General features: G+C 63.2%; 56 protein-coding genes, 1 pseudogene and 2 riboswitches (2 of these 59 running past the window's edge). Of the genes and pseudogenes, 22 read left to right on the top strand and 35 right to left on the bottom strand.

From position 1 onward, the window contains the following. The 3 genes from ACQUSY_RS06400 to ACQUSY_RS06410 all read right to left on the bottom strand — a co-directional run. Positions 1–373, bottom strand: partial view of an AzlC family ABC transporter permease gene (locus ACQUSY_RS06400; RefSeq protein ID WP_428903679.1) — the 5' portion only. 344 nt of this gene lie to the left of the window's left edge; only the first 373 of its 717 coding nucleotides appear in the window; it begins with the start codon at positions 371–373; its stop codon lies beyond the left edge, outside the window. A gap of 64 nt (positions 374–437) precedes the next feature. Then, complete coding sequence (gene typA / locus ACQUSY_RS06405; protein ID WP_428903680.1) at positions 438–2348, bottom strand: translational GTPase TypA; 1911 nt, start codon at positions 2346–2348, stop codon at positions 438–440. 130 nt (positions 2349–2478) lie between these two features. After that, entirely contained in the window at positions 2479–4239 is a 1761-nt protein-coding gene (locus ACQUSY_RS06410) for an ABC transporter ATP-binding protein (protein WP_428903681.1), read from the bottom strand. A gap of 44 nt (positions 4240–4283) precedes the next feature. Between ACQUSY_RS06410 and ACQUSY_RS06415 the strand changes: the two genes are divergently transcribed. After that, a complete protein-coding gene (locus ACQUSY_RS06415) occupies positions 4284–4889 on the top strand; it encodes a PH domain-containing protein (RefSeq protein ID WP_428903682.1) in 606 nt (201 codons plus the stop codon). An 11-nt stretch (positions 4890–4900) separates the two neighbouring features. On the opposite strand, the gene ACQUSY_RS06420 is transcribed toward ACQUSY_RS06415, so the two are convergent. The 3 genes from ACQUSY_RS06420 to ACQUSY_RS06430 all read right to left on the bottom strand — a co-directional run bounded on the left by ACQUSY_RS06420 (position 4901) and on the right by ACQUSY_RS06430 (position 9511). Next, positions 4901–5998: an ABC transporter permease gene (locus tag ACQUSY_RS06420; RefSeq protein WP_428903683.1), complete on the bottom strand. Its 1098-nt coding sequence runs from the start codon at positions 5996–5998 to the stop codon at positions 4901–4903. After that, positions 5998–7533 (bottom strand): ABC transporter permease, encoded by a 1536-nt coding sequence (locus tag ACQUSY_RS06425; protein ID WP_428903684.1) that lies wholly within the window; start codon positions 7531–7533, stop codon positions 5998–6000. Before ACQUSY_RS06425 ends, ACQUSY_RS06420 begins: the two co-directional genes overlap by 1 nt. Positions 7534–7708: 175 nt before the next feature. Then, a complete protein-coding gene (locus ACQUSY_RS06430) occupies positions 7709–9511 on the bottom strand; it encodes an ABC transporter family substrate-binding protein (RefSeq protein WP_428903685.1) in 1803 nt (600 codons plus the stop codon). A 319-nt stretch (positions 9512–9830) separates the two neighbouring features. Between ACQUSY_RS06430 and ACQUSY_RS06435 the strand changes: the two genes are divergently transcribed. Then, positions 9831–10613: a CPBP family intramembrane glutamic endopeptidase gene (locus ACQUSY_RS06435; protein WP_428903686.1), complete on the top strand. Its 783-nt coding sequence runs from the start codon at positions 9831–9833 to the stop codon at positions 10611–10613. 127 nt (positions 10614–10740) lie between these two features. Here ACQUSY_RS06435 and gcvP read toward each other — a convergent pair whose 3' ends face one another. From gcvP to gcvT, 3 genes are read right to left on the bottom strand one after another with little or no spacing between them, the layout of a single operon-like run. Next, entirely contained in the window at positions 10741–13572 is a 2832-nt protein-coding gene (gene gcvP / locus ACQUSY_RS06440) for an aminomethyl-transferring glycine dehydrogenase (protein ID WP_428903764.1), read from the bottom strand. Positions 13573–13628: 56 nt separating this feature from the next. After that, on the bottom strand, positions 13629–13997 hold the full coding sequence (gcvH, locus tag ACQUSY_RS06445; protein ID WP_428903687.1) for a glycine cleavage system protein GcvH: 369 nt from the start codon (positions 13995–13997) through the stop codon (positions 13629–13631). Continuing rightward, positions 13994–15100, bottom strand: a complete 1107-nt coding sequence (gene gcvT, locus ACQUSY_RS06450) for a glycine cleavage system aminomethyltransferase GcvT (protein WP_428903688.1) — start codon at positions 15098–15100, stop codon at positions 13994–13996. The genes gcvH and gcvT overlap by 4 nt, the downstream gene beginning before the upstream one ends. A gap of 47 nt (positions 15101–15147) precedes the next feature. Next, positions 15148–15231: riboswitch (glycine riboswitch) on the bottom strand. Position 15232: 1 nt separating this feature from the next. After that, positions 15233–15318: riboswitch (glycine riboswitch) on the bottom strand. A gap of 95 nt (positions 15319–15413) precedes the next feature. On the opposite strand from gcvT, the gene ACQUSY_RS06455 reads away from it, so the two are divergent. Then, positions 15414–16400, top strand: a complete 987-nt coding sequence (locus ACQUSY_RS06455; protein ID WP_428903689.1) for a glycosyltransferase family 2 protein — start codon at positions 15414–15416, stop codon at positions 16398–16400. A 92-nt stretch (positions 16401–16492) separates the two neighbouring features. On the opposite strand, the gene ACQUSY_RS06460 is transcribed toward ACQUSY_RS06455, so the two are convergent. Further along, on the bottom strand, positions 16493–18577 hold the full coding sequence (locus ACQUSY_RS06460; RefSeq protein WP_428903765.1) for an ABC transporter ATP-binding protein: 2085 nt from the start codon (positions 18575–18577) through the stop codon (positions 16493–16495). A gap of 71 nt (positions 18578–18648) precedes the next feature. Next, positions 18649–18786, bottom strand: a complete 138-nt coding sequence (locus tag ACQUSY_RS06465; protein WP_428903766.1) for a DUF1345 domain-containing protein — start codon at positions 18784–18786, stop codon at positions 18649–18651. A gap of 315 nt (positions 18787–19101) precedes the next feature. Here ACQUSY_RS06465 and ACQUSY_RS06470 point away from each other — a divergent pair, with 315 nt between their 5' ends. After that, entirely contained in the window at positions 19102–20622 is a 1521-nt protein-coding gene (locus tag ACQUSY_RS06470; RefSeq protein ID WP_428903690.1) for a DHA2 family efflux MFS transporter permease subunit, read from the top strand. 67 nt (positions 20623–20689) lie between these two features. Here ACQUSY_RS06470 and ACQUSY_RS06475 read toward each other — a convergent pair whose 3' ends face one another. Then, on the bottom strand, positions 20690–20815 hold the full coding sequence (locus tag ACQUSY_RS06475) for a hypothetical protein (RefSeq protein WP_302180714.1): 126 nt from the start codon (positions 20813–20815) through the stop codon (positions 20690–20692). A 175-nt stretch (positions 20816–20990) separates the two neighbouring features. Between ACQUSY_RS06475 and ACQUSY_RS06480 the strand changes: the two genes are divergently transcribed. Beyond that, positions 20991–22136 carry an AI-2E family transporter gene (locus ACQUSY_RS06480; protein WP_428903691.1) on the top strand — a complete coding sequence of 382 codons (1146 nt, stop codon included), beginning with the start codon at positions 20991–20993 and terminating at the stop codon, positions 22134–22136. A gap of 58 nt (positions 22137–22194) precedes the next feature. Here the strand turns inward: ACQUSY_RS06480 and ACQUSY_RS06485 are convergent, their stop codons facing one another. The 8 genes from ACQUSY_RS06485 to ACQUSY_RS06520 form a co-directional block, all read right to left on the bottom strand. After that, positions 22195–22809, bottom strand: a complete 615-nt coding sequence (locus ACQUSY_RS06485) for an alkylhydroperoxidase domain protein (protein ID WP_428903692.1) — start codon at positions 22807–22809, stop codon at positions 22195–22197. Continuing rightward, entirely contained in the window at positions 22806–23393 is a 588-nt protein-coding gene (locus ACQUSY_RS06490) for a CMD domain protein (protein WP_428903693.1), read from the bottom strand. The genes ACQUSY_RS06485 and ACQUSY_RS06490 overlap by 4 nt, the downstream gene beginning before the upstream one ends. Then, complete coding sequence (locus ACQUSY_RS06495) at positions 23390–24424, bottom strand: putative FMN-dependent luciferase-like monooxygenase (RefSeq protein ID WP_428903694.1); 1035 nt, start codon at positions 24422–24424, stop codon at positions 23390–23392. Before ACQUSY_RS06495 ends, ACQUSY_RS06490 begins: the two co-directional genes overlap by 4 nt. After that, on the bottom strand, positions 24421–26052 hold the full coding sequence (locus ACQUSY_RS06500) for a dipeptide ABC transporter ATP-binding protein (protein WP_428903695.1): 1632 nt from the start codon (positions 26050–26052) through the stop codon (positions 24421–24423). The genes ACQUSY_RS06495 and ACQUSY_RS06500 overlap by 4 nt, the downstream gene beginning before the upstream one ends. Next, positions 26049–26957 (bottom strand): ABC transporter permease, encoded by a 909-nt coding sequence (locus ACQUSY_RS06505; protein WP_428903696.1) that lies wholly within the window; start codon positions 26955–26957, stop codon positions 26049–26051. The genes ACQUSY_RS06500 and ACQUSY_RS06505 overlap by 4 nt, the downstream gene beginning before the upstream one ends. After that, positions 26954–27925, bottom strand: coding sequence for an ABC transporter permease (locus tag ACQUSY_RS06510; protein ID WP_428903697.1), 972 nt, complete (start codon positions 27923–27925; stop codon positions 26954–26956). The genes ACQUSY_RS06505 and ACQUSY_RS06510 overlap by 4 nt, the downstream gene beginning before the upstream one ends. Beyond that, on the bottom strand, positions 27925–29559 hold the full coding sequence (locus ACQUSY_RS06515; RefSeq protein WP_428903698.1) for a TIGR04028 family ABC transporter substrate-binding protein: 1635 nt from the start codon (positions 29557–29559) through the stop codon (positions 27925–27927). The genes ACQUSY_RS06510 and ACQUSY_RS06515 overlap by 1 nt, the downstream gene beginning before the upstream one ends. Positions 29560–29706: 147 nt before the next feature. Then, positions 29707–30558 (bottom strand): sulfurtransferase, encoded by an 852-nt coding sequence (locus tag ACQUSY_RS06520; protein WP_428903699.1) that lies wholly within the window; start codon positions 30556–30558, stop codon positions 29707–29709. Positions 30559–30675: 117 nt separating this feature from the next. Here ACQUSY_RS06520 and ACQUSY_RS06525 point away from each other — a divergent pair, with 117 nt between their 5' ends. Next, complete coding sequence (locus ACQUSY_RS06525; protein ID WP_428903700.1) at positions 30676–31257, top strand: winged helix-turn-helix domain-containing protein; 582 nt, start codon at positions 30676–30678, stop codon at positions 31255–31257. A gap of 222 nt (positions 31258–31479) precedes the next feature. Then, on the top strand, positions 31480–31896 hold the full coding sequence (locus tag ACQUSY_RS06530; protein WP_428903701.1) for a hypothetical protein: 417 nt from the start codon (positions 31480–31482) through the stop codon (positions 31894–31896). Here ACQUSY_RS06530 and ACQUSY_RS06535 read toward each other — a convergent pair. Continuing rightward, the gene (locus ACQUSY_RS06535; protein WP_428903702.1) at positions 31880–32296 is read right to left on the bottom strand and encodes a hypothetical protein; all 417 of its coding nucleotides are present in this window, start codon (positions 32294–32296) and stop codon (positions 31880–31882) included. The two genes, ACQUSY_RS06530 and ACQUSY_RS06535, sit on opposite strands and share 17 nt — an antisense overlap. Before the next feature lie 112 nt (positions 32297–32408). Here ACQUSY_RS06535 and ACQUSY_RS06540 point away from each other — a divergent pair, with 112 nt between their 5' ends. Further along, entirely contained in the window at positions 32409–32576 is a 168-nt protein-coding gene (locus tag ACQUSY_RS06540) for a hypothetical protein (protein WP_428903703.1), read from the top strand. Here ACQUSY_RS06540 and ACQUSY_RS06545 read toward each other — a convergent pair. The 5 genes from ACQUSY_RS06545 to ACQUSY_RS06565 form a co-directional block, all read right to left on the bottom strand. Next, positions 32563–33480 carry an alpha/beta fold hydrolase gene (locus tag ACQUSY_RS06545; RefSeq protein WP_428903704.1) on the bottom strand — a complete coding sequence of 306 codons (918 nt, stop codon included), beginning with the start codon at positions 33478–33480 and terminating at the stop codon, positions 32563–32565. The two genes, ACQUSY_RS06540 and ACQUSY_RS06545, sit on opposite strands and share 14 nt — an antisense overlap. Further along, positions 33477–33779, bottom strand: a complete 303-nt coding sequence (locus ACQUSY_RS06550; protein ID WP_044496365.1) for a HigA family addiction module antitoxin — start codon at positions 33777–33779, stop codon at positions 33477–33479. The genes ACQUSY_RS06545 and ACQUSY_RS06550 overlap by 4 nt, the downstream gene beginning before the upstream one ends. Continuing rightward, positions 33766–34047: a type II toxin-antitoxin system RelE/ParE family toxin gene (locus tag ACQUSY_RS06555; protein WP_428903705.1), complete on the bottom strand. Its 282-nt coding sequence runs from the start codon at positions 34045–34047 to the stop codon at positions 33766–33768. Before ACQUSY_RS06555 ends, ACQUSY_RS06550 begins: the two co-directional genes overlap by 14 nt. 33 nt (positions 34048–34080) lie before the next feature. Further along, complete coding sequence (gene ychF, locus ACQUSY_RS06560) at positions 34081–35154, bottom strand: redox-regulated ATPase YchF (protein WP_428903706.1); 1074 nt, start codon at positions 35152–35154, stop codon at positions 34081–34083. 62 nt (positions 35155–35216) lie between these two features. After that, complete coding sequence (locus ACQUSY_RS06565; RefSeq protein WP_428903707.1) at positions 35217–35960, bottom strand: class I SAM-dependent methyltransferase; 744 nt, start codon at positions 35958–35960, stop codon at positions 35217–35219. Positions 35961–36222: 262 nt separating this feature from the next. Between ACQUSY_RS06565 and ACQUSY_RS06570 the strand changes: the two genes are divergently transcribed. From ACQUSY_RS06570 to ACQUSY_RS06580, 3 genes and pseudogenes are all read left to right on the top strand, one after another. After that, entirely contained in the window at positions 36223–36765 is a 543-nt protein-coding gene (locus ACQUSY_RS06570; protein WP_428903708.1) for an exonuclease domain-containing protein, read from the top strand. Between the two features lie 60 nt (positions 36766–36825). Then, positions 36826–38148 carry a DNA recombination protein RmuC gene (locus ACQUSY_RS06575; protein ID WP_428903709.1) on the top strand — a complete coding sequence of 441 codons (1323 nt, stop codon included), beginning with the start codon at positions 36826–36828 and terminating at the stop codon, positions 38146–38148. 345 nt (positions 38149–38493) lie between these two features. Next, positions 38494–39157 (top strand): annotated as a pseudogene (locus tag ACQUSY_RS06580) (M20/M25/M40 family metallo-hydrolase). On the opposite strand, the gene ACQUSY_RS06585 reads toward ACQUSY_RS06580, so the two are convergent. Both ACQUSY_RS06585 and glpX read right to left on the bottom strand, forming a co-directional pair. Then, a complete protein-coding gene (locus ACQUSY_RS06585) occupies positions 39144–39341 on the bottom strand; it encodes a UDP-N-acetylmuramyl pentapeptide phosphotransferase (protein WP_428903710.1) in 198 nt (65 codons plus the stop codon). The pseudogene ACQUSY_RS06580 and the gene ACQUSY_RS06585 sit on opposite strands and share 14 nt — an antisense overlap. A 189-nt stretch (positions 39342–39530) precedes the next feature. Beyond that, a complete protein-coding gene (gene glpX, locus ACQUSY_RS06590) occupies positions 39531–40523 on the bottom strand; it encodes a class II fructose-bisphosphatase (protein ID WP_428903711.1) in 993 nt (330 codons plus the stop codon). Between the two features lie 189 nt (positions 40524–40712). Here glpX and fbaA point away from each other — a divergent pair, with 189 nt between their 5' ends. Beyond that, positions 40713–41741, top strand: a complete 1029-nt coding sequence (fbaA, locus tag ACQUSY_RS06595; protein WP_428903712.1) for a class II fructose-bisphosphate aldolase — start codon at positions 40713–40715, stop codon at positions 41739–41741. A gap of 67 nt (positions 41742–41808) precedes the next feature. Here the strand turns inward: fbaA and ACQUSY_RS06600 are convergent, their stop codons facing one another. Then, positions 41809–42363, bottom strand: a complete 555-nt coding sequence (locus ACQUSY_RS06600) for a DUF6264 family protein (RefSeq protein WP_428903713.1) — start codon at positions 42361–42363, stop codon at positions 41809–41811. 167 nt (positions 42364–42530) lie between these two features. Continuing rightward, entirely contained in the window at positions 42531–43541 is a 1011-nt protein-coding gene (locus ACQUSY_RS06605; RefSeq protein WP_428903767.1) for a 4-hydroxy-3-methylbut-2-enyl diphosphate reductase, read from the bottom strand. 75 nt (positions 43542–43616) lie between these two features. Between ACQUSY_RS06605 and xseA the strand changes: the two genes are divergently transcribed. From xseA to ACQUSY_RS06640, 7 genes are read left to right on the top strand one after another with little or no spacing between them, the layout of a single operon-like run. After that, complete coding sequence (gene xseA / locus ACQUSY_RS06610; protein ID WP_428903714.1) at positions 43617–44873, top strand: exodeoxyribonuclease VII large subunit; 1257 nt, start codon at positions 43617–43619, stop codon at positions 44871–44873. A gap of 31 nt (positions 44874–44904) precedes the next feature. Beyond that, complete coding sequence (locus ACQUSY_RS06615) at positions 44905–45135, top strand: exodeoxyribonuclease VII small subunit (protein WP_428903715.1); 231 nt, start codon at positions 44905–44907, stop codon at positions 45133–45135. After that, complete coding sequence (locus ACQUSY_RS06620; protein WP_428903716.1) at positions 45135–45767, top strand: DUF4245 family protein; 633 nt, start codon at positions 45135–45137, stop codon at positions 45765–45767. Before ACQUSY_RS06615 ends, ACQUSY_RS06620 begins: the two co-directional genes overlap by 1 nt. A gap of 32 nt (positions 45768–45799) precedes the next feature. Next, the gene (locus ACQUSY_RS06625; protein WP_428903768.1) at positions 45800–46405 is read left to right on the top strand and encodes a carbonic anhydrase; all 606 of its coding nucleotides are present in this window, start codon (positions 45800–45802) and stop codon (positions 46403–46405) included. Between the two features lie 18 nt (positions 46406–46423). Beyond that, positions 46424–47830 carry a class II fumarate hydratase gene (locus tag ACQUSY_RS06630; protein ID WP_428903717.1) on the top strand — a complete coding sequence of 469 codons (1407 nt, stop codon included), beginning with the start codon at positions 46424–46426 and terminating at the stop codon, positions 47828–47830. Positions 47831–47855: 25 nt separating this feature from the next. Further along, on the top strand, positions 47856–49460 hold the full coding sequence (locus ACQUSY_RS06635; protein WP_428903718.1) for a sensor histidine kinase: 1605 nt from the start codon (positions 47856–47858) through the stop codon (positions 49458–49460). After that, positions 49457–50116 (top strand): response regulator transcription factor, encoded by a 660-nt coding sequence (locus tag ACQUSY_RS06640; protein ID WP_428903719.1) that lies wholly within the window; start codon positions 49457–49459, stop codon positions 50114–50116. The genes ACQUSY_RS06635 and ACQUSY_RS06640 overlap by 4 nt, the downstream gene beginning before the upstream one ends. Positions 50117–50365: 249 nt before the next feature. On the opposite strand, the gene phoH2 is transcribed toward ACQUSY_RS06640, so the two are convergent. The 3 genes from phoH2 to ACQUSY_RS06655 form a co-directional block, all read right to left on the bottom strand. Then, a complete protein-coding gene (gene phoH2 / locus ACQUSY_RS06645; protein WP_428903769.1) occupies positions 50366–51640 on the bottom strand; it encodes an RNA 5'-3' helicase PhoH2 in 1275 nt (424 codons plus the stop codon). A 267-nt stretch (positions 51641–51907) separates the two neighbouring features. Continuing rightward, complete coding sequence (locus ACQUSY_RS06650; RefSeq protein ID WP_428903720.1) at positions 51908–53029, bottom strand: aminotransferase class V-fold PLP-dependent enzyme; 1122 nt, start codon at positions 53027–53029, stop codon at positions 51908–51910. 39 nt (positions 53030–53068) lie between these two features. Continuing rightward, the gene (locus ACQUSY_RS06655; RefSeq protein ID WP_428903721.1) at positions 53069–53854 is read right to left on the bottom strand and encodes an isoprenyl transferase; all 786 of its coding nucleotides are present in this window, start codon (positions 53852–53854) and stop codon (positions 53069–53071) included. A gap of 85 nt (positions 53855–53939) precedes the next feature. Here ACQUSY_RS06655 and trhA point away from each other — a divergent pair, with 85 nt between their 5' ends. Continuing rightward, positions 53940–54650 (top strand): PAQR family membrane homeostasis protein TrhA, encoded by a 711-nt coding sequence (gene trhA / locus ACQUSY_RS06660; protein WP_428903770.1) that lies wholly within the window; start codon positions 53940–53942, stop codon positions 54648–54650. Positions 54651–54712: 62 nt separating this feature from the next. On the opposite strand, the gene ACQUSY_RS06665 is transcribed toward trhA, so the two are convergent. Beyond that, positions 54713–54979 carry a hypothetical protein gene (locus ACQUSY_RS06665; RefSeq protein ID WP_428903722.1) on the bottom strand — a complete coding sequence of 89 codons (267 nt, stop codon included), beginning with the start codon at positions 54977–54979 and terminating at the stop codon, positions 54713–54715. A gap of 64 nt (positions 54980–55043) precedes the next feature. Here ACQUSY_RS06665 and ACQUSY_RS06670 point away from each other — a divergent pair, with 64 nt between their 5' ends. Next, on the top strand, positions 55044–55436 hold the full coding sequence (locus tag ACQUSY_RS06670; protein ID WP_428903723.1) for a DUF4307 domain-containing protein: 393 nt from the start codon (positions 55044–55046) through the stop codon (positions 55434–55436). Positions 55437–55514: 78 nt separating this feature from the next. Continuing rightward, positions 55515–56006, top strand: coding sequence for a transcription elongation factor GreA (gene greA, locus ACQUSY_RS06675; RefSeq protein ID WP_428903724.1), 492 nt, complete (start codon positions 55515–55517; stop codon positions 56004–56006). 54 nt (positions 56007–56060) lie between these two features. Here the strand turns inward: greA and ilvA are convergent, their stop codons facing one another. Further along, a protein-coding gene (gene ilvA, locus ACQUSY_RS06680; RefSeq protein ID WP_428903725.1) for a threonine ammonia-lyase crosses the window boundary here: on the bottom strand, positions 56061–56667 show its 3' portion. The gene runs 623 nt beyond the window's last position; 607 of the gene's 1230 nt are visible here — the last part of the coding sequence; its start codon lies beyond the right edge, outside the window; it ends in the stop codon at positions 56061–56063.

The following is a 56667-nucleotide window of genomic DNA, read 5'->3' on the forward strand; positions in this document are numbered from 1 at the left end:
GCGCGACAGCGGTGGATTCGTCGATCGTGAGATGAGCCGCAGCAATGCGCTTAGCCTTGCTGCCCCCAATGAGCGACGACAGGCGCATGCCGTAAGCGAGGTTACGAATGCCGAGGAGAGCCGAGGAAGCAATGGCGGCAGGCGCGGCGGCGACACCGCCGGTACCGATCACTCCGATAAACGCGAACTGCGAACCGCCGGTGAACATCAACAGGCTCAGCACGCACGTTTGCCACATGTCCAGGCCGCTCGACATGGCGAGGGCGCCAAACGAAATGCCGTACGCGCCGGTCGCGAGCGACACACCAATGGCGTCACGCCACGCACGGCGCGCGTTAGCCTCAGCGACATCGGTTTCAGACACGAGATTCATCTTCGCATTGAAACGCAACGTGCCCGCACCAAAAGGTACGGGCACGGTGTCTGGGAGCTACCGCTTACGCGTTGGCGTCCTGCTTCTTCAGGCGGCTCGTGGCACGGGCACGTGCGTTGGCGTCGAGCTCAACCTTGCGGATGCGAACCTTCTCCGGAGTAACCTCAACGCACTCGTCTTCACGAGCGAACTCGAGGCTCTCCTCCAGCGACAGCAGACGCGGCGGCGTCATCGACTCGAAGGAGTCAGACGAAGCTGCGCGCATGTTGGTGAGCTTCTTTTCCTTCGTGATGTTGACGTCCATGTCGTCGTTGCGCGAGTTCTCGCCGATGACCATGCCCTCGTACACCTCGTCCTGAGGCGAAACGAAGAAGCTCATGCGCTCCTGCAGGGCGATGATCGCGAACGGCGTGACGACACCCGAACGGTCAGAAACGATCGAGCCGTTCTGACGCGTCACGATCTGCCCAGCCCAAGGCTCGTAGCCGTGCGAAATGGCGTTGGCGATACCGGTACCGCGCGTCGTGGTCATGAACTCGGTACGGAAACCGATCAAACCGCGCGACGGAACGACAAACTCCATACGAACCCAACCGGTTCCGTGGTTCGTCATGCCCTCCATGCGGCCCTTACGCGCTGCGAGCAGCTGCGTGATCGCACCGAGGTACTCCTCCGGAGCGTCGATCGTGAGGTGCTCGAACGGCTCGTGAACCTTGCCGTCGATCTTCTTCGTCACCACCTGCGGCTTGCCAACGGTGAGCTCGAAGCCTTCGCGACGCATGTTCTCAACGAGGATCGCGAGAGCGAGCTCACCACGGCCCTGAACTTCCCAGGCGTCCGGGCGCCCGATGTCGACGACCTTAAGCGAGACGTTACCGATCAGTTCGCGGTCGAGGCGGTCCTTGACCATGCGAGCCGTAAGCTTGTGGCCCTTGACCTTGCCGACCAGCGGCGAGGTGTTGGTTCCGATGGTCATCGAGATCGCGGGGTCGTCGACGTGGATCATCGGCAGCGGGCGAATGTCTTCGGGGTCGGCGATGGTCTCGCCGATCGTGATGTCTTCGAAACCAGCGATAGCAACGATGTCGCCGGGGCCAGCCTCTTCGGCGGGGTAACGCTCCAGGGCGCGGGTCTTCAGCAGCTCGGTGACGCGAGCGTTGCTCGTCGTGCCGTCAGCACGCACCCAAGCGACCGTCTGACCCTTTTTCAGCGTGCCGTTGAAAACGCGCAGCAGCGCGAGACGGCCGAGGAACGGGCTGGAGTCGAGGTTCGTGACCCACGCCTGCAACGGAGCCTCGTCGTCGTACGACGGTGCCGGAACGTGCTCGAGAATCGCGTCGAACAGCGGCTCGAGGTCATCGTTGTCAGGCAGGTCGCCGTCAGCGGGACGGTTGCGCGACGCGGCGCCAGCACGACCCGAGGTGTAGACGACCGGAACATCGAGCAGCGCGTCGACGTCAAGGTCGGGCACGTCGTCAACGAGGTCAGAAGCAAGGCCGAGCAGAAGGTCTTGCGCTTCGCCCTCAACGGCCTCGATACGAGCGTCGGGACGGTCGGTCTTGTTGACCGCGAGAATAACGGGGAGCTTCGCCTCAAGTGCCTTGCGCAGCACGAAGCGGGTCTGCGGGAGCGGGCCCTCAGACGAGTCAACGAGTAGCACGACACCGTCAACCATCGACAGACCGCGCTCAACCTCGCCACCGAAGTCAGCGTGGCCCGGGGTGTCGATGACGTTGATCGTCACCGGAACATCGGAGTGCTTTCCGCTGTAGGTGATCGCCGTATTCTTCGCGAGGATCGTGATGCCCTTTTCGCGCTCAAGGTCACCAGAGTCCATCGAACGGTCTTCGGTGTTTCCGTGGTCGCTGAAGGCACCCGTCTGACGAAGCATCGCGTCGACAAGCGTGGTCTTGCCGTGGTCGACGTGTGCGACGATTGCGACATTTCGGAGATCCGGACGGAGGGCATGCGCCATGGATGTTGTCCTTGCGTTGGGTAAATGTGCCCGGAATCGGGCCTATCTATCTTACACGCTTACAGAAAAGCCCCCGACGATCGGGCGATCGTCGGGGGCTTTGACAGGTTTCTCAGCCGCGCCGGACCCGTTAGCTGACTTCCTGTGATGCCAGCAGGGCGGCGCGAGCATCGCGGCGCACCTTCTGCTCCTCCGGGTCCGGAACCGGAATCGCAGCGATGAGACGCTGCGTGTACGGGTCCTGCGGAGCGTTCAGCACCTGAGCCGTGGGGCCCTGCTCAACAATCGAGCCGTGGTTCATCACGATCAAGCGGTCCGAGAGCGAGTCAACAACCGCGAGGTCGTGGCTAATGAACAGGCAGGCGAAGCCGAGTTCGTTCTGGAGAGCGCGCAGCAGCTTAAGCACCGTCGCCTGCACCGAAACGTCGAGCGCCGAGGTGGGCTCGTCGGCGATCAGCAACTTAGGCTCGAGCGAGAGCGCGCGGGCAATACCAACACGCTGCTTCTGACCACCCGACAGCTCGTGCGGGTAGCGGTTGCGGTAGGAGCGCGGCAGTTCAACGGCGTCAAGAAGTTCTTGCACCTTGATGTCGAGCGCGCGACCCTTTGCGACACCGGCCAGCAGCATCGGCTCACCGATGGACTGACCGATCGGCAGACGCGGGTTGAGCGACGACGACGGGTCTTGGAAGACGATACCGACGTCCTTGTGCACTTCGTGCAGCAGACGACGGTTGGCGTTCGAGATGTCGTGACCGACAACCGAGGCTTGCCCCTCGGCGATCGGCAGCAAGCCGATAGCCGCGCGGCCCATGGTGGACTTACCGGAGCCCGACTCACCAACGAGGCCGGTGACCTCGCCGGGGTAGATCGTGAACGATGCGTGCTCGACGGCGCGGAAGGCAGGCACGCGGCCCTTCTTCGGGTAGTCGATCGCAACGTCCTTGAACTCGAGCACCGGAGCGCCCTTGGACGCACGCTCAGCGTCTTCCGCAGCGGCCGCCTCGGCGATACGAATGGCCGAGGTGTCACCGCGGAGTGCGGCGGTGGTGTCGATGCGCTGTTCACCATCGAGACCCGCGCCCAGACGCGGCACGGCAGCCAGCAGCTGCTGTGTGTAAGGGTGCTGCGGGTTCGCGAACACTTCTTGCGTGGTTCCGCGCTCCACAATCTCACCCTTACGCATGACGACGATGTCGTCGGCGAGGTCAGCAACCACACCCATGTCGTGGGTGATGAGGAGGATTGCAGCATCAACGCGGTGACGCAAGTCGCGCATCAGGTCGAGGATTTCAGCCTGCACCGTTACGTCGAGCGCCGTCGTCGGCTCATCAGCAATCAGCAGCTTCGGATCGCAGGAAATCGACTGCGCGATCATCGCGCGCTGACGCTGACCACCAGAGAGCTGGTGTGGGTAGGAGTTGAACGCCTTAAGCGGGTCAGGCAGGTCAACCATGTCGAGCAGTTCGAGAGCGCGCGTCTTGGCCGCACTCGGCGTCATACCGAAGTGCATACGCAGCGTCTCAATGATCTGGAAGCCGACCGTGAAGACCGGGTTCAGCGCCGTCATCGGCTCCTGGAAGATCACGGCAATTTCGCGACCACGAATGCGGCGAAGGTCGTCGCCCTTGAGCGACAGAATCTCGCGGCCATCGAGGCGAGCGGAACCAGTGACGCGCGCGTTCTTGGGAAGCAGACCCAGGAGCGACATCGAGCTGACCGACTTGCCGGATCCGGATTCACCCACGATCGCGAGTGCTTCTCCGGGGCGCACGCTGTAGGTCAGCTTCTTAGCTGCCGGCACCCAATAGTTGTCAACGGCGAAGTCAACGGAGAGTCCGTCGACTTCCAAAAGGGGGGCGCCTTCGCGACGCTTTCGTTCTTCTGGCATGTTCATCGTGTGTTCCTCACCATACGAGAGGGGAAAATAGAAGTGTGAAGAGCAACGAGACGACCGTCCATTCCCGATTCAACCGCATCGTGACGGTGATCCTGTGGGTGTTGAGCGTCGTGCTCGTAGTGATCGCGGCCAGTAGCGGCGATTCGCGCCTGACGTGGGTTTACCCCACCGGCCTCTTCCTGGTGGCTTATGCGTACTTCGCGCTGTGGCGTCCGAATGTCACGGTGAGCGACGAGGGTGTGCTGATCCAAAACGTGACGCACCATATCTTCGTGCCGTGGGTGGCACTCATTCTGGTGGACACGAAGCATGCGCTTACCCTCTACACGCCGGGAAAGAAGTTCGCGGCGTGGTCGGCTCCGGCGCCCGGTCTCGTCACGGCGTACACGGCCGGCCGCCGAGCCGCGAACCGCGAGACGCGCGCTGCGGGCGAACGCCCGCGTCACGCAGATCTCATCGGAACCGACTCGGGCGACGCGGCCATTGTCATCCGTGAGCGCTGGGAGAAGCTGAAGAACGCGAACCAGATCGCCATTGGCGAGGCTGGCGAGGTCACGGTTCGACGCAACATCGAACCGCTCCCCCTGCTCGTTCTTACCGTACTCGCCGCGGGAATCGTGGCGGGCTTCTTCTTCAGCTAACCGGGTCATCGTCAGTGTCCTTCGCGGCGCTCCACGTCGGCTCGAGTGTCTGAGGCACTCGGGCCGCCCGGTACATCCATAGAGACCGCCGTCGTCGGCGTAGGCGCATCCTGCGGAAGCTCCTTCACGCGACGGAAGATCACGTTCTTCTGACGCGGGTCAAAGGCATCACGCAGACCATCACCAACGAAGTTGACGAGCAGCGAGAGCAGCACAATGAAGACGGCTGGCCACCAGAAGAGCCACGGACGAGTCTGGAACGCAGACTCGTTGCGGCTGATGAGGCTACCGAGTGATACGTCGGGCGCCTGAATACCGTAGCCAAGGAACGACAGCGACGTCTCCAGCAGGATGGCTGCCGCAATGGCGAGCGTTGCTGAAACGATGACGATACCCATGGCGTTGGGCAGGATGTGCTTGAAGATGATGCGCGCATCCGAGGCACCGGCAACGCGTGCCGCCTCAACGAATTCACGCTCACGCAGCGACAAGAACTCAGCACGAACGAGTCGAGCCATACCGGTCCAAGCGAAGAAGCCGAGGAACAGTGCGAGCACGACCGGGCCGAGGGCACCCATGGCGGAACCAACCACCGCACCGATCACGATGATCGGGATGATGATGACGATGTCGGTCAGACGCATCAGCACGGCGTCCACCCAGCCGCGGTAGTAACCCGCAACGGCACCAACGACGATTCCGATGAAGGTTGCGACAAGACCGAGGATGAACATGACGACCGTGGAGTTCACGACGCCACGCATGACCATCGCGAAATAGTCCTTACCGACGGTGTCCTGACCGAACGGGTGGTCACCGAGGGAGAACGGCCACAGCTGCAGCGTTGGGCGCCCCTGCTCCACCGGGGGAAGCAGTTCTGTGTACGTCCACTTCCACCAGCCCTGAATGCCAAAGGCACCCGAAGCACTGACCGCAAAGCCAATAACGAGAATCAGCAAAACAAAGCTGATCATGGCGGGCTTGTGACCAACGAACCGCTTGAATACAAGCCGTCCTTGGCTGATGCCCTGGTCTTCGCCGATGTTGCGAATGGTTTCTGTCGGCGCGGGTCCGGTTTGTGCCGGTACGCCGGGTTCGATATTAGCCATTATTTTGCCCTCACTCGCGGGTCAAGCGCCGAGTAGGCGAGGTCTGCCAAGAAGTTGAACAGGATGGCGAAGATCGCAATGATCAGGAAGTACGCCATCACCGGGTTCGGGTCGGATTCGTCAAGACCCTTACTGAACAGGGCACCCATACCACTGAACGCGAAGATGCGCTCGGTGATGATGGCTCCACCCAGGATCGCTCCCACGTCGGCAGCAACAATGGTCGTGATCGGAATCAGCGAGTTGCGGAATGCGTGGCGAACCACGACCGTCCGCTCCGGCAGACCCTTCGCACGCGCGGTGCGAATGTAGTCCTGGTTCAGCGTCTCCAGCATGCCACCACGTGCGTATCGGGTGTAGCCGGCGAACGAGATCAGCATGAGCGAAATCGTTGGCAACAACAGATGCGTGAACGTGTCGATGCCATGAATCCAGAAGTCACCCTGCAGGTTCGGCGTCGATGATCCCACCGTCGCGATGGGGCGTCCGCGCGAAAGCGAAACGTATTCCGGCCAACGGGTCATGAACTGATCCAACAGGATAACGCCGTAGCCGAGCAGAGCGGTCAGCACACCGATGCGCGCTGCCTGTCCGCGGTCGTGCTCGCCCAGCAGATAACCAACAACGCCACCCACGACACCGAGACCGACGGCGATTCCGACGACACCGATTCCGGTGACGCTCGGAAGTATCGGCATCAGCACGAAGTAGGCGACGATCAGGATGCCTGCGGTGACACCAGCCGTCTTCCACGCGTAGTTCGCGCGGGATCCGGCGATCAGCATCACCATTCCGGCACCAATGGCAGCGATGAGCAGCGGAGCGAGGATTGGGCCCAGACCCGGGTTCATGAACCACTGGGTCACGCCCATACCGTACAGCATGGCTCCGGTGACGAGCGTTGACGCGACAAAAACGGTGAGGCGACGTTGCCTCTTACCGCCTATGATCGCCTGCCAGAAGAGGCCGGCAACGAGCGCGCCAATGATGATGACAGGCCAACTGATGAATGGCCCCGCCTGAAGCCAGTTGTTGAAGCCGATCGCCAGGAACACCTTGAGCACGACAGCCATGAGGAACGACGGCAGTGAGTACAGGAAGAAGCTCACAAAGGTAAACGTGTAGTCCACGGCACTGTACTGACGAAGCGCCGAGATGATGCCAACCATGATGCCGAGGATGATGGCAAGAATCGTGGCTGCGGTCACAAGCTGAAGCGTGGAACCCATGGCGCGTCCGAGAAGGACCGCGACCGACTGATTGCTGATCGTGACACCCAGATCACAAGCGAGCAGTCCGGGAGCGACGCACTGGACGGCGCCGCCGACCCAGTTGAGCCAACGCACCGGAATCGGGTCATCAAGACCCAGCCACTGGATACGCTGCGCAATGAGCATTTCCTTGTTGGCTTGGCTGCTCGTGCGGAGATCTTCCAGCGGATCGCGTGCCAACGCAACGAGCGTGTACATAAGGAAGGACGCGGCGAGGATGATCAGGATCGAAACCCCGATTCGCCGCAAGATGTAGCTAGTCAATGGGCTGTCCCTTCATGGAGACAAACGGTATGAGGCATGTGCCCTGCGCAACGAGAGCACTTGTGGTGCGTCGTCGCTGTTGCCGATACCGGGGGAATGGAAATCAACGCACAAGCCAGGGGGCGTCGGAATTCCGACGCCCCCTGCTTGTATGTGTTAGTCGAAGGCGAGGGGCTTAGTTAGCCGCTGCCGTCCACTCCCAGTAGTTCCAGATCGGACCGGTCTGGTTAGCCATGTAGGTAACGCCCGATACGCGGTCCGAGTGTGCGATGACACCCGGGCTCTGGAACAGCGGCAGACCGTAGTAGTTGTCGAACAGAAGCTTGTCGACCTTCTGACCGATCTCTACGATGCCAGCGTCGTCCGTCTGAACCATGATCTGCGAAGCGAGCTCGTCGATCTCAGGAACGCTGATGCCGTTGTAGTTACCGCCACCATTGGTCGCGAAGATCTGCGGGATCGAGACGTTACCGACACCCGGGGAGATCCAACCGAAGATGGAGACGTCGTAGACGTCGCTACCGAGCATCGAGCCCCACTTAGCGTCACCGACGTTCTCAACAACGAAGCCGGCCTCAGTTGCCTTAGCCGAGATTGCCTCGAATGCCGCAACACGGTTCGGGTTGTTGATGTTGTACAGGATGCGGACCGTCGGGGTCTTGCCTGCGAGCAGAGCCTTTGCACCCTCAACGTCAACGTCAGCGTATGCCGACGAGCCGTTGTTCTTAGCGGAGTCTTCGTAGACCTTGCCTTGCGAGGTCACGTAGACCTGCGAGTTCAGAACGGTTGCTTCGGGGTTGATCGGCTTGATCAGCGTGTCAACGATCTGCTGACGCGGGATGACCTTCATGAAAGCTTCGCGAACCGTGGGGTCAGCGAACTCGCCCTTGAAGTTGATGTCAACGTGGTCGTACGACAGCTGGTCGCCCGTGAGAACCGTTGCGGTCGGGATGGCTTGCAGTGCCGTCAGCGTGTCGGTAGCAGCCTGCGGGTTGATGATGTCAACCTCGCCGTTCTGCAGTGCCGAAACCTGTGCCTGCGAGTCACCGATGAAGCGGAAGACGAGCGAGGAGTACGCGGGCTTCAGCGTGCCCTTGTAGTTCTCGTTGACCTTCAGCGTCATCGACTGCGTGGGCTCCCACGAGTCAACGATGAACGGGCCGTTCGAGAGGTACAGCGACGGGTCGTCCGGCAGCGACGTTGCGTCGAATGCCGAGTTGAAGACCTCTGCTGCCTTGACGAGGGGCTCGATCGGAGCGGCCGGAGCTGCTGTGTCGCCCTTCTTGCCGTCGGTGATGGCGCCGACGATCTCATCAACCGTGACGCCAGCCTTCTCGGCGACGACGTGAACCGGCTGCTCGAGGAGCCAAACGAGGTTCCAGTCAACGAACGGGGTGTCGTACTCGATGGTGAGCGACAGCTTGTCGTCGCTCACTTCGGTGATCTTCGAGTCGCGGATGCCCTCGGTGGAACCAGCGATCGTGAAGTACTGCGTACCGGAGGTGACGTTGCCTTCAGCGTCGAACGATGCATCGTCGAAGTAGCCCGACTCAACAGCCCAACCGAAGACGAGGTCGTCGGTGTCGATAGCGTCGCCGTCAGACCACTCGAGGCCCTTGTTCAGGGTGTACTTGACCGTCAGCGGGTCGTCCGAAACCTTCTCGTAGGTTCCGAAGCCCTCGTTGGGAACAATCTCGAGCTTGTCGTTGACGTAACCGAACGTGTCGTGAGTTGCGTAGCTCAGCTTCGAGTTGATGTCGAGGTTTGCCTGCGGGGTGTTGACGTTGAACGACGTCACCTCGTTGGCCTCAGCCAGCGTGATCGTTGCGTCAACGACCTCACCCGAACCGGTGCCTTCAGACGGCTTCGTCGAGGGGTCAGTTGCTCCGGGCGTGGTGCAACCAGCGAGGATCAGGGCAGAGAAGCCCAGACCCGCGGTGGTTGCTAGGGCGCGCTTGCGCCATGTCTTGTTAGACACTATTTCCTCCTGTGCAAGGGGTCTTTGTGCACCAGGAATCTGATTGAAACCTGGGACACGGATAGGGAAACATTAAGCGCGCCAGGTGGGCATGGTCAAAACGTCACGCGAAAACGTTACATACCCTTAACTCAACTGAGGGGTTTGCTCACAAACTGCACGTTCGTTCCGGAGTCGCTGAGTCTTCGGTTGGGCAAGTTGCGTGGCACCGCCATTGATTCGGGCGGAAATGCCGAGCGCCGCACTGCCATCAGGCGGTGCAGGCAGGGATCTCCCATATGTGGTCGTACGGCGTAGTGTATGCGGCAGAATGAGCATGATGTCCGCCCCGTTTTCGCCCGCAGCCAGCCCCGTGTCACGAACCCGCCTGGTCTGGGAAGTCGTAATTGTGCTGTGCCTGTCACTCGGGCGGTCGGCGCTGTACTCCACGATCTCGCTCGTGCGGTCGTTGCTTAACCCCACCCCCATTAGCGACCAAACGGCGCAACTCAATCCCTCACGCGACGACCACGCCGTCTGGGACGTGATTTACGGCCTCCTGGACGTGTTCTTCGACCTCGCCATCGTGGCGCTCGTAATCTACCTGCTCTGGGAACCCGGCCAGTCTGCACTCCGCAAGATCGGCCTCGACTTCTCACGCATTGGTTCCGATCTTCTGCGCGCTCTCGCCGTGGGTGCCGCCATCGGTATCCCGGGCCTCGGGCTGTACCTCGCGGGTCGTGCTGCCGGCATGACGATCGCGGTACAGGCGTCGGAGGGTATCGCCTGGTATTTGATTCCCGTCCTCCTGCTGTCGGCCGCGCGTGCCGGACTGCTCGAAGAGGTCATTCTGTTGGGATACCTCGGCGACCGCCTCCGCCGGCTCGGGTGGGGTACGTGGGCCATCATTCTGTCGGCGGCAGCACTGCGCGGTTTGTACCACTCCTACCAGGGCGTGCCCGCAATCTTCGGAAACTTTGTCATGGGCATCGTGTTCGGCTGGGCCCACCAACGCTGGGGCCGCGTCATGCCGCTCGTGATCGCGCACACCCTCATCGACATCGTGGCCTTCGTCGGCTACCCCCTCGCCGCTGCCCTCTGGCCCACCCTCTTCACCGCGTAACTCTCCCCTCGGTTCCGCTCTCCTGGTGCGGAACCACGGGGCGGAACCACGGGTGCAGCGGGGGTCGCGGGGGACGCGAAAGGGGTGGGGCCGCAGTGCGGCGCCCACCCCTTTCGTGTGCGAGAGATTAGCCGAGGTCGGCGAAGGCCTCGATCGGCGGGCACGCGCAGACCAGGTTGCGGTCTCCGAATGCCTGGTCGATGCGACGCACCGGCGGCCAATACTTCGTGCGGATCAGCGACGACACCGGGTAGACGGCGACATCGCGGGTGTAGGGGTGAGCCCACTCCCCTGCGATGACCGACTGTGCGGTGTGCGGTGCGTTGGCGAGCGGGTTATCTTCCGCAGGCCACGTGCCAGCCTTGACCTCTTGAGCCTCACCGTGAATCGCGATCATCGCATCGATGAAACGATCGATCTCGACGATGTCTTCCGACTCGGTCGGCTCAACCATGAGGGTTCCGGCAACCGGGAACGACATGGTCGGTGCGTGGAAACCGTAGTCGATGAGACGCTTAGCCACATCGTCAACGGTGACGCCGGTGTCGTCCTTGAGGGGACGAAGGTCGAGGATGCACTCGTGTGCGACGAGTCCGCCCTCACCCGAGTACAGCACCGGGTAGTACTCACGCAGACGCGCGGCAACGTAGTTTGCCGACAGCACGGCCGCAGCCGTTGCGTCACGGAGGCCCGCGGCGCCCATCATGCGCACGTACGCCCACGAGATCGGCAGCACACCGCTCGAACCGTACGGTGCGGCCGAAACCGGGCCACCAGCGAAGACGTAGCCGCCAGCGTGCTCCGCGCGCTGTGCGAGCGGGTGCGACGGCAGGTACGGCGCGAGATGCGCCTTCGCTGCCACGGGACCCACACCGGGGCCGCCACCGCCGTGCGGGATGGCAAACGTCTTGTGCAGGTTGAGGTGCGACACGTCGCCACCCAGGTCGCCGAAGCGCGAGTAGCCGAGCAGGGCGTTGAGGTTGGCGCCGTCGATGTAGACCTGGCCACCGGCCGCGTGAACGGCAGCGGTGATGTCGAGCACGTCTTGCTCGTACACACCGTGCGTCGACGGATAGGTGATCATGAGGGCCGACAGCGTGTCAGCGTGCTTCTCAATCTTGGCGCGCAGGTCGTCAAGATCAACGTCACCCGACTCGGTGGTCGCGACAACGACAACCTTCATGCCCGCGAGCACAGCCGAGGCTGCGTTCGTGCCGTGAGCCGACGATGGGATGAGGCAAATGTCGCGCGCCGTGTCGCCGTTAGCCAGGTGGTAACCGCGAATAGCCAGCAGACCTGACAGCTCACCCTGCGAACCAGCGTTCGGCTGCAGCGAGACGGCATCGTAACCGGTGACATCAGCGAGCCAGCCCTCGAGCTGCGTGATGAGCTCCAGGTAGCCCTCAACGTCAGAGACGGGAGCGAACGGGTGAATGCCCGCGAACTCCGGCCACGTGATGGCAGCCATCTCGGTCGTCGCGTTGAGCTTCATCGTGCAGGAGCCGAGCGGAATCATGCCGCGGTCCAGCGCGTAGTCGCGGTCAGCGAGCTGCTTGAGGTAGCGCATCATGGCGGTCTCAGAGTGGTGCACGTTGAAGACCGGGTGCGTCAGGAAGTCATCCGTACGACGCAGCGCGTCGGGGAGCTTGCCGATTTCCAGCGCAGCCAGACCAAACGCACCGGGAGCCTCAACGCCGAAGAAGCCAGCCACAGCGGCCAGGTCAGCGAGCGTCGTGGTCTCGTCGGTCGACACCGAGATGGTGTCGGCGTCAACGAGGTGCAGCAGGTATCCACCGTTGTGTGCGGCAGCGACGATGTCGGCTGCGCGACCCGGAACCTTGATGGTCACGGTGTCGAAGAACGACTCGTGGGCAATCTCGAGTCCGCCAGCAACGACGTTCTTCGCGAGTTGCGACGCCATCTGCGCGGTGCGGGTTGCGATTGCGCGCAGCCCGTTCGGACCGTGGTAGACCGCGTACATCGACGCCATAACGGCCAGCAGTACCTGCGCGGTGCAGATGTTGCTCGTCGCCTTCTCACGGCGAATGTGCTGCTCGCGCGTCTGCAGCGACAGGCGGTAGGCCGGGTGGCCAGACGCATCCTGCGAGACACCGACGAGACGGCCGGGAAGCTGACGCTCCAGGCCCGCACGAACGGCCATGTAGCCCGCGTGCGGACCACCAAACGCCATCGGCACGCCAAAACGCTGCGTGGTTCCGACGGCGACGTCTGCGCCGAGCGAGCCGGGCGAGGCCAGCAGCGTCAGGCTCAGCAGGTCAGCGGCGACAACGGCAAGGCCGCCAGCCGCGTGCACAGTCTCGATAACTTTCGACGGGTCCCATACGAGGCCCGTGGCACTCGGGTACTGCACGAACACGCCAAACAGCGCCTCGGGCAGAGCCTCGCCACCGGCAAGGTCAACCTCGACGAGCTCGACACCGACGGCTGCGGCACGCGTTGCCAGCAGCGCCTTCGTCTGCGGGAAAGCGCCCGAGTCCACGACGAACACCGGCGACGTCACCTTCGAAGCACGACGTGCGAGCAGCATGCCTTCAGCGGCGGCACTGCCCTCATCGAGCATCGACGCGTTGGCCGTCTGCATGCCGCTGAGCTCCGAGACCATGGTCTGGAAGTTGATCAGCGCCTCGAGGCGGCCCTGCGAGATCTCCGGCTGGTACGGCGTGTATGCGGTGTACCACGACGGGTTCTCCAGCACATTGCGCTGGATCACCGACGGGGTCAGCGTGCCGTAGTAGCCGAGGCCGATCATGGCCTTGTTGACGGTGTTGCGCGATGCCAGCGCACGAAGCTCGGCGAGTGCCTCCGCTTCGCTTGCAGCCTCAGGGAGCACATCCGAGGTTCCGCGATTCGCAAAAATCGACGTCGGAACCGCGCGACGCATCAGGGCGTCAAGCGGACGCTCCCCTGCTTCAGCAGTGATGCCAACGGCATCGAGCATGACCGCCTGGGTCTCGCTCGTGGTGCCGATGTGGCGGTCAGCAAAAATCGTCACGCTTATGCTCCGGTGAGCGCTGCGTAGGCGTCAGCGTCCATCGTTCCGGCGATTTCGCCCTCGAAACGAACCTTGATCAGCCAGCCCTGACCAAACGGGTCAGCGTTGACCAGGTCAGGCTGGTCGACGACGGCGTCGTTGATCTCGATGACCTCGCCGGCGACGGGAGCGTACAGCTCACCGACCGACTTGGTGGACTCGATCTCGCCGACAACGGTGGCTGCCGTGATGGTGGAACCAACAGCGGGGAGTTCGACGAAGACAACGTCGCCGAGCTGCTCAGCTGCGTAGTCGGTGATACCGATCGTGGCGACGTCTCCGTCGACAGCGATCCACTCGTGCTCTTCGGTGTACTTCAGGTCAGCGGTCATGAGTTTCTCCGATAGAAGGGAAGGGTGGTGATGGTTGCGGGAATGCGGGTGCCCCGCACGTCAATGGTCAAATCCGTTGCTTCGGCGGCGCTCGGGTGCACGAGGGCCATCGCGATCGGGTAGCCGAGCGTCGGGCTCAGCGCGCCGGACGTGACTTCGCCGACCTGGGTGTCGCCCTGGAAGACGCCGTAGCCGGCGCGGCCCGCGCGGCGACCCTCAGCCGAGAGTGCGATGAGCACAGGAGCGTCCGTGACGTCGCGGGCGGCGAGGCCCTCCTTACCAACGAAGGATTCCTTCGCGGCGACGACAACACGGCCGAGGCCGGACTGCGACGGAACCGTCTCGCGGCTCAGTTCGTGACCGTACAGCGGCATGCCGGCCTCGAGGCGCAGCGTGTCGCGGGCGGCAAGACCGGCGGGCACGAGGCCGCGGTCGGCACCGGCGGCGAGCACGGCGTCCCACAGCTCGCCTGCGGCGGAGTTCGGAACCAGGAGCTCGAAGCCGTCTTCACCGGTGTAACCGGTGCGGGCGATGAACACCGGAACGTCGCCGAAGTCGCCTTCGGTCCACGTGTAGTAAGCGGAGTCAGCGAGTGGCGTCGCGGTGATGACGAGCTCGGTCATCGACTCGAGAATCGCCACCGACTCCGGGCCCTGCACGGCGATGAGCGCGACATCGTCGGAGATGTCGGACAGCTCAAGCGCGAAGTCGCCAATGCGCTCGTTGAGGGCGACAGCAACGGCGTCGTGGTTGCCAGCGTTCGAGATGATCAAGAAGCGCTCGTCTGCCATGCGGTAAACGATGAGGTCATCGATGATGCCGCCGTCTTCGGCAAGCAACAGCGAGTACTTCGCCTTGCCCACGGCCATCGCCGACAGGCGACCAGCGAGCGCGTAATCGAGGTATGCGGCAGAGTCAGCACCATCAACGATGAACTCGGCCATGTGCGAAATGTCGAACAGACCTGCCGACTCGCGCACCGCCTTGTGCTCTGCAAGGTCTGACGTGTAGCGGACGGGCATCATCCAGCCGCCGAAGTCCGTGAAGGAAGCGCCCAGCGCTTCGTGACGGTCTTTCAGCGGAGTGAAGCGGTTCTCTGACATCTCTCTCCTGACAATGGGTCGCCAGGGCACCGGTCGGTACCCCAGACTCCCCCTCTGTCATGAGCCTGAGAGTTTCACGCGTGCGCGCTTTCACCGTCGGCGGATCCCAGCGGGATCGCTTTTCAGAGTGACCAGACCTTCGCGGTACGCGGACCTGAGAGATTGGCGGGGAGGCTTGCTCCTTCGGTGTCCGTGGTGGACTCTCCCGCGCGGGCCATGGGTCGTGTTCGATTGTGGCTCCAGCATACCGGTAACCGTCCGGGTTCCGTGAGCCGCAGGCGACCCCAGCACCAACCTTCGGCCATAGGATCAGATGGTGTCCTCTGCCGTTGTCACCGTGATCGTCGCTGGCCGCGATATTGCGACACTCGCACCCGCCGCCCTCGACTCTCTGCTCGCGCAAACTGAGCCGCGGTTCCGCGCCGTTCTAATCGACGACGGATCGATCGATGAAACCGGTGCGATCTTTCGCCGCTACGCCGATACTGACGCGCGGTTCCACGCCATCCGGCACCCGGATTCGCTCGGGCTCGGCGCTGCCCGCAACCACGGGCTGTCGCTCGTTGACACCGAGTACGTCGCGTTCTTAGATGCCGATGATGTGATGCGCCCCGAGGCGCTCGAACACATGGTCGCGAGCCTCGAATCGTCGGGTAGCGAGATGGCTGTCGGAACCTACGTGCGGCTTCGTGAGGTTGACGGTGCGTGGGTGTGTGGTGACGTACAGCCGTGGGTGCGCGCGTCGGTAACGCCAGCTCGCGCTGGTGTCACACTCACCGACCACCCCGCGGTTGTTGGCAATATCGTGGCGTGGTCGAAGGTCAGCCGCCACGCCCTGTGGACGCGCACTGGCGTGCGTTTTCCCGAAAGCGTGCTGTACGAAGACCAGGTTGTCGCCCAGCGACTGTATGCGGCTGCGCAGGGCATTGATCTGCTCGATGAGGTCGTCGTGGAGTGGCGCATTCGTAACGACGGCTCGAGCATCACGCAGCGTGAGGCAGACCCTCGCGTGCTCGCCGATTGCGTTGAGCAAATGGCGGCGGGGCTGGATGTTCTCCGCGAGACCTCGGCTGAAGCGACTGCGGCACGCACGACGCAGATTCGCCGCATGGATCTCCCCCGCCTGGCCGGCATCTTTGACCTGGCGCCCGAGTCGCGAGCACTCCTCGGCACGTTCGCACGCACACTCAAGCCGACGGCCGAAGACCGCGCACTCCTCACGCAGTCACCGGCGAACCCGAACAATCCCGACGCACCGATGATCGGTGAGGTGTACGACCGCGTTGTCGCGTGGGTCTGACGCCGCGGCCCACAATTCTCCGGGCGATGCCGGTCTGATTCGCACGTGCGCGTCGCCCAATGCTGGCACGCCGCATTCGCGGTCACCGCACGCTACTGCGGGTCGACTCTGATGGTTCCAGTGTCGAGGTCTCCGGTGGCTTCAGCGTCGGTACGCCCACCGGGCCGGGGCGCTATGAAGCCGAGCGCGGCACCAAAGGTGGCACCGGCCGTCGCCTCAGCGCCAGGCTCGGCGGACGCGTCAGGCGCGCGATCGGCGCGGCGGCCCGCGACCTTGCCGACAACGCCCAGCGGCTCGTCGTCATCCAAAATGCGCGACGCCGCAATCTGCTGCGCCGCCAGCTCGGCGTAGAGACCACCCTGCGCGATCAGCTCACTGTGCGTGCCCGATTCAACGATGAGACCCGCCTGAATGACGTGAATGACGTCGGCGTGAATCACAGTCGATAGCCGGTGCGCGATCGACAGCGTGGTGCGCCCACGCGACGCCTCATCAAGCGCCTCTTGCACGACGCGCTCAGAGACGGTGTCGAGCGCGCTCGTTGCCTCGTCCAACAGAATCACCGGCGGGTCTTTCAAGAGAACACGCGCAATGGCAATGCGCTGCTTTTCGCCCCCGGACAGACGATAGCCACGCTCCCCTACGACCGTGTCGTAGCCGTGCTCGAAACTCTCGATAACGTGGTGAATGTTGGCCGCTCGGCACGCCTCTTCGACGTCGGCGTCGCTGGCGTCGGGCTTCGCGTACCGCAGGTTCTCGCGAATCGTCGCGTGAAAGAGATACGTCTCCTGCGACACGATGCCGACGTGGTCGATGATCGAATCCTGGATGAGCTCGCGCACGTCGGCACCAGAGAACATAACGGGACCAGCGGTCGCCTCATAGAAGCGGGGGGCCAGATACAGCACAGTGGATTTACCCGCACCACTCGGCCCCACAAACGCGACGTGCTGGCCGGGCTCAGCAACGAAAGAGATACCGCGCAGCGTTGGCGCGAGGTCTTCCGAGGCGTCTGGATACCGAAACTGCACATCCTGAAATTCGATGCGCCCTATTGGGCCGGGCGCCTCGGCGACCGTGATGGCGTCGGGCGCATCGGTGATCGCGGGCTTGAGATCGAGGTACTCAAAAATGCGCGCGAACACGGCAGACGACGTCTGAATGTCGAGCGCGACGCGCATGAGCCCCATGAGCGGTTGCAACAACCGCGCCTGCACCGTCGTGAACGCCACAATGGTTCCGGCGGTAATAACCCCAGACCCACCGGTCAGGAGCCACCCGGCGACGAGGTAAACGACCGCGGGCACACTGGCCATCAACACCTGAACGACCGTGAAAAAGCCTTGGCCGCTCATCGCGCGCTTGACCTGCAATCGCACCTGGTTGCTGTTTTCTGCGCGATAACGGTCGCTCTCGGTGCGCTCCCGATTGAACGACTTCGAGAGCAGAATGCCCGAGACGCTCAGCGTCTCTTGCGTGATCGCACTCAGCTCGCTCAGCGACTCCTGCGTCTGCCCCGCAATGCGGGCACGCACCTGCCCGACACGACGCTGCACGAGCGCCAGAATCGGCATCAGCACGACGGCGAGAAGCGTGAGTCGCCAGTCGATCAGAATCATGGCGACGAGCGATGCGATCACCGTCACGGTATTGCCGAGAATGCTCGTGACGGTGTTCGTCAGCACGCCGCTGACGGCACCCACGTCGTTCTGCAGGCGCGACTGAATGACGCCTGTCTTGGTGCGGGTGAAAAAGCCCAGCTCCATCGACTGCAGGTGCTGAAATAGGCTCACTCTCAAGTCACCCGTGACGGCGTTACCGACGGTCGACGTGAACCATGTTTGGGCAACCCCGACGAGCGCGCCCAAAATGAACAACCCCACCATCGCGGCCACCAGAATGCCCAGCAGCGTCATGTCAGGGTGCCCAGCTGGCGGAAACAGTGCGTCGTCGAAGATCCGTTGAATGATGAGCGGCGGAATCACGCCAATGCCGGCACCGATAACCACGAGCAGCATCGTGACGGTAATGCGCCCCCGATATGGCCGAAACAGCGAGAAGATGCGGCCACGCAACCCCGCGATACGAGGTGCGTTCGCGTTCTCCTGTCGCTGTGCTTGCGCGTCGACCCCACGGAACGCGCCGCCACCACCGCCGCGCCCCATACCGCCACCCATACTCATGCAATGACCCTATCGAGGGGTTCAGACACGAGTGGCGGAACCACAAAACAAGTCATGCAGATCACTCAGCCCAGAGCGGAAATCAGGTTGATGACGGTGGCGAGGATCATGGCACCGAAGAGATACCCCAAGAGCGACTGCACCACGATCGCGCGGCGAAACTGCGTCGTCCGGATGTCGGTGTCTGCGATTTGGTATGTCAGCCCGACGCCAAAAGAAACATCACAAGCGCCGCAACGACGCCACCGATGACGAGCCCGGCGACAAGCCTCCACCACCGTGAGGAACGATTCATGCGCAGCACTTTCAATGCGACGACGAAAATCCTGACGTAAAGTTGCCCTTCTGCCCTTTTTCGCCGTGTGTGTGCGCTCATCATGGCACGACACAATTTCGACCCCGGATGTGGGAACAGAATTCGTTTCACATTCGTTGGAGCACGATAGCCCCCGACCACTGTCTGACCCTCGTCTGATACTGGCCTCAGCCCACTCCGGGCGACTTTCTTGGAGAAAAATATGACTTCCCCGACAACGGGACCAGTGACGACCATGTCGCCACGCGATACGCGCTTGATCGCGCTGCTGCTCGGTGCGGCGTTTGTCGCGATCTTGAACGAAACCACGATGGGTGTGGCGATTAAGCACCTCATCGACGACCTCGGCATTCTCGCGACCGACGCCCAGTGGCTCACCACGGCGTTCATGCTCACGATGGCCGTCGTCATTCCGATGACCGGCTTCATGCTGCAGCGTCTGACCACCCGCCAGGTGTTCCTGCTGGCAATGGGGTTGTTCACCGCCGGTACGACGATCGCTTTCCTCGCGCTCGGCTTCGAAATGCTGCTCGTCGCTCGCGTCGTGCAGGCTTCGGGTACGGCCATCATGATGCCGCTGCTCATGACCACGACGATGTCCCTGGTGCCGCCGGCATCGCGCGGCCGCTTCATGGGTCGCGTCAGCATCGTGATGTCGCTCGCACCAGCCATCGGCCCGACAATGGCCGGTTTCATCCTTGACGCGTGGGGCTGGCGCTGGGTGTTCGGTGTCGTGCTGCCGATCGCAATTATCGCGCTGCTCGCCGGCGCCAAGTTCATGATCAACACCGGCACCCCGTCGAAGGCACCGCTCGATGTGTTGAGCGTCATTCTGTCGGCATTGGCTTTCGGTGGCCTCGTCTACGGCGTGAGCCAGGTGGGTGGCGCACACCCAGATCCGACGGCGTCGCCCGCTGAGATCGCTGCCGCGCAGGCAGCTTCCACGTTGACGATGACGATCGCGCTGTCGGTCGGTGGCGTCGCGCTCGCGCTGTTCATTTGGCGCCAGATTTCACTCCAGCGCGTCAACGATGCTCTCCTCGATCTCCGCGTCTTCCTGTCGAAGAACTTCTCGATCGCAACCGTCATGATGCTGTTGCTCTCGCTCGGCTTCTTCGGCGCGCTCACCGTACTGCCGCTGTACCTGCAGGGTGTTGCGACGTTTGATGCGAAGCAGACCGGCCTCATGATGCTCCCGGGCGCCATCGCGATGGGTCTGCTCGGTCCGGTCATCGGTCGCATTTATGACGCTGTCGGCCCGCGCGTGCTCATGGTTCCCGGCACGATGCTGACGAGCGCCGTGCTGTGGTTCTACGCGACCGCGCTCACGCCGAGCACCCAGGCGTGGGTCATCGTCGTGGCACAGACGCTCCTGTCGATCGGTTTGGCTATGGCCTTCACACCGCTGTTCACGTCGGCGCTCGGCTCGCTCAAGCGCCAGTATTATTCGCACGGCTCTGCCATCATCTCGACGATTCAGCAGGTGGCTGGTGCCGCGGGTGTTGCCGTGCTCATCACCGTCATGACTGCCGTGACGTCGTCGGCTATGGAGTCGGGAGTTGCGGAACCCTTGGCTGGTGCCGAAGGCACGCGCACGGCCTTCCTGTTGGCGGCATTCATTTCGATTCCGATCGTTGTGCTGGCCTTCCTGGTGCGCAAGCCCGCCGACGATGTTGACGCGATGCCCGCCTCAGAACCCGAGCCGCTCACTCAACCGCTCTAAGACACAACGAAAGCGGTGGGTCACCCTCACGGGTGACCCGCCGCTTTTCGTTTATCGACGCTGGCGCTTAACCGCAGCAGTTACTGCCGCCGCAGCAGGAGCCGCCAGCTTCAGTCTCGATGTTCAGCAGGTTCAGTGCGTCCGCAACGGGAGCCAGAGGCTGAACCGGCGTCGCAGGAGTAGGAGTCGTCATGGGGCAATCGTAACCCGACCGCACCCGCACGGGGGCCGTTTGCACATCACAACATCACCACGTCGCAAGCACCGCATTGCGCTACCCTGGCGTGACGGAATGCGCTGATCACCGGCCCGCTTCGTAAACCCAGGTCGCAAACACCACGCCGACCTCCGGAATAGACAGGACCCTCATGCGCAAGCGCTCCGAGACGCCGCCGCAGCCCAGTGTTGCTCATCAGATTCTGAGCGGAAAGCATCGAGTGAAGCCGTTCGTCTGGGGCTTCTTGGCAACGCTCGGTGTTATCGCGGCGCTCGTGCTCGGTGGCATCGTCGGGCAGCTCGGCACCGTTCTGCTCTACATCGGCATCGCGTTGTTCATCTCGCTCGGCCTTGACCCGATCGTCTCGGCGATGGAACGCAAGATTCCTCGTCCCGCAGCCATCGCCGCCGTGGTGCTCGGAGTGATCGCCGTGTTCGCTGGCATCCTGATCGCCATCATCCCGGTCATCGTCGAACAAATCGCAAACCTCGCGAACTCACTACCCGATTTGGTCGACGACATCATGTCTGCGGATTGGTACAAGAAAATTGAGAAAGATTATGGCGAGCAAATCGTCTCGGGGTTGAACGATGCGCTGAAGTTCTTCCAAGACCCGCAGAACATTCTCAGCCTACTCGGCGGCGTGACCGCCGTCACCGGTGGCATCGCCTCGGGTGTCACTGGCGTCATCATCGTGCTGATTCTCACGCTGTACTTCATCGCTTCGCTCCGCACCATGAAGAAGACGGCAGCACGCTTCGTGCCGGCGTATAACCGCGAACGGTTCTCCGGTCTCGTCGAAGACGTCTCTGGCGCGGTTGGGCGCTACGTTGTCGGCCAAGCGAGCCTAGCCGCGATCAACGGCGTGCTGACCCTCATTCTCATGCTCATCATTGGCGCCCCGATGCCTGCGCTACTTGCCCTCATCGCCTTTATTGGTTCCATGATCCCCATGGTCGGAACGCTGTCGGCCGCCATCGTCATATCGCTCATTTGCCTCCTCGCCTCGCCCCTCACGGCGATTGTCGCCGGGATTTGGTACCTCATCTACATGCAGATTGAGGCATACATCCTGAGCCCGCGCATCATGAATAAAGCGGTGTCGATTCCCGGCGCGCTCGTCGTTATCGCGGCCGTCGGCGGTGCCGCAATCGGTCAGGTGCTCGGTGCGCTCGTCGCGGTTCCGGTGGCCGCAAGCATTCTAATCATCGTGCAAAAAGTCGTCTTCCCAGCACAAGACGAGAAGGTTGTCGACCCCGACGAAGAGCCCATCGCCGCGCCGATAGTCACGGCGTAAGGCCACAAGAAAGCGGGGCGGAACCACGTGGTTCCGCCCCGCTTGTTGGTGGCGTGCCCTACTCCCCAGCGGGTGCTGCCGGTCGACCGATCGACAACATCAGGCGGTTGGCCCAGTTGAAGAACGCGGTCGAATGCACGATGTCGACGATTTCATCCGTTGTGAAACCGGCGTCGCGCAAGGCTGTCACCTCCGCGGTGCCGAATCGCGTCGGCACTACGGTGAGTGCGGCCGCGGCTTCAACGAGTGCGTTGAGGCGCGGGCCGAGATCAGCCAGCAGACCGTCAGCGAGGAGCGCGTCGACGGGAGCGGTGTCTTTCAAAAAATGCGCTGCGAAGCGCGCGTGAACCGACGCGCAAAACACGCAACCGTTGACGCGCGAGGCAGCCGCTGCGGCAAGTTCGCGCTCGGCGCGGGGTAGGCCGTCTTTCGCGTTGTAGAAGATGTCTTTGTCAACGAGGGTGCGCGCCCGCAGAATCTCGGGGTCACGAGCAAGCAGCCGAAAGTAGTCGCTCTGATCGCGCGCCCGGTCAACGAGGCCCTGATAGTGACGCGGGGTCAGCTCATCGATGGCGACCGGCTCGAGCCACGGCAGCCAGCCCACCTCGCCGCGGGTGAAGGCATGCGGGTGCTCGGCTTCGTGATGCAGCACCTCGGCAATCGTGGCGGTCATGCGATCTCCTCCTGAACGGCCCGCAGGCCGGAAATGACGCGCTGCTGAAACGCGAGAAACGATACGAGTTGTGACAGCGTGACAATGCCATCAGGGCTCCAGCCAGCGGCCAGGAGCGCTGCGATGGCGGCGTCGTCTGCCTCGCGGGGACGCACCACCAGCAGGTGCGTGTGAGCGAGAGCGGCCGCCAGCCGCTCGCCGAACTGGGCAATGTCGACGTCGTTCGGCACGAGGCGGTGGCCGTCGGTGCTCTCGTCGACGAGCCCCGCTTCGCGGTACTGCCCGAACGGGCCTCCGGTCGTGTGTTCGGCGGCGTACGCGAGGATGTCGGAACCACGCTGCGCGTCGCGCGCGAGGGCACGCTCTGCGTAGAACTCGGCAACTGCATCGTCAGACGTCAACCGCGTTGCGAACGCGGCAATGTAGTCACGCTCGGTGAGCGAGAAGTGAGCCGACGAGACCGGTGAGAACAGCGCGTCAAAGCTCGCCTGCAGCTGCTCAATCGTGACCGGGCGGCGCTCACGCAGCGCGCGGAGTTCATCGGTCGCCCCGACGAGCTCATCAACAATATCGACGGTGGTCATGCGTTCTCCTGACGTGCGCCCGCGAGTACGGGTTCGGTGGTGGCCCAGCCCAGCTGCGGCGCAACTTCGGTGGCAAACAGTTCAATCGAGCGCAGAATGTGCTCGTGGGGTGCATCGACCGAGTGCACCTGGAAGGCGATCTCGGTCGCGTGCTGCAGCGTCGCGTCGGCCGCGAGCGATTCGGCGACCTCGTCGGGCGTGCCCAAGTGGGTGTCGGTACCGCGGATGTAGTCAACGAGCGTGTCTCCGATGATTCCTTGGCCCTGACGACGGAACCCGGCGACTGCGCGGGTGAGCCCGACCTCGGCGAAGCGCAACGCGTCTTCGCGACTGTCGGCGACGAAAATCGTGCGTGACGCTGTCACACGCGGCGTGGTTCCGGCGGGTAGCGCATCTTGGTACTGCTCGATGATCGGAACCTGAATCTCAGCTAGCGACGCGGTCCGGTTCTCGGCCGGGCGGGGCTGCGTGCGCGACAACAGGAGTCCGTCGCCGGCGGCACCGGCGCGGGCACCACCGAACGCAGAAAACGTGGCCTGCCAAATGCGCGCATCGAGGTGCGGCGCCGCCGGGTACAGGTGATTACTGCCCGGCAGTTCGTCGCCGCGGTAGGCACCACGCAAAACGGCGAGCTTCTCGTCGAAAACCACGGCCTTGTTGGCCGGGTCTTGCCCGAACGGCAAGAACGACGATGGGGTGCCGCCGCTGCCGATACCGAGGTCAATGCGACCGCCGGTGAGGAGGTCGGCGACGGCGGAGTCTTCCGCCACCTTGACGGCGTCTTCCAGCGGCAGCGTGATGATGCCGGTCGCGAGACGAATCGTCGCGGTGTGCGCACCGACGTGAGTGAGGAAGACGAACGGCGACGGGAGTCCGCCCTCCGCGGCACGGAAGTGGTGCTGTGCGACCCAAGCACGGCCGACGCCGAAGCGTTCGGCGTGCTGAATCTGTTCGGTCGCCAAACGGTAGCGTTCGGCCGGGGATGCGTCGTCGAGAAGTCGCGTGAAGAACGCGAGGGTGGGAGCGGTCATGCCAGTACCTCCGATCGGGAAGGAACAGCACCGAGCAGTTCCTTCGTGTAGTCATGTGTGGGTTGGGTGAAGATGGCCTCGGTCGTGCCGGACTCGACAACGCGACCGCGCTGCATGACCGACACCGTGTGGCTGAGTGAGCGCACGACGGCGAGGTCGTGCGAAATGAACAGGTAAGTCAGCCCGAGTTCGTGCTGGAGTCCGACGAGGAGCTCAAGAATGCGTGCCTGCACCGTGACGTCAAGCGCCGAAACGGCTTCATCAAGCACCACCACTTCGGGGTGTGCCGCGAGCGCTCGGGCGATCGCAATACGCTGGCGTTGCCCACCAGAAAGCTCGGCAGCCGTACGGGTCAGCACCGCTTGCGGCAGAGACACCCGGTCGATGAGCTCAGCGACGCGCTTCGTGCGCTCGGCACGGGTTCCGCGACCAAAGTTTTGCAGTGGTTCGGCCACGATCGCGCCGATCTTCTGGCGCGGGTCGAGCGACGAGAACGGGTTTTGGTACACCAGCTGGAGCGTGCGACGGTAGTTTCGCAAGTCACGCCCCGCAAGAGACGTGACATCACGATCGGCGACCGTCACGGTTCCGCTGTCGGGCGTCGCGAAGCCGGCGATGATGCGTGCGGTCGTCGTCTTGCCCGAGCCCGACTCCCCCACTAGCGCATGCGTGGTTCCGCGTCGCACCGTGAATGACACGTCATCAACGGCACGAAAGTCGCTCGCTCCGCGCGTTTGGTATGACTTCACGAGGCCGCTGACCTCGATCGCGTTGACCTTCTCGGCGGCGACCACCGATGCTTCACGCAAGTACAGGGGAACCGGAATGCGCCGAAACCCCTCTGCTGCGAGCGCAGGCGCGTCGGCGAGAAGTTGGCGGGTGTACGCGTCCTGCGGATTCTGAAGGATCTTGCGCGCGTCGCCCGACTCAACCACGCGCCCGCCGTTGAGAACGACGAGGTGGTCAGCGCGCGAGGCGGCGACCGCGAGGTCGTGCGTCACGAGCAGCACCGACGTGCCCTGTTCGGCGCGCAGTTCGTCGATGAGGTCGAGGATGCGGCGGGCGACCGTGGCGTCGAGCGCGCTCGTCGGCTCATCGGCGATGAGCAGGCGCGGGCGTAGGGCCACGGCGGTCGCGATCAGCACGCGCTGGCGCATGCCGCCGGAGAGCTGATGCGGATACTGGGCAGCGCGGCGCACCGGGTCATCGATGCCAACGCGTTCGAGGAGCTCGAGCACGTTCTTGCGAATCGTGGCCCGGTCACGCTCGCCGTGCAGGCGGAAGATCTCCCCCACCTGCACGCCGATCGTGCGCACCGGGTCAAGCGATGACACCGGGTCTTGCGGAATCAACCCGATGTGCGCACCACGCACGGTTGCCAACCGGCGCTGTGACCAGCCGGAGATTTCCTGCCTACCGAGCTCAATGGTTCCGCTGTCAATGCGGGCACCGTCTGGCAAGAGCCCGAGCACGGCCTGCGCCGTTGTGGTCTTACCGGAGCCGGACTCACCGACGAGGGCGATGGCTTCGCCCTCAGCAATGCTGAGCGAGACACCGTGGATAGCTTCACGACGGGCGCGGCCAGCGCGGTACGAAACGACGAGGTCAGAAATGTCGAGGAGAGTCATCGCGTCTTCCTTCCGAGCGCTGAGCTGAGACGGTTGGCACTCACGACGACCGCGACCACGATGAGGCCGGGCAGGGTCGTGAGCCACCACGCCGTGGAGACGTAGTTGCGGCCCTCGGCGATCAAGAGACCCCACTCGGGTGTGGGCGGCGGGGCGCCGTACCCGAGGAACCCAAGGGTCGAGATCGCGAGGATCGCGGTGCCGAACTGCAGCGCGGCAAGGGCGAACACTGACGTGAGGGAGTTCGGTAACACGTGCCGCACGAGCACCTGCACCGTGGTTCCGCCGCTGCCGAAGGCGGCTTCGATGTAGTCACTCGCCCGTACCTTCACGACTTCACTGCGCACGAGGCGTGCGAAGGCGGCGATCGAACCGATGCCGACGGCGATAGCCGCGTTCACGGTTCCGAATCCCAGCAGGATGATGATCGACAGCGACAGCAGCAGCGACGGAATCGATAGCAGCACGTCAACGATGCGCATCACGATGTCGTCGACGAGGCCGCCGATCGATCCGGCGACGACGCCGAGCGTCGTGCCGACCACGAGTCCGACCAACACCGCGATGAGGGCACCGGTGAGCGAGTGCACGGAACCATAAATCACGCGGGCGAGCAGGTCACGGCCGATCGAGTCGGTGCCGAACGGGTGCGCGAGGCTCGGGGCCTGCAGCTTTTCCGCCGGCACACCCGTGAGCGGGTCGTATCCGGTAAAGAGGGCCGGCACGAACGCCCACGCGATCGCCACGGCGAGCACCGTGATGGCGAGGGTGAGCCCGAGAGGCGGAACCGCGAAGCGGCGCTTCGGTGGCTCCTTGCGCGTCTCGACCGTTGGGGTTTTTTGTTCGGGGGCGGTCGGCTCAGTGAGGGTGGCCTCGACAGTTTCGGTCACGGTTTGCGTTGTCATGCGAGGGCCTCCTCTCGGGGTGCCGTTGTTACGCGCTTTTCGCTCGGCTTGCGCAGACGCGGGTCAAGCAGCGGGAACACGAGGTCGACGATGAGATTGACGATCACGAACGTGAGGGCCGCCAGCAGCACGATGCCCTGCAGCACCGGGATGTCTTGATTGGCGACCGCCTGTTCGGTGAGGCGTCCGATGCCGTTGCGACCGAAGACCGTCTCGGTGACGACCGCGCCACCGATGAGTTCGCCGAATAGGATGCCCGCGATCGTGATGGTCGGCAGCAGTGCGTTTCGCAGCACCGAGCGCGTGAGCACCCACCCTTCGCCCGCACCCTTCGCACGAATGACCGTGACGAAAGGCTGCAGTTTTACCTCGTCAATGCTGCGCAACAGGATCTGCGCGAGCGGTGCGGAGATCGGAACCGCGAGGGTAATCACCGGGAGGATCAGCACCTGAATGGGGTCGGCTCCGATGATCGGTACCCAGCCGAGTCCGAATGAGAAGGTTTGGATGAGGAGGATGCCGATCCAGAACACCGGCAAGGCAACCAGCAGCGCCGGCAGCGAGTGCAGTGCTGAACGCAGCCACGCGAACGGGGCCAGCGTCGCCAAGAAGGCGAGGCCGAACGCCAGGATGAGGGCGAGCACGAATCCGACTCCTGCGAGCGCAAGTGTCTCGGGAAGTGCTTCGGAGATGAGGCGCAGCACCGGGGTTCCGTATTGCGTGGAATATCCGAAGTCACCCGTGACGTATCCACCCAGCGTGTGGAGGAACTGCTCCCACGCAGGTGTGTCAGCACCGTACGCGACACGAATCGACTCGATCTGCTCGGGAGTGAGCCCCAGTTCGGGGTTCTCATATTTGATGAGAATCGCATCGCCCGGAAGCGCCTGCAGTAGGAAGAACGTGGCCGTGAAGGCGGCGATCAGCACGATCGCCGCCTGCCCGACCCGTCTTGCGACGTAACGCATTAGTGCTCACTCAGCCAGACGTCGTAGAAGCTCGGGCGGCCGACCGACTCGTAGCTGATGCCGTGCACGTAGGGTGCGGCACCGTACACCTGCGGCTCTTCGAACAGCGGGATCACGTAGGCCTGGGCGACGAGGTAGTCCTGCACCGCCGCGGCAGCTTCGGCACGCTTGGCGTTGTCGGGCTCCGAGGCGACAACCTCGAGGAGGCGGTCAAGCTCAGCGTCGTTCGACAACAGCGTGTTGCGGTTCTGCGAGTGGTACTGGCTCTTGATGACGTCGTAGTCGCTGCGTCCGACCATGGAGTGGTAGAGCGGCGTCTTCAGCGGATCCTTGATGTCTTGCGCGTAGGTTCCGGCGTCTCCGGACAGCACGTTAAGTTCGACGCCGACCTTCCCCAGCTGCTGCGACACGAGTTCGAGCGTCTGCTTGGACTGCGGCTGGGGCTTGGCCTCATACACGTCGAGGGAGAGCTTGACGCCGTCCTTCTCACGGATGCCGTCGGCGCCGAGTTTCCAGCCAGCCTCGTCGAGAAGCTTCTCGGTGCGTTCCGGGTCGTAGGCGTAGTCAGCTGCGTGGTCGATGTACCCGAGGGCCGTCTTGCTGAGCGCCGAGGTGGCGACCGGATAGTTCGGTGTAAAGATTGTGTCGACGACCTCCTGTGCGTTGACCCCGGCGACGAGCGCCTGGCGAACCTTGAGGTCACTCAGCAGCGGGTTCGTGAAGCGCAGGCTGAGCGAGTTGTTCACGCCACGCGTTTGCGGCGCGTAGAGCGTGAAGCCGCTCGACTCGACGCGAGCCTCATCGAAGGCCTGCACGTAACGGATGTAGTCAGCCTGGCCGGCGAGCAGCGAACCGATGCGCACCGAGTCTTCCGGCGTGATCAGCAGCTTGACCTCATCGAGGTACGCACGCCCGTCGTGCTCGAGGCTTTCGGGCGCCCAGTCGTAATCTTCGCGCGCGGTCAGGGTGATCTCGGTGCCGAGCTTTTCTTCGGAGATCACGAAAGGGCCAGCGCCGATGATGTCGGTACCGTTGCCCGCGCCGAGCTCTTCAAGGGTGCGGTCGAGCGTCTCCGGGGAGAGCAACCCAGAGTTGTTCGTTGACGTTGCCTGCAAGAAGCCCGGCGCGGGTGCGGTGAAGCGGAAGATTACGGTGTCGGCGTCAACAACCTCGCTCGACGCGTAGTTGTTGATGGCCTCCGACACGGTGAGGCCCTTCTCCGCGTCTCCGAGTCCGTAGACGTCGAAGTTCTTCGCAACGGCTGCAGCGTCGAGCACCGTGCCGTCAGAGAAGGTCACATCGGTGCGCAGGTTGAACGTGTATTCGGTGGCGTCAGCGTTCACTTCCCAGTCGGTGGCGACCCACGGCTCAATTTCGAGCGTCTCGGGGTTCTGCCACGTCAGTCGCGCGGCGATGTTGTTAATGAGCGCGCCATTCGGGTAGAAGCCCGACTGCGGCGGGTACAGGTTCGTGTACGGCTGGAATTCGAGGTAGGTAAGCGTGCCGCCGGCGACCGGGTCACCCGCCTCTGCCGCCGCCCCTCCTGGGGCTGGCACCGAGGCGCACGACATGAGAGACAACGCTGTCGCGAACATAGCGGTACCGGCGATCGCGCGGATGGCGGTGCGGGGCATGAGGGTCCTCCTGTCGTGGATCCGTGACTATCACGGTGTCCCCCCACGTTAGGAGCGGTCTGCGCCGTCAGAAACGTAAAAAGTCACGCGGTTTCACGTTGTGACACGGCACGCAACGTGTCGTCATGCCGCGTCACAAACGCCGAGCTATACCCGCGTGCGAGTACCGTTTGCGGATTCGCCCTCGACCGCCCAACGGCCACGCGCGTACGACCACTGACTCCAACCGCCGGGAAACAGCGCAATGTCGAGTCCGATCAGTGAGCCCGCAAAGATCGTGTGCGTGGCCGCGATTCCCGAGCCGCAATAGGCGATCGTCGGCGTCTGCGGCCCAATGCCCTGGGCTGCAAAGAGTCGTGAGATCACCTCGGGAGAGCGGAACCTGCCGGCATCTAAGTGGGTTGTCGTCGGTAGGTTGACGGCACCGGGGATGTGCCCGCTGATACGCTCCAGTGCAACGGGAGCACCTCGATACCGCTCCGGCTGACGCACGTCGAGCAGAATGGTTCCGTTTGCCGGCGGATCCACCCGATCAATACCGACAATCGGTGCCGACAGTGGCGTGAGCTCGACGTTGCCCTGCCGGGGCTGCACGTCACCGGTGTCGAGTGCAAAGCCGGCGGCAAGCCAGGCGCGCAGCCCGCCGTCGAGGATGCGCACGTCGGCGATGCCCGAGTTCGCGAGGAGCCACCACGCGCGAGCCGCCGCGACCGATTGCAGGTCGTCGTAGATCACGACGATGTCGTCTTTTTGGAGCCCCCAGCGGCGAGCGGCTTTTTGTAGCCGCCGATGCGTGGGCAGCGGGTGCCGGCCCCACTGCGGGTCGGGACGCTCGGTGAGTTCAGCTTCGAGGTCCACGTAAATCGCGCCGGGAATGTGGCCGTCGAGGTAGGCCGGGCGCCCCTCGGGTGCATCGAGTCGCCAGCGCACGTCGAGCAGACAAACGCCGGCGCCCGTTTGCCGCAGGGCCACGAGTTCTTCCGGTGTTATCAGGGTCATTCCAAAATCGTCGCGCCCCTACGCGCGCGAAGGGCTTTGTGACGACACGCGCCGCAATACGGCGTCATATCGGTGTTCGAGTGCCATTTAGAAAATGTGAAAGAACTCTTGCGCATTGTGAGATGTGAAACTACTCTTTCGGATATTGAGATCAAGGATCCGGCCGCGTTTCGAGCCTTGGCGCACCCGTTGCGTCTCGGATTGTTCGAACGTTTGGCAATCTTGGGCACCGCAACGGCGTCGCAACTGGCCGAGTATTTCGACGAGAGCCCCGCGAACTGCTCCTTCCACTTGCGTCAGCTTGCGAAGTTTGGCTACATCGAGCGCGATGAGAGCAGCGATGGTCGCGCGCGCCCGTGGCGGGTGCTCGACATCACCCAGCACTGGGATCCCGCGAACCCCGACCCCAGTTTGCGGGCCCCGAGTGAGGCTTTTGAAGATGCCCTGCACACGTGGGATGAAATGCGTCTGCGTCAGGCACGTCTCTCCCCCGCTCCCGAGGGTTTTGCGGGAACGATGGTGTCAAACCGTTCGACCTTATGGCTGACGCCCGGCGAGGCGCGTGAATTGAGTGCACAGATCAATGCGCTGATGCAGCCGTATATCGACCGGTGGGAGACGAATGAGCGGCCCGAGGGTGGTCGCCCGATGCGTCTGATTGCCGAAATGTACGCTGTCGCGGATCGAACGGAACCATGAGTCGGCTGCTGCAGATCCGCGCGTTCCGCAGGTTGCTGGCTGGGTGGACCGTCGGCAACTTTGCCGACAGCGTGCTGTTTCTCACGCTCGCCGTGTGAGTGAAGGATCTCACCGGGTCGTCTTCTGCGGCCGAAATGGTGTTTCTTGCGTTGGCGCTGCCGGTATTTCTCGCGCCCGCGATTGGCCTGCTGACTGATCGCGGGCCGGCTGACGGCAGCGCGGTTGTTGCGTCGCGCCTCCCCTGCCGCAGCTCAGGGCTTCGGGCTCGGCATCATCGGTCTATCGTCGCTGCTGATGGCGGTGGATTACCTCGGTATCGTGCTGATGCCGTTTGCGCTCGTCGGCGTCTTCTTCGCGGGTGTGGGTATTCCGTGGATGGTCGTTGCGACGACGACGACTCGTCAGCGCGCGACTCCCGCGCGTCTGCAGGGTCGTGTTGGCGCCGCGATGAACGTCGCATTGACGGTTCCGCAACTCGCGTCGCTTGCGACGGGCGCTGGCCTCGCGCTGATTCTCGACTACCGTCTGCTGATCGTTGGCGCGGGGCTCGTGATGCTGGCGTGTGCTGCTTCGCTGTTCTTCTCGCGGCTTCCGGAACCTGTGGATGCGGATCAGACGGCGGTTACGGAAGAGGCATAGCGTCTTCTGCCGCCGGGTGGGCTTCGTCATATTCTCGGCGGAGATAGCGAGGAGCCTGCACACGCCAGGCTTCGATGACGAGTTCTCGCAAGTGCTCGGCATCGATCCCTGCCATGCGAAACGCAATCTTTGGTTCCGACCATTTCGTCGTTTGCGGCAGGAACGTGTGTGCATCCATGTGGCGTAGCGCCCGCGCTTCGATGGCGTCAGCGATTTTGACGCCCAGCACCAGCTCGTTGCCGATGATTTCTCGTACCTCATCGGGGATGCTTGGCCACGGATGGCACTCCCACACGTACGGCTTGGATCGCACAAACCACGTCACGCCTCCGGCGGATGTGCGCTCTTCGCTGCCGGGGAGTTCTGCGGCGATGCGTCGCACATCGTCGAGGGTTGCCATGCCGATGACGCTACAACGTGCCACCGACACTCAGTGTGCGCACCGAAAAGCGTGTGCGAATCGTGACCCGTATTCGCGCAATCTCGCACAATCAGCGGCTCACGCAAACGGTGTGATCCCGACCGACGAACCGGTTCCGCTGTTTGGCGTTCCGCTACCGGAAGCCCTCGACTGGGCGATGTCCTTCGGCGAGTATGGCGTTACCGGTGTTGTCATCGACTACCCCTATCTCGGAGCCTGGTCACCACTTCGCAACCTCCAACACCTCAAGCCCGCGTAGCTGGTTCCGCCTCACTCGCCACAAATGCCGTAGCCTCACCGCCGATAATCGGCGCCGACATGATTGCCCGCAGCGACGCAAACGACCCGGTCTTGCGGGTGCCGGTGATCCGATCGCGAGATAACCAGCGGCGAAGCACGTCGATCCACTCGTCGAAGGCGTCGAGGTGCGCATCATGGCTGCCGCCAGAGAGATCGACTCTGACCGTCTCGGGCCTGCGCCGGATCAGCTCGCCCTTGTCGGCATCGCTGAACATCCCGTGCTTGGTGAAAATCGCGAGCGTTGGAACCTGCAGAGCTTCCCACTCGTCCCAGCGCGGTTCATGCACAGCCTCGATCGTGCGTTGCATGACCGCGGCGTCGAAACGCGGGACGAGCCCATCATCCGTCGACTGGAGATCCGCTACCCAGGCATCAACGATCGCGTCATCACCGAGGAACTCGCGGGCAGCGGCCTCGTCCCGGAACGGAACCGGCCAGGACGCGAAGTACGCGCCGAGACCAGCAGCCTCGCGCGGATCGTCACTCCCCGACACATGACCTTCGAGCATCACGAGCCCGTCGACCAGGTCTGGGCGCGCTGCTGCTGCGAGAAAAGCAGTGTGGGCTCCCATCGACTGCCCGACGAGCGTCGCTCGACTCCCTGGGGCGAGCTCCTCGATCGCCGCCACGACGTCGCCGACGAAGGCGTCGCGGGATACATCATCGGGAAGCCGCGTGCTCGCACCGTGCCCTCGCTGGTCCACGAGCAGGACCCGATGGTCCTGCAACGCTCGCGCCGTGCGCAGCAACTCCCGCGAGCTCCCGGCAAGCCCGTGCAGCAGCACGACGACAGGGCCGTCGCCGCCGAGGTCGGTGACCGCGATGCAGACGCCTCCGGGGCGTTGCACGACGCAGCTGGTCACGCGACCTGTAGCGGCGCGATCGCCGCGATCTGCTCACCTGCTGCGTCCTCGGCGCGGTCGAGCTCATAGTGGCTCTGCAGGTTGATCCAGAACTCGGCCGACGTGCCGAAGTACCTCGCGAGCCGCAGCGCCGTGTCTGCGGTGATCCCCCGCTTGCCGTGCACGATCTCGTTGATCCGCCGGGGCGGGACGCCGATCGACACGGCGAGCTTGTTCTGTGTGATGCCGAAGCCCTCGATGAAGTCCTCCATGAGGACCTCACCTGGGTGGATCGGCTCGATCCTGTCAGTGGTAGTCAACGATCTCCACCTCCTCCGGTCTGGCGTCCGTCCACACGAAGCAGATCCGCCACTGGTCGTTAATTCTGATGCTGTGTTGTCCGGCGCGGTCGTCCTTCAGCGCTTCGAGCCGGTTGCCCGGCGGGACCCGAAGATCCTCGATGGGCTCCGCCGATCCCACCTGACGAAGCTTGCGCAGTGCGACCCGATGGATCCGATGATCGATCGAGCGCACGCGCTCACGACGCCACAGCCGTTCGGCGTACTTGTTGCCGAACGATCTGATCACGAGACCAGGATATAACGACCAGCGTCAATAACGCTAGACGTTAAACCGGAACTCCACCACGTCGCCGTCGCGCATGACGTAGTCCTTGCCCTCGAGGCGAGCCTTGCCCTTGGCGCGAGCTTCAGCAACCGAACCAGTCGCAATGAGGTCTTCGAACGAGATGACCTCGGCCTTAATGAAGCCCTTTTCAAAGTCGGTGTGAATGACACCGGCAGCCTGCGGAGCCTTCGCGCCCTGCGGGATCGTCCACGCACGCGCTTCCTTCGGCCCCGCGGTCAAGTAGGTCTGCAGACCCAGCGTCGCAAAGCCAATGCGAGCGAGCTGGTCGAGACCCGACTCGGTCTGACCGGTAGCTTCGAGCAGTTCCTGCGCATCTTCCGGGTCGAGATCAATGAGCTCAGACTCGATCTTCGCGTCAAGGAAGACAGCCTGAGCGGGAGCCACGAGCTCAGCAAGCTCGGCCTTTTTCGAGTCGTCGGTCAGAATCGCTTCGTCGACGTTGAAAACGTAGATGTAGGGTTTAGCGGTCAGCAGACCCAGCTCGCGGATCGGCGTGACGTCGATGCCACTGCCCGACAGCAAAATGCCGCGCTCCAGCGCATCCTTCGCAGCGTTCGCTGCCGCAAGGACCTCAGGGTCAGCCTTCTTCTGCTTGACCTCTTTTTCGTAGCGAACGATCGCCTTTTCGAGCGTCTGGAGGTCAGCGAGCATGAGCTCAGCGTTGATGGTCTCCATGTCGTTGCGGGGGTTAACTTCGCCGTCGACGTGCACGACGTCGCCGTCGGTGAAGCCACGTACAACCTGGGCGATGGCGTCGGCTTCGCGAATGTTCGCAAGGAACTGGTTGCCCAGGCCCTCGCCCTCGCTCGCACCGCGCACGATGCCGGCGATGTCAACGAACGATACCGTCGCGGGCAACAAACGCTCGGAGTTGAAGACGTCGGCGAGCTTCTGAAGACGCGGGTCGGGAAGGTTCACGACACCAACGTTCGGCTCGATCGTCGCGAACGGGTAGTTCGCCGCGAGCACGTTGTTGCGCGTCAGCGCGTTGAAAAGAGTCGACTTGCCGACGTTGGGCAGGCCAACGATTCCGATAGTAAGAGCCACGGGCAACAAGTCTACGCGGCTTCGCGCGCGATTCTTGCGCTGAGCAGGGCGGCGAGCGGAACCTAGGGGCGCGTTGCGCGGAACGCTTTCGTCACGTAGGGCATCGCGATGGTCTGCTCCCCCACAACGCCGAGGCCATCGAGAAGCACGCCGACCTCAGAAATCATGCGCTCTTGGTCAGCCTCCGGCGCGGTGATGAAGTAACTACGCGAACGCACCATCGACTCGATGTCGCTACGCGTCATTACGCGCTCCCACTCGAACACGTGCTCTTCGAACTCGCCAAATGGCTCGTGTACCGGAATGTGGCCGTCGGCGATCATCTCTTCGGCGCTGGACGCATGCAGAATGCGGGTCAACTTGTGCACCCACTCGACGCGCTCGTCGCGGACGTTCCAGATCAGGCCGAGCACACCGCCCGGGCGCAATACTCGCCCGATTTCACGAGAACCCGCAACCGGCTCCACCCAGTGCCAAGCCTGACCCATCACAACCGCGTCTACGCTCGCGTCTTCCAGCGGCAGCTGCTCCGCGGTTCCGACTCTCGTGCCAACGCCCGGCGTTCGCTCGGCCAGCGTCTCGAGCATCGCCGCATCGGGGTCAACAGCCACTGCATCCACGTCACGAACCCGCAGAATCGAGCGCAACAGCTTGCCGGTTCCGGCGCCCACGTCAGCCACTCGCGCGCGGCGTTCGAGCGGCTCAAGCAAGAACGCCACAGACTCCGCCGGATACTCGGGGCGCCCCACGTCATACGCCGCCGACGCGGCTCCGAACGAGGTCGACATTTCTTCGCGACTGGCCATGATGTGAACCTAGCACCGGGCGCCGACAGCCACCCGCGCTCGGCGTCCGCGATAAACTGGATTGCGGCGCGCCTGCACATGCGTTGCGCGCCGCAGGAGAAGAGTCAGCACATGTCATTGGATTTCACCGCGATCGATTTCGAGACGGCGAACTCCAGCAACGCTTCGGCGTGCTCCGTCGGCCTCGTGCGCGTGCGCGCGGGAAAGATCGTTGAGCAGACGGGCTGGCTCATTCAGCCGCCCGCTCCGTACGAGGAGTTTCATGCGCGCAACGTTGNTCGTGCGCGTGCGCGCGGGAAAGATCGTTGAGCAGACGGGCTGGCTCATTCAGCCGCCCGCTCCGTACGAGGAGTTTCATGCGCGCAACGTTGAGATTCACGGCATTCACGCCGAAGATGTCACGACCGCGATCGGGTGGAGTGACCAGCTCGAGTTTCTCGAGGATTTCGCTGGCGATGACGTCATGGTTGCGCACAATGCGGGCTTCGATATGGCCGTGATTCGGCGCGCGTGCGAGGCCACCGGCGACGTTTGCCCGCCGTATGAGTACGTCTGCAGCCTGCAGGTCGCGCGGCAGGTCTACGACCTCGAGTCGTACCGCCTCCCCTTTGCCGCGGCGGCTGCCGGCTTCACTGATTTCTCGCACCACGAGGCGACGGCCGACGCACTCGCGTCAGCACACATCATGATCGATGCCGCTCGCCGCGTTGACGCCACTGACATTCGTGAACTGGCCGCCAAGACGCGTGTGCGCGTCGGGCAGATTCAGGTTGCGACGCTCGCGGATTCGCTCGTTCTCTCCTGATTTTTCGGGCTTTTCGCTTTACTTGCGAGCAATGTCGGAGGCCCCGGGCAGACTGAACACATGGATCCCTTGATCGCTGTTCCTCTCGTCGTTCTGGCACTCGCCGGTGGCCTCGCTCTGGGCTGGTTTGCGCGTGGGCGCGTCACCGCTGACGACACCGTGTTGCTGTCTCGCCTGTCGGCAAGCGAGGCCAACGTCACGGCGCTGCGCGAGCAGCTGATGCAGCAACAGGCCTCTTATCGGGAGTACACCGAACGCGCCCGTGACGAGCAAGAGGCGCACCGCGAACGCGAGCGCCAAGAAGCCCGGGTGCTTACGGCGCTCAGCCCGGTCGCCGAGACTCTGCACAATATGCAGCGCGCGATGGCGTCGATGGAGAGAGACCGCCAAGAGCAGTTCGGCCAACTCGGCGAGCAGCTACGCCAAGCACAGATCAACGACGAGTCGCTACGAAACGCGACGAATACGTTGGCGAGTGCGTTGCGGTCGACGACGACCCGCGGAACCTGGGGTGAGACCCAGCTGCGCCGCGTTGTTGAGGCGGCTGGGTTGACGCACCATGTCGACTTCGACGTTCAGACCAGCATCACGACTGAGTCTGGTGCGACGGGCCGCCCCGACATGATCGTGCGCCTGCCAGGGAGCAAGGCAATCGCGTTGGATGCGAAGGCCCCACTCGACGCGTATCTGCAAGCTTCGGCGCACGAGTCAGAGGCTGAGCGCGCCGCTGCTCTCGCCCAGCACGCCCGAGCCGTGAAGTCGCACGTTGATGCACTGGCGAAGCGTCAATACTGGACCGGCTTGGAGTCGAGCCCCGAGTTTGTCATTTGCTTCTTGCCGAACGAGGCGATGCTGTCAGCGGCATTGGATGCTGACCCGGCGCTGCTGGACTACGCCTTCCGCCAGCGGGTGGCACTCGCCTCCCCCGTCAGCCTGTGGGCCGTACTGAAGTCGGTGGCTTACACGTGGACGCAAGATGATGTGTCCGCCGAAGCACACCAACTGTTCGCGCTCGGCAACCAGCTCTACGACCGCCTCGGTGCGCTCGCCGGTCACGCCGATGACCTCCGCCGAGCGATCGAACGCACCGTCGGCGCCTACAACAAGTTCGCCGGCTCGCTCGAGTCGCGGGTTCTCGTCACCGCACGAAAGTTCCCCGGCATCGACGCGACGAAGCTCGCAAGTATGCGGGAGCAGGAAGAGATCTCCGCGACCCCGCGTCCGCTCGTCGCCGCCGAGTTTGTGAGTGCTGAGGCCGACACGGTGGCTGACGCGGTTACCGAGGCCGAACTTGTGTCCGAGGTCACCGAGCTCACACCCGAGAACGACACGCTCTGGCAGGCTGACCTCGCCGACGACATCCGGCGCCGCGCCAAAGACTAACAACACGACGGCCAGTCTCAACTAATGAGATCGTTCCGCCACCGGCGCCGTTGACCTGCTAGTTATGGACGCACAGACCTTAGCCTCGATACGCAATGGAGCGTCATGTCATCTTCTGCCGAGATCGCCACCGCAGCCCAGGACCTTCTCCCCGAACTCGTCGCGATCAGGCGCGAGCTACACCAGATTCGCGAAGTTGGCCTCGACCTCCCCCAGACGCAGGCCGTCGTGCTCCGCGAACTCGAAGGCCTGCCGCTCGAAATCTCCGTCGGCACCGACACCACGTCGGTGACAGCCGTGCTTCGCGGCGCACACCCCGGGCCCGTTGTCCTGCTGCGCGGAGACATGGACGGCCTGCCCGTCACCGAAGTCAACGATCTCCCCTACCGCTCGACGAACGGAAACATGCACGCATGCAGACACGAGCTGCACACGACCGGCCTCATCGGTGCCGCACGCCTCCTCAGCGAACGTCGTGACCAGCTCCATGGTTCCGTCATCTTCATGTTCCAGCCGGGCGAAGAAGGCTACAACGGCGCCAGTGTCATGTTGCGCGGGGGAATCCTCGACGCGGCCCGCGAGAAGCCCATCGCCGCGTACGCGCTGCACGTTGGCCCGGGCCCACTCGGCCAGGTCGAGTCGAAGCCGGGCACCATTCTGGCCGGTTCGAGCGAACTCGAAATCACGGTGCGCGGCAGCGGCGGCCACAGATCACAGCCGCACACGGCTCTCGACCCGGTACGGCTACGGCTGCACCGCAGATATCAGCTTAACGACGCAGTACATTCCGACGGTGAACGCTGATGCCGAGCATGCGTTCGCCGTCGACCAGATTCACCAGATGTACGGCGAAGACAGCGTCACCATTAAGCCGCACGGCATCATGGGCTCGGAAGACTTCTCGTTCGTGCTCGCCGAGATTCCGGGCGCGTTCATGATGGTGAAGTGTCTCGCGGCGGAGCAACACAACGGCCGATCCCTCGGGGAGGAGAAAGTTACCCGGGGATGAAACTGAGGAGCGAAACAACAGAGATCGTCACAAAGACGAAGGCGGCGACGGGCCACCAGGAGCTCATCTCTTCACCGGCCGGGCGACGCTTGCGGAACACAACGTCCTTGCGGCGTGCTGGGTCGGTAGCGTCTGCAATGACGGCGTGCGCGGCGGTGGCCGGACGATTCGCTTCGATTGCCATTTTCGACCTCGTTAGGTACACGACGCACGCCATTCGCGCGACTCGTGAATCCATCATCCCACTCAGAACCTGAGCGTCACCGTCAAGACACGTCACGAAGCGGCCACGTTTTGGCAACGCAGAAGGGCCGAGTCAGTAACGACTCGGCCCTTCTCAGCGGGCATGCGATGCCCGAAGATCAAGCGAAACTCAGCCGAACCACTTCGATACGAGGTGTTCAGACGAGACGCGACGCAGGGTTCCGGAGGCGCTCCGCAGCACGACCGATTCGGTGTAGATGTAGTCACCCTCGCGACGCACACCGGCCACAAGCTGGCCGTCGGTGACACCGGTGGCGACGAAGATCGTGTTGTCGCTCGCGACGAGTTCGTCGGCGCCGTAGACGTAGTCGTTGAACTTGAGTCCGGCGTCAAGACCGCGCTGCTTCTCGTCGTCGGTCTGCGGCCAGAGGCGACCCTGAATGTGTCCGCCGAGCGCCTTAATGGCGCACGCAGTGACGATGCCCTCCGGGCTCCCGCCAATACCGACACACATGTCGGTGCGTGCGTTGTGTCGTGCCGCGTTGATGCCACCGGCAACGTCGCCGTCGGTCATCAGTCGCGTTCCGGCACCAGCCTCGCGAATCTCCTGGATGAGCTTTTCGTGACGGGGACGGTGCAGCACCGAAACCACCATCTCCTCAACCGGCTTGCCGAGCGCCTTCGCCAGCAGGCGGATGTTCTCGCCAATCGGCAGGCGAATGTCGACAACGCCGACACCAGCAGGGCCGGTGACGAGCTTGTCCATGTAGAAGACGCTGGAGGCGTCGAGCATCGTGCCACGGTCAGCAACCGCGATCACCGAGAGTGCGTTGTTGCGGCCCAGCGCCGTGAGCGTCGTGCCATCGATCGGGTCAACCGCGACGTCACACTGCATGCCCTGACCGGAACCAACATGCTCACCGTTGAAGAGCATGGGCGCGTTGTCTTTCTCGCCCTCGCCGATCACGATGCGGCCATCGAAGTTCACGGTGCGCAGGAAGGCGCGCATCGCGTCAACGGCAGCGCCGTCAGCGGCTTCCTTGGCTCCACGGCCAATAAAGGGAGCCGCGCGAATCGATGCGGCTTCAGTCGCACGCACCAATTCCATTGCCAGGTTTCGGTCGGGACGAAGGGGGGACATATCTGCCGTCAGGCTCACCATGCCCCCAGAATAACGACGCCCGAGTCAGGAATCGTGGCAGTTTCGCAATTTCCAGCCGAAGGAATTGCGATTCTTTCACCAGCAGCAAAGTTGGTTCCGCTTATCAACTCTTGTCACAGAGAAAGCGCGTATCCCTGCGCTTCGGTAGAGTAAGCGAGACACCTCTTCACCTTTCTGAAGGAGACTCCCATGCCTTTGGCAACCCCGGATCAGTATGCAGACATGCTCACGCGCGCGAAGACGGGAGGTTTTGCCTACCCCGCGATCAACGTGGCGAGCTCGCAGTCGATCAACGCGGTGCTGCAGGGTCTGACCGAGGCCGGTTCTGACGGCATCCTTCAGGTCACCACCGGTGGTGCTGACTACTTCGCTGGCCACACTGTCAAGGCACGCGCCACCGGCGCCATCGCCATGGCTCGCTACGTCGCCGAGGTTGCGAAGAGCTACCCCATCAACGTCGCTGTGCACACCGACCACTGCCCGAAGGACGCCCTCGACTCCTTCCTGCTGCCGATTCTTGAGGCCAGCGAAGAGCAGGTTAAGGCCGGCGGCCAGCCGATCTTCCAGTCGCACATGTGGGATGGCTCGGCAGTGCCGCTCGCCGAGAACATTGAAATCGCACGCGAACTCCTCCCCCGCATGAAGGCCATCAACTCGATCCTCGAGGTCGAGATCGGTGTCGTCGGTGGCGAAGAAGACGGCGTTCAGCACGAAGGCTCGAACGACGCGCTCTACACCACGACGGGTGACGTCGCTCAGGCCGTTGAGGCTCTCGGTCTCGGCGAAAACGGCCGCTGGATCGCAGCCCTCACGTTCGGTAATGTCCACGGCGTCTACAAGCCGGGCAACGTGAAGCTCCGCCCCGAACTCCTCGGCGAAATCCAGGAGGGCATCGCCGCACAGTTCGGCACCGGCCCGAAGCCGCTCGACCTCGTCTTCCACGGCGGCTCGGGCTCGACAGACGAAGAAATCGCTCTCGCTGTCGCCAACGGTGTCGTCAAGATGAACATCGACACCGACACGCAGTACGCGTTCACCCGCTCGGTTGCTGGCTACATGTTCAGCAACTACGACGGCGTGCTCAAGGTTGACGGCGAAGTCGGCAACAAGAAGCAGTACGACCCGCGCGCCTGGGGCAAGGTTGCCGAGTCGGCGATGGCCGCTCGCGTTGTCGAAGCCACGAAGCAGCTCGGCTCGTTCGGCAAGTCGCAGGGCTAAGCCGCACCAATAGCAAGAAATGACCCCCGGTTCCAGAGCGGAACCGGGGGTCATTTGCGTCAAGCAGTTACGAAGCGTTGCTGGTCACGTACTCGACGAAGGCCGGGTCGGACATGAGCGGAACCGAGACACACGCCATCAGCACGACGAACGTCACGATCGCACCACCGATGGGAATGAACCACGCCAACTTATTGGCCTTCATTCGGCCACGCGCGATCACGACAGTCGCGATGTAGCCCGCCACCAAGACAAGAGCCGAGATCAGCCCCCACGTCTTGCCCGCCGCAAAGTTCGAGAATGATCCGTCGACGCCCATCATGACGTACGACCGGTCAACCATCGTCGCGAAGTCGAGGAACGAAAAGAACGACGTCGCGACATTCAACGCACCAAGCACGAGCAGCACGATTGTGACGATGCGATCGGGCTGGCGGGCAGCGCGGGCCGGGTCAACAGGTGCCGCCGCCTCATATGACAGCGCAGGGCGCATTGGAGCCACCGGCGGATTCAACGGCGTCGGCGCGGGCTCAGCGAGCGGCTCACGAATGTGAGCACGCTGCTCGCTCTCCGACGCATACTCGCCGTATTGCGGGCGAGGGCGCGCATCAGGGTCAGACATGCCCCCATGCTACGGCGTACGCATATGCGCCCGCTGAATAATGCAGAGCGCGGGAACCCGCGGCCCGACTCGAAGTCGCGAAACCCGTAAAAAGCACCGAAACCCGTAGAAAATTTGCGAAATCGTACGGGTTTGGCCGCAGACCACGGGTTCCGTTAGTCGCAGAACTAGTCGCGACGGCCGCCCAGCGCGCGGTCTTGGCGCAGCTCCTTCGGTAGGGAGAACATGAGGTCTTCCTCCGCGGTGCGAACCTCTTCGACATCGGCGTAGCCGGCACCGGCAAGCTCCGACAGAACTTCCTGCACCAGAATCTCGGGCACCGAGGCACCACTCGTGACGCCAACGGTCTTCACTCCGTCGAGCCACTCCTGCTTGACCTCGTCAACGTAGTCAACGCGGTACGCAGCCTTGGCACCGTACTCGAGCGCGACCTCAACGAGGCGCACGCTGTTCGACGAGTTCGCAGAGCCCACAACGATCACCAGATCAGCGTCCTTCGCGACCTTCTTGATCGCGACCTGGCGGTTCTGGGTGGCGTAGCAAATATCGTCCGACGGCGGGTCTTGCAGGTTCGGGAAGCGGTCGCGCAGGCGACGCACCGTCTCCATCGTCTCGTCGACCGACAGCGTGGTCTGCGACAGCCAGACCACCTTGTTCGGGTCGCGCACCACGACGGTGTCGGCCTCATCGGGCGAGTTCACGATGGTGACGTGGTCAGGTGCCTCACCGGCGGTACCCTCGACCTCTTCGTGACCTTCGTGGCCGATCAGCAGAATCTGGTAGTCATCGCGGGCGAAGCGCACAGCCTCACGGTGCACCTTCGTGACGAGCGGGCACGTCGCGTCAATCGCGTGCAGTTCACGCTCGGCAGCAGCGTTCACCACGGCAGGCGAAACACCGTGGGCGCTAAACACGATGTGTGCACCCGCCGGAACCTCGTCAACCTCTTCGACGAAAATGGCGCCCATCTTCTCGAGTTCGGTGACAACGTGAATGTTGTGCACGATCTGCTTGCGCACGTATACGGGCGAGCCGTAGCGCTCCAGCGCCTTCTCCACAGCCACGACGGCGCGGTCAACACCAGCGCAGTATCCTCGGGGGGCGGCCAGCAGAACCTTCTTCGGTCCATCAACCGGGATATTCTGGAGTCGCTCACGACGCCCAGGGATACGGGGAATAGGCAGACGCACAGCAGAGGTAGTCACCCTCTGATTCTATCGGCGAACAACTGATCAAGCCCCGAGAGGACACGCATGACCAATCCGGCGAGCGGCCCATCGTTCACGCCCGCAGTGCGGCCACGCGACTCCACCGCAGATATGCCGTGCCAGGTCGGTGACCTCGGCCGCGATATGCGCGACTACATCGCACGCCTCGGCTCCCCGTGGGTCGAGGGTGAGATCACCGAGTGGAACCATCGAGCCGTTGGTACGTTCGCGACGCTGCGTGACATGAATGGTGATGCGATCATTCGCCTCACGATCTGGTCGAGTGTGCGCAATCGCATTCCGCAAGACATCAAGGCGGGCGACCGCGTCGTCGTGTGTGTGAAGCCCGAATATCGCGCCCAGCGTGGCGAGCTCAGCTTCATCGTCTCCGCCATGAAACACGTCGGTCTCGGCGATCTTCTCGAGAAGCTGGAGCGCTTGCGCCAGCAGCTCCGCTCCGAGGGTTTGCTCGATGCGTCGCGCAAAAAGAAGCTGCCGTTTCTGCCCGGAACCATTGGGCTGATCACCGGTAAAGCCACCGACGCTGAGAAAGACGTGTTGCGCAACGCCGAGTTGCGCTGGCCCAACGTGTCGTTCCGTGTCGAGCACGCCGCGGTTCAGGGCGAGCAGTCGGTGCCGCAGGTTCTCGCCGCCCTCGCCAAGCTTGACGCTGACCCCGAGGTCGACGTCATCATCATCGCCCGCGGCGGCGGTGACTTCCAAGACCTGCTCGGCTTCAGCGACGAGCGCCTCCTCCGCGCCGTTGCGGCGGCGCAAACTCCCATCGTTAGCGCCATCGGTCACGAAAACGACCGCCCACTGCTGGACGATGTTGCTGACCTTCGCGCCTCAACCCCCACCGACGCCGCCAAGCGCGTGGTTCCGGATGTCTCGGAGCAACTCGCCCTGGTGCGCGACGCCCGCTCGCGCATCATGACTCGCCTTGCGGGCCGACTGCAGCACGAGCATCACGTCATCGACCAGTTGCATTCACGCCCCGTGCTCGCAAATCCCGACCGCTGGCTCGAAGATCGCGAACTCCAGCTCGAGCAGTCGATTTCCCGCATTCGCGCGCGCACCGGGCTACGTCTGGAGCAAGAAACGACACGCATCAGTCGCCTGCACGCTTCCCTCGGCGCCCTCTCGCCGTTGCGCACACTCGACCGCGGTTACGCGATCGTGCAACGTGAGGGCGATGGCATTGTGCGCGAGCCCGCGGATGCCCCGGCAGGAACGGAGCTGGTCGTGATGTTGGCTGACGGAACCATTGGTGCGCTCTCGCTGGGAGAGCGGGCGGATTAGGGCCGCTCAGAACGCAACTAGGATGGAGAGTATGAGCGACGCACAGACCGCGGAATTCGCTGATGTGAACGAGCTATCGTTCGAACAAGCGCGCGATGAACTGACTCAAGTGGTTGCTGGGCTCGAACAGGGCGCACCGACGCTCGAGCGATCCATCGCTCTGTGGGAGCGCGGTGAAGTGCTGTATCAGCGTTGTGAAGAATGGTTGCTCGGCGCGAAAAAGCGCCTCGATGCCGCACGCGGCGTGGCAGGTGAAGACTAATGGGTCGCGTAGTTGCTGAGCTCGGTCGGCCCGAAACACCCGCTGAGACCGCTGCCCGCAAGGCAGAATCCTCGCGCATTTATCGCGGTAGCCAGACGATGCGCAATCTTTTTGCGGCCATCATCGCCACGCTTGCCATCGTCGCTGTCATCGTCCTGATGGTTCCGCGCGGCGACATTGAGCGCCCGTCAGATGTCGACGTCGCGGCTATCGCCGAACGCGTCGAACGCGACATCAAGCACCCCGTCGTGGTTCCGCCTGTCTCAGCAGACTGGCGCGTGAACTCGGCGAAGCTCGTGAGCGGCGCCCCCACGACGTGGGAGATCATTTACGCACCGGGCGACGGGCAGGGTTTCATGCGCGTCTCGCAGGCTCTCGAGGCTGACGGTGGCTGGGTTTCGCGAGAACTCCCCACCGGAAAACTCGGCGAGGTCCTCACACTCGGTGACGTTGAATGGCAGTCCTACACGTTCGCCGACCCGTCCAAGGCCGGAAACATTTCGTATGCCCTCAGCACCGTGGCCGGCACCGACCAGGTTCTGATCTTTGGCTCTTCCCCCGAAAAACTCATGCAGGAGACCGCAACACAGCTTGCCCCCCAAATTGACAAACTGAAAGAAGCCGCCGAGTGACACAGATCACCCCCGCCCAGGCTTGGGCCGAAATGCAGGCCGGCAACGAACGATTCGTTGCCGGAACCCCACGGCACCCCCACCAAGATGCGATGCGCCGCCTCGAGGTTTCGGCTGCGCAGTACCCGCACGCGATGGTTTTCGGCTGTTCCGACTCACGCCTGGCGGCAGAAATCATCTTTGATGAGGGCCTCGGCGACGTCTTCGTCATTCGTAACGCTGGCCAGGTCATTTCTGAGTCGGTCATTGGCTCGCTGGAATACGGTGTGGCTGCTCTCGGTATTCCGCTCATTGTCGTGCTCGGCCACGACGCGTGTGGCGCGGTCGCCGCCGCGATCGATGCCGTACAGCCAAGCCCGCCCGAGCTGCCCATGCAGGTGTGGCGTCAGATCGCGCCCATCGTTCCGGCCGTCCACCGCGTCATGAAGTCGACCGACACGACCCCCGAGACCGTCTCGCCAGAAGAGGTGGGCCGCGACCACTTGCGCGCCACCGTGTCCGGCATTCTGAATGCCTCCGAGTTGATCAACGAGGCCGTCAATGAAGGCAAGGTCGCCATCGTTGCGGCCAACTACCGACTTACCGAGGGCACGGCTGTGCCCCACTTCAGCGTCGGCGCCGCGAACGCGGACGCCTGACCATCACATCAGCGAAACATGAGGAGAATCGTGGCTGACACCGAATACCGTATTGAGCACGACACGATGGGCGAAGTTCGCGTCCCCGTGAACGCCCTGTACAGCGCACAGACGCAGCGCGCCGTCGAGAACTTCCCGATTTCGGGCAAGGGGCTGGAGTCGACGCAGATCGCAGCCCTGGCACGCATCAAGAAGGCTGCTGCTCTGGCAAACAAGGAGCTCGGCGTTCTTGACGGCGCTATCGCTGACGCGATTGCCGCCGCCGCCGACGACGTCGTCACCGGCCAGTTCGACGAGCACTTCCCCGTCGACACCTACCAGACCGGCTCGGGCACCAGCTCGAACATGAACATGAACGAGGTGCTGGCAAACCTCGCCACCACCAAGCTCGGCGCTCCGGTTCACCCGAACGACCACGTCAACGCCTCGCAGTCGTCGAACGACGTCTTCCCGACGTCGGTTCACGTTGCTGTGACGCAGGCGATCATCGACGACCTGATCCCGGCGCTCGACCACCTCGCGGTGGCACTCGAGGCCAAGGCGGTGCTGTGGAAGGACGCCGTTAAGTCGGGCCGTACCCACCTCATGGACGCCACCCCCGTCACCCTCGGCCAGGAGTTCGGCGGCTACGCCCGTCAGATTCGCCTGGGCATCGAGCGCGTTCGCGCTGCTCTCCCCCGCGTTGCTGAGGTGCCCCTCGGTGGCACGGCTGTCGGCACCGGCATCAACACGCCCCTCGGCTTCCCACAGAAGGTTATCGAGCTGCTCGCCGCTGAGACCGAGCTGCCCATCACCGAGGCAAAGGACCACTTCGAGGCTCAGGCCAACCGCGATGGTCTCGTCGAGGCTTCCGGTGCGGTGCGCGTCATCGCTGTGTCGCTGACGAAGATCAACAACGACCTGCGTTGGATGGGTTCGGGCCCGAACACGGGTCTCGGCGAACTGCACATCCCCGACCTGCAGCCGGGTTCGTCGATCATGCCCGGAAAGGTCAATCCGGTTGTTCCGGAGGCCGTCCTCATGGTTGCCGCTCGCGTCATCGGTAACGACGCCACGGTTGCTTGGGCGGGTGCTACGGGCTCGTTCGAGCTCAACGTCGCTATCCCGGTCATGGGTACGGCTCTGCTCGAGTCGATCCGTCTGATCTCGAACGCCGTGCGTGTTCTTGCTGACAAGACCATTGACGGTCTTGAGGCCAACCTCGAGCGCGCAGCCGCATTCGCCGGCATGTCGCCGTCGATCGTGACGCCGCTCAACAAGGTCATCGGTTACGAAGCAGCAGCCAAGATCGCGAAGCACGCCGTTGCCAAGGGCATCACGGTTCGCGAGGCTGTCATCGACCTCGGCTACGTCGCGCGCGGCGAGATCACCGAAGAGGTGCTCGACGCAAAGCTCGACCTGCTGTCGATGACGCACGCCGGATAAGTACGCGTTCCCCGATAATCGGAGAATGAATAAACCTGGTCGTTCGGTTCCGACGCGCGTCCGCCTGATCGTCGCAATCCTTTCGGTTGAACTGATCGGCTTCACGCTCGCCGGCTCGATCGCGTTCGCAATGCAACGAGACCGCATTGTCCACTCGATCGATGAAAGACTGAACGACCAGGTTTCTGCGTTGTCTGGGGCGCATGATCCGCAGACCGTCGAAGTGCTTGTCACGCCCCCGCCGCCGCCCGTCACGCGGCCAGAGGCGGTCACGTTCGACACCGTCAATGATGCGCTGTATGACGCGGTCGCACGTCTGGCCCCCGGTACCAACGCCGCCGCGTTCGCCATTCTCGATGGCGTGCCGACCTATCGCGCATCGGACGTGTCGTCGCTCGGCCTCGCCGAAGACGACAGCATTGTCGAAACGATCGTGAGCGAGGTGCTCGCAGCTAATGCTCCCGTACTCGGAACCGCCCGAACGACGCAGGGTGACGCTCGCTACATTGCGATTCCGGTTCAGGCCGCGGGTAGCCCCGAGGTCGGCATCTACGTGCACGTCATCAACCTCTCGGCAGAGCTCGCACCGTTGAAAGCCAGCATCACGATCTACGGCTTTACCGTCGGTGCCTGCCTCATCGTCATGGCGGTCGTGACCTGGTTCATCCTTGCCCGCTTGTTGCCACCGGCCCCGGCCGCAGCAACCGGCGTAGCCTTCGCCGCACCTACCGCACCAGAAGCCACGGCAGCCCCCGTGGTTCCGCCCGCGCCCACCGTTCCCACCCCACCCGCGTTCGACGCGCCACCGCCCTTCGCGCCACCGTCATCGCAACCACACTTGCGCACCGCACCAACTCCCGGCGCCCCACCGTCGACCTCCGACCTATTTGACCAGGTCGAAGGTTCGCTCAAGGCCCAGCGCCAACTGCTTGATGACGTTCGCCACGAACTCAAGACGCCCATCACCATCGTGCGCGGCTACCTCGAGATGATGAACGTGTCTGACCCGTTTGATGTGCAGGCGGCACGAGAAATTGGCATCTCTGAACTCGACCGCATGACGCGCCTCGTAGAAGACATTGACACCCTCGCTACCGTCGAAGGCGACGAATACACCATGGGCTCCGTCGACATCGGGCGCCTCACCGAGCGCGTCGGCGACCTCATTTCCGTCATTCCCGGCCACACCTGGCAAGTCACGCGCGTGGCTGACGGCATCATCCGCGGTAACTCCGACCGCGTCCTGCAGGCGTGGCTTGCACTTTGCGACAATGCCGCGAAGTACACGCCCGCTGGTTCCGTCATTGAAATTGGCAGTGCGCGCACGCAGGACAGCATGATGCTGTGGGTGCGCGACCATGGCCCGGGTATTCCGCCGGCAGCCCGCCACCGGATCTTCCGCCGGTTCGACCGTGGTGCCGGCAAACGAGAAGTGGGTGGCTCCGGTCTAGGCTTGGCGATTGTAGACGTTATTGCGCGCGCTCACGGCGGATCGTGTAGCGTCAGCGAGACACCGGGTGGTGGAGCAACCTTCACGATCCACGTTCCCCTGCGCTTGGGGGGCGGAACCACGTTGCCGGCTCCGGTGCGTGCTGGGGACGTTGTGCAGCAGCGAGAGGAACAAGAATGACGCGGATCCTGATTGCAGAGGACGAGTCACGCATCTCGGCGTTTGTTGCCAAGGGGCTTGAAGCTGCGGGCTACCCGACCACCATCGTGGAAGACGGTGCAGAGGCGCTGGAGCTCGCTCTGAGCGGCGATTACGCCCTCCTGCTCCTGGATGTCGGCCTGCCCTCTATGGACGGCTTTGACGTGCTCACACACCTTCGTGGCCAGGGCGCGTCGCTCCCCGTCATCATGTTGACCGCTCGTTCGTCGACCCGAGACACCGTTGAGGGGCTCGAAACCGGCGCCAACGACTACATCACGAAGCCGTTCAAGTTTGATGAGTTGCTCGCCCGCGTGCGCGTGCGTCTGCGTGAGGGGTCGCTGGCATCGACGACCACGACCGTGCAGCATCGCGACGTCACGCTCGACGTCATCGGTCGTCGAGCGATCGTGAGCGGCCGCGAGGTCGAACTCTCGGCGCGCGAGTTTGCCCTCGCCGAGCAGTTCTTGCGGCACGCTGGTCAGATCCTGAGCCGCGAGCAGCTGCTCAGCCGCGTGTGGGGCTTGGACTTTGATCCGGGCTCGAACGTCGTCGACGTGTATGTGCGGTACCTGCGCACCAAGTTTGGTGCGGAACGCATCGAAACGGTGCGCGGTTCTGGCTACCGCTGGCAGTAGTCAGAACATCTGGCCGTAGCCACGATATGAGGAAGCCCCCGGCACTTGGTGCCAGGGGCCTCGAAGGAAGCGGACCCGAAACCGCTTAGACACTCACTGAAACAGTGTTGTCTACCCTCTCATTTCATCTCCCGGGGAGACGGGAGGTTGGCACGAATGCCACGTATCTATTGTCGCGCGCATTTTCTGGTTCGGATACAAATTCGCGTGAGAGTGTTCTCATCCTTGTCGTATTCCCACAGACGCTCCCTAGGCGAGCTCGTTCGACTCCAGCAGTTCGGTGACCAACGCCGCGATGGCGGAACGCTCCGAGCGCATCAGCGTGACGTGACCGAACAGACTGTGACCCTTGAGCGTTTCGATGACCGACGCGATGCCATCGTGGCGGCCGACGCGCAGATTGTCGCGCTGAGCGACGTCATGGGTGAGGACAACGCGTGAGTTTTGCCCGATACGGCTGAGCACCGTGAGCAACACGTTGCGTTCGAGCGATTGTGCTTCGTCCACGATCACGAACGCATCGTGGAGTGACCGACCGCGAATGTGGGTGAGGGGGAGCACTTCGAGGAGGCCGCGCTCGACAACCTCCTCCATCACGTTGCCCGAGACGACGGAACCGAGAGTGTCGAAGACCGCCTGGCCCCACGGGTTCATCTTCTCGCCCTGGTCACCGGGCAGGTAGCCCAGCTCCTGACCACCGACGGCGAACAGTGGGCGGAACACCAGGATCTTGCGCTGTTGCTGGCGTTCCAGCACCGCTTCCAATGCCGCACAGAGGGCGAGCGCAGACTTCCCCGTTCCTGCTCGACCTCCCAACGACACGATGCCAACCTCAGGGTCAAGTAGGAGGTCGATGGCCACGCGCTGTTCGGCGGAACGGCCGTGCAAGCCAAAGACATCCCGGTCGCCGCGAATCAGCCGGTAGGAGCTGTCACCCGTAACGCGGGCCAGCGCTGAGCCGCGCTCCGAGTGGATCACCATGCCGGTGTTGACCGGAATGCCAGCGACATCATCGTGCGAGCCGATCTCCGACTCGTACAGGTCGGCCATCTCGTCACCCGAGAGGTCGAGTGTGGTCATGCCTGTCCAGCCCGAGTCGAGGGCTTGCTCTGCGAGGTACTCGTCGGCGTCAATGCCGAGCGACGCCGCCTTCACGCGCAGCGGGAGGTCTTTCGAAACCACGGTGACGTCTTCCCCACTCTGAGCGAGAGACGCCGCGACCGCGAGAATGCGGGTGTCGTTGTCATTCAGACGAACGCCCGCAGGCAACACCGACGCGTCAGCGTGGTTGAGTTCCACACGGAGTGTGCCGCCCTCCCCCACTTCCACCGGAAAGTCCAGCCGCCCGTGCGCGATGCGCAGGTCGTCGAGGTGGCGCAGTGCTTGCCTCGCGAAGTAGCCGAGCTCGGGGTCGTGACGCTTCGCTTCAAGCTCGGTAATCACCACCACGGGCAATACCACCGAGTGCTCGGCGAATCGAAACATCGCACGCGGATCGCTCAGCAGCACCGAGGTATCCAGGATGTACGTGCGAACGCCCGTAGAAACATCAAACGCGACGGAATCATCCGTCGCGTTGTGCGTCTTGTGGTTCGCGCCTTGCCGCGTTTCTGTATTCACAGTCAGCTCCGACCCGGGAAGAATCCCCCAGCTCTCAAGTCGGCGAAGTCACGGGGTGTGCCGCTACCAGCCGACCCGAATAGGCGCTTTGCCTATTGAGATGAAAGTAAACGAGATCGCCCGTCAATTCGGGCGATCTCGTCAGCGTGTCGATGACATTCTCATGAACGATTAGTGCGCGTGCTGTGCGTACGCGGCGACCGCGTCTTCAAACATGCGCATCGTTTCGTCGTCGGTGCCCGCGTGTACGGCGATACGAACGGAACCAGAGCGCGTCGTGGTCGCGAGGCCGCCGTTGGTGAGGGACGCACCCAGCATGGCGGCACCGTCGTTGCGGGGTGCCAGGGCGACGATGCCACCGCGCTGCGCGGCACCGCGCGGTGTGACGACATCAATGTCGAAGCGGTCGGCGATCGCGATGACCTCAGCGGTGCGGCGACCCACTTCAGCCTCAATGGTGTCAACGCCAACGGAGATGACGTCTTGCAGACCCGAAACAAGGCGGGCGCACGCCAAGTAGTCGGGCATGGACGTTTGGAAGGCTGCGGCGGTTTCAGCGGGTTTGCCAACGGAATCAAGCACGAGCCCCCCAGCGATACCGGCAACGTTAGACAGCACGGGGTCGAGACGACTGCGGGCCTCGTCGGAGAACGACGCCCAGCCAGCGCCGCGGCCAGCGCGAAGCCACTTGTAGCCGCTACCTGTGACAACGTCGGCAGCGGCATAGTCAGCTTGAACCACACCAAAACCCTGCACGGCGTCGACGATGAGCAGTCGGTCGTCGCCGATGACGTCACGAATGGCGCCCAGGTCTGTGCGGTAACCGGTGCGAAAGTCTACGAGGCTCACAACGACCGCGGTCGTCTCCGGCGTCAGCGCGTCGGCGATCGCATCCGGCGTCATCATGTTGTCGGGCGGCGTGATGAACTGCGGCGTGATGCGCCCCATCGCGTCAGCGGCACGGGTGATGCCGACCGTAATGCTCGGCCATTCCCCCGTCGATGCCATCACCGCACCCGAGCGGATACCGTAGATGGCCTGCTGCAGGCCATGAGTTGTCGTGGCCTGGTGTGTCATCCACGCCAGCGGCACATCAAGGAGCTGCGACAGCATGTCTTGTGCTTCGCCAGCATGCTCGTTGAGAAGATCAATGCCTGACTGCCGGCCAGATACATACAGGTCGGCATCGACGCGCACGTCATCAATCACCGTGGTCGACAGCGGGCCGAAAGCAGCCCAGTTCAGGTAGCCCGGCTCGACAGCAAAGGTCGCGCGAAACTCATCGATAGTCACCCTGCCATTCTGGCACGGTGCCGCGATCGGCGGGTTGTGCTAGCCCCCGAAACGACGATCACGGCTGGCGTAATCGCGTATCGCTCGCAGAAAGTCGACCTCACGAAGATCGGGGCCGAGCGCCTCCACGAAGTAGAACTCGCTGTGGGCACTCTGCCACAGCAGGAAGTCGCTGAGTCGCTGCTCGCCCGACGTACGAATCACCAGATCCGGATCAGCCTGACCACCCGTGTACAGGTGCTCGCCAATGATTTCGGGCGTGAGGTTCTCTGCCAGCTCTTGAATGGTTCCGCCCCGAGCATCGTGCTCGGCAAGGATCGAACGCACCGCGTCAACGATCTCATTGCGCCCACCGTAGCCAACGGCGAGGTTGACGTGCAGGCCAGTGTGCCCTTCGGTGCGCGCGCTCGCGTCGTGCAGCACTCGCGCGAGGTCGGGAGGGAGAATGTCGGTGCGGCCGACGATCTTCACGCGCCAATTGCGTTCACGCGACAGCGCGTCGGCAAGCTCGGCAATGATGTCGATGAGATCGGCAAGCTCTTTGGGATCACGTTTGCGAAGGTTGTCGGCTGACAGCAGATACAGCGACACCACCTTGATTCCCAGCTCATCGCACCAACCCAGAAATTCGCGCATCTTGGCGGCACCGGCGCGGTGACCGTGGGCGGGCGTGGCGTATCCGAGCTGTTTCGCCCACCGACGGTTGCCATCGATCATCATGGCAACGTGATGCGGCACGGTCAGCTGCGCCAGCTGTCTCCGCAATCGTGCGGTGTACAGGCGATACAGCGGCCCTGCTCCGTTGCCGTTCTGTCCGAAGGTCACCCTGATACGCTACCGCGCTCCTACGCATGTACCGCGCAGGGCATACAGAACGGCGTACGCTCAGAGGGTGACCTCTGAGCAGAATCTGGCCCCTCTCCCGCAGCTTCCCCTGCTCGAAGACGCGACCGAAAACGACAACGTTGAAATTAAGCCGACCTGGCGCGGCTGGATTCACGCGGGAACATTCCCGGTAACGATCGCCGCCGGCGTGGTTCTCATCGTGCTGGCTCAGGGCGCTGGCGCCAAGTGGGCGAGCGCCGTCTTCATGGTGAGTTCGATGCTGTTGTTCGGCAACTCGGCCCTCTACCACCGCATCAATTGGCGCCCGAAGGTCAAGGCTATTTTCAAGCGCATTGACCATGCCAACATCATGCTGTTGATCGCCGGAACCTACACGCCGATTGCGATGCTGGCTTTGCCTCCGGAAAAGGGCGCGCTGCTGCTCGGGTTGGTGTGGGGTGGTGCGATGCTGGGCATCCTGTTCCGCGTGTTTTGGTTGGATGCTCCGCGCTGGCTTTACGTCGCGATCTACCTGGCACTCGGCTGGGCCGCAATGATGTACATCGTTGACCTACTCAACGCCAACGTTGCGATGATGGTGTTGGTGATCGTCGGCGGTCTGCTCTACACCGGTGGCGCCGTCGTCTACGCCATGAAGAAGCCGAACCCATGGCCCGGCCACTTCGGCTTCCACGAAATCTTCCACGTCTGCACGGTGCTGGCATTTCTGAGCCACTGGACAGCGTGTTTGCTGATCGCGCTGAACCCGCTGTCGCCGTCGCTCGGCATGCCGTAGCAATGCACACCTACAAAATGGGCGACTCCCCTGAGGGAGCCGCCCATTTTGCATGTCAGCCGCTACTCTGCGGCGCTCTGACCTGGTTCCGGGGCCTTATCTGCCTCTTTGGCAGCCGCCTCTTCAGCGTCGAGCTCGGCACGTACTTCATCCCTGTAACGGGTGCGACGAATACGGCGCTGCATGTCTGCGATCAGCAGGATCACAAAGATCACGACCAGCGTGATGGCGGCGAAACCAATCGGGCCGGGCGTCACCAGATCCGGGTCGACCTCGATCGTCGGGGTCGGCGTCGGCGTGACCTCCGCAAGCAGGGAGTACAGGTACATCGAATCCTCTTTTCGGGTTACAGCGCGTAGCCTGGTACTAAGCCTATCTCCGAACAGGAACTGCATGACTTCCGCCGCTCTCGATGACCGCTACGGCCGCACCGCCTCCCCTATGAAGAAACGATTGACGTGGGGTGCCGTGGGAATCGTCGCGGTCGCCTTTTTCGGATACCTCGGGTGGACGACGGTTGCGTCCAACATGAACGCGGTCTCGGTCGACGACCTCGGGTTCTCGGTTGTCGACGCGAAAACCACCGAAGTGCGGTTCCAGTTCACTGCGCCGGCCGGGCGCGACGTCGTGTGCGCGATCGAGGCACTCGATGAAGAATTCGGTGCGGTCGGCTACAGCCTGGTGACGTATCCGGCGGGCGAACAGCGGTCACAAAAGCACACCGAAAACGTGCGAACCGTCGCTGAAGCCACAACGGGTTTTGTCAGCGGCTGTTGGGTTGCCTAAGATAGCGGCAACGAATAACGCCCGGGCTTCGGCCGGGCGTTGTTGCTTATCTCCCCTCCGCTGTGGAAGGAGCCAGTGATGGCTGACGAAAAAACGGTCACCTTTTTGACCCAGGAAGCTTACGACCGTCTGGCGGCCGAGCTTGAAGAGATCTCGACCGTCGGACGCGTCGAGATCGCAAAGAAGATCGAGGCCGCTCGTGAAGAGGGCGACCTGAAGGAGAACGGCGGCTACCACGCTGCTAAAGACGAGCAGGGCAAGCAAGAAGCCCGCATTCGTCAGCTCGAAGCGTTGCTGAAGAGCGCAACGGTCGGCGAAGCACCGGCAAGCCGCGGTGTCGTTGAACCGGGCACCGTCGTGACGGCACTTATTGCAGGAGATGAAGAGGTCTTCTTGCTGGGTAGCCGTGAAATCGGCGCCAACAGCTCGCTCGATGTTTACAGCGAGGCGAGCCCCCTGGGCACCGCCATCATGGGCCTTAAAGAGGGTGAAGAGACCGCCTTCGAGACCCCGAACGGCAAGAAGATTGCTGTGTCGGTCGTCAAGGTCGAGACCTACACCGGTCAGTAAGACTAAACGCCGATGCCCCGCACGAATTGTGCGGGGCATCGGCGTTTGCGGGGCTTAGTCTGCGATGAGAATGGGGTCGTAGCCGTCTTCGCGGAGTGCTTCGAGCGTCACCTGCTGATGTTCGTGGCCGCGCGTCTCTACCGAGATCTGAATCATCACCTCGTTGATCTGCATGCCCTGGCCGTGCCGCGTGTGCATAACCTCGACAACGTTCGCGCCAGCGTTGGCGATGATCTCCGAAATGCGCACCAGCTGACCGGGGCGGTCAGGCAACGGAATACGGATCGTCATGTAACGACCAGACGCCGCCAGACCATGGGCCACGATGCGCTGCAACAGCAGCGGGTCGATGTTGCCGCCGGAGAGGATAGTCACCGTCTTTCCGGTCGACTGCACCTTGCCCGCGAGGATAGCCGCGACACCAACGGCACCCGCTGGTTCCACCACGACCTTCGCGCGCTCCAAGAGCACCAGCAGGGCGCGCGCGATGTCATCGTCGGTGACGGTGACGACCTCGTCAACGAGGTCTTTGATGATCTCGAACGGCACATTGCCCGGGCGAGCGACGTAGATACCGTCGGCGATCGTCGGCTTGGTCTGCACCGTAACCGGGTGACCCTCGATAAGTGACTGCGGGTACGGCGACGCGTTCTCGGCCTGC

Origin of the sequence: Microbacterium daqui (assembly GCF_050408675.1) — a bacterium.
In the GTDB taxonomy this organism is placed as follows: domain Bacteria; phylum Actinomycetota; class Actinomycetes; order Actinomycetales; family Microbacteriaceae; genus Microbacterium.

Coding starts and splice junctions, on each gene's coding strand:
- typA (WP_428903680.1), bottom strand. CDS start 2,348: ATGGCGCATGCCCTCCGTCCGGATCTCCGAAATGTCGCAATCGTCGCA.
- ACQUSY_RS06410 (WP_428903681.1), bottom strand. CDS start 4,239: ATGCCAGAAGAACGAAAGCGTCGCGAAGGCGCCCCCCTTTTGGAAGTC.
- ACQUSY_RS06420 (WP_428903683.1), bottom strand. CDS start 5,998: ATGGCTAATATCGAACCCGGCGTACCGGCACAAACCGGACCCGCGCCG.
- ACQUSY_RS06435 (WP_428903686.1), top strand. CDS start 9,831: ATGTCCGCCCCGTTTTCGCCCGCAGCCAGCCCCGTGTCACGAACCCGC.
- gcvP (WP_428903764.1), bottom strand. CDS start 13,572: ATGCTCGATGCCGTTGGCATCACTGCTGAAGCAGGGGAGCGTCCGCTT.
- gcvH (WP_428903687.1), bottom strand. CDS start 13,997: ATGACCGCTGACCTGAAGTACACCGAAGAGCACGAGTGGATCGCTGTC.
- gcvT (WP_428903688.1), bottom strand. CDS start 15,100: ATGTCAGAGAACCGCTTCACTCCGCTGAAAGACCGTCACGAAGCGCTG.
- ACQUSY_RS06455 (WP_428903689.1), top strand. CDS start 15,414: ATGGTGTCCTCTGCCGTTGTCACCGTGATCGTCGCTGGCCGCGATATT.
- ACQUSY_RS06460 (WP_428903765.1), bottom strand. CDS start 18,577: ATGGGTGGCGGTATGGGGCGCGGCGGTGGTGGCGGCGCGTTCCGTGGG.
- ACQUSY_RS06470 (WP_428903690.1), top strand. CDS start 19,102: ATGACTTCCCCGACAACGGGACCAGTGACGACCATGTCGCCACGCGAT.
- ACQUSY_RS06475 (WP_302180714.1), bottom strand. CDS start 20,815: ATGACGACTCCTACTCCTGCGACGCCGGTTCAGCCTCTGGCTCCCGTT.
- ACQUSY_RS06480 (WP_428903691.1), top strand. CDS start 20,991: ATGCGCAAGCGCTCCGAGACGCCGCCGCAGCCCAGTGTTGCTCATCAG.
- ACQUSY_RS06485 (WP_428903692.1), bottom strand. CDS start 22,809: ATGACCGCCACGATTGCCGAGGTGCTGCATCACGAAGCCGAGCACCCG.
- ACQUSY_RS06490 (WP_428903693.1), bottom strand. CDS start 23,393: ATGACCACCGTCGATATTGTTGATGAGCTCGTCGGGGCGACCGATGAA.
- ACQUSY_RS06495 (WP_428903694.1), bottom strand. CDS start 24,424: ATGACCGCTCCCACCCTCGCGTTCTTCACGCGACTTCTCGACGACGCA.
- ACQUSY_RS06500 (WP_428903695.1), bottom strand. CDS start 26,052: ATGACTCTCCTCGACATTTCTGACCTCGTCGTTTCGTACCGCGCTGGC.
- ACQUSY_RS06505 (WP_428903696.1), bottom strand. CDS start 26,957: ATGACAACGCAAACCGTGACCGAAACTGTCGAGGCCACCCTCACTGAG.
- ACQUSY_RS06510 (WP_428903697.1), bottom strand. CDS start 27,925: ATGCGTTACGTCGCAAGACGGGTCGGGCAGGCGGCGATCGTGCTGATC.
- ACQUSY_RS06515 (WP_428903698.1), bottom strand. CDS start 29,559: ATGCCCCGCACCGCCATCCGCGCGATCGCCGGTACCGCTATGTTCGCG.
- ACQUSY_RS06520 (WP_428903699.1), bottom strand. CDS start 30,558: ATGACCCTGATAACACCGGAAGAACTCGTGGCCCTGCGGCAAACGGGC.
- ACQUSY_RS06535 (WP_428903702.1), bottom strand. CDS start 32,296: ATGGCAACCCTCGACGATGTGCGACGCATCGCCGCAGAACTCCCCGGC.
- ACQUSY_RS06565 (WP_428903707.1), bottom strand. CDS start 35,960: ATGGCCAGTCGCGAAGAAATGTCGACCTCGTTCGGAGCCGCGTCGGCG.
- ACQUSY_RS06575 (WP_428903709.1), top strand. CDS start 36,826: ATGGATCCCTTGATCGCTGTTCCTCTCGTCGTTCTGGCACTCGCCGGT.
- ACQUSY_RS06585 (WP_428903710.1), bottom strand. CDS start 39,341: ATGGCAATCGAAGCGAATCGTCCGGCCACCGCCGCGCACGCCGTCATT.
- glpX (WP_428903711.1), bottom strand. CDS start 40,523: ATGGTGAGCCTGACGGCAGATATGTCCCCCCTTCGTCCCGACCGAAAC.
- fbaA (WP_428903712.1), top strand. CDS start 40,713: ATGCCTTTGGCAACCCCGGATCAGTATGCAGACATGCTCACGCGCGCG.
- ACQUSY_RS06600 (WP_428903713.1), bottom strand. CDS start 42,363: ATGTCTGACCCTGATGCGCGCCCTCGCCCGCAATACGGCGAGTATGCG.
- xseA (WP_428903714.1), top strand. CDS start 43,617: ATGACCAATCCGGCGAGCGGCCCATCGTTCACGCCCGCAGTGCGGCCA.
- ACQUSY_RS06615 (WP_428903715.1), top strand. CDS start 44,905: ATGAGCGACGCACAGACCGCGGAATTCGCTGATGTGAACGAGCTATCG.
- ACQUSY_RS06620 (WP_428903716.1), top strand. CDS start 45,135: ATGGGTCGCGTAGTTGCTGAGCTCGGTCGGCCCGAAACACCCGCTGAG.
- ACQUSY_RS06625 (WP_428903768.1), top strand. CDS start 45,800: ATGCAGGCCGGCAACGAACGATTCGTTGCCGGAACCCCACGGCACCCC.
- ACQUSY_RS06630 (WP_428903717.1), top strand. CDS start 46,424: ATGAGGAGAATCGTGGCTGACACCGAATACCGTATTGAGCACGACACG.
- ACQUSY_RS06635 (WP_428903718.1), top strand. CDS start 47,856: ATGAATAAACCTGGTCGTTCGGTTCCGACGCGCGTCCGCCTGATCGTC.
- ACQUSY_RS06640 (WP_428903719.1), top strand. CDS start 49,457: ATGACGCGGATCCTGATTGCAGAGGACGAGTCACGCATCTCGGCGTTT.
- ACQUSY_RS06665 (WP_428903722.1), bottom strand. CDS start 54,979: ATGTACCTGTACTCCCTGCTTGCGGAGGTCACGCCGACGCCGACCCCG.
- ACQUSY_RS06670 (WP_428903723.1), top strand. CDS start 55,044: ATGACTTCCGCCGCTCTCGATGACCGCTACGGCCGCACCGCCTCCCCT.
- greA (WP_428903724.1), top strand. CDS start 55,515: ATGGCTGACGAAAAAACGGTCACCTTTTTGACCCAGGAAGCTTACGAC.